This window comes from Brevirhabdus sp. (assembly GCF_052826345.1).
The window spans coordinates 1-55,077 of the sequence record NZ_JBRBUA010000020.1 but is presented as its reverse complement, the minus strand read 5'-3'; the positions used below and the strand labels follow the sequence as shown (position 1 = coordinate 55,077).

Sequence of the window (55,077 nt, the reverse complement as noted above, 5' to 3'; positions counted from 1 at the left end):
GGCGATGAAATGCAGGTGCATGCAGGCCGTGATGTTGCGGGGATCTTCCATCATGAAGGTTACGAATTCACGAAAGAGCGCATTGTACATCTGATCGACATCGGCGTCGCGCTGGCGCACGTCCTCGGCCAGATCGGCGTCGCGCTGCACATAGGCGTCCAGCGCGTCCTTCAGCATCGCCTCGACCGCGCGCGACATGCGCCGGATCGCGCCGCCCGCGCCTTCGATCTGGTCCATCTGCACCAGCGCCGATGTGCGCTTGCCCATGTTCTTGGCGTAATCGCCCACACGTTCCAGATTGGCGCTGATCTTGATCACGCTCAGCACCATGCGCAGATCGCCGGCGGTGGGCGCACGCAAGGCGATCAGCCGCGCGGCGGCGATGTTGACCTCATCCTCTAGCGCGTCGATGCGCTTGTCGGCGCGGCGCACCTGCTCGGCCAGCTCCTCGTCGCGGGTATCGAGCGATTTGGACGCATCCTGGATCGCGGCCTCGACCAGCCCGCCCATCTTCATGATCATCGCCTGAATGGATTCCAGGTCGCGGTCGAATGCCGAAGCGATATGAGCGTAGTCTGACATGGGCGGACCTCCTCAGCCGATACGGCCGGTTATGTAGGATTCGGTGCGGCTGTCGCCGGGTTTGGTAAAGATCGTGGTCGTGTCGCCATATTCGACCAGATTGCCGAGGTGGAAAAACGCTGTCTTCTGGCTGACCCGCGCCGCCTGCTGCATGGAATGGGTGACGATCACCACCGAATAGCGCGAGCTCAGATCGTCGATCAGTTCCTCGACCTGGGCCGTGGCGATCGGGTCCAGCGCGGAGCAGGGTTCATCCATCAGCAGCACCTCGGGCGCCGTGGCGATGGCGCGCGCGATGCACAGCCGCTGCTGCTGACCCCCCGACAGGCTGGTGCCCGGCTGGTGCAGCCTGTCCTTCACCTCATCCCAGATGGCGCCGCGACGCAGGGATTTCTCAACGATTTCGTCGAGTTCCGACTTGTTCTTGGCAAGTCCGTGGATGCGGGGGCCGTAGGCGATGTTGTCGTAGATGGATTTCGGAAACGGGTTGGGTTTCTGGAACACCATGCCGACCTTGGCGCGCAGCTGCACCGGGTCGACGGCGCGGTCATAGATGTCATGGCCGTCCAGCAGGATGGTGCCGTCGACGACCGCGCCGTCGATGGTGTCGTTCATGCGGTTGATGCAGCGCAGAAAGGTGGATTTGCCGCAGCCCGACGGCCCGATGAAGGCGGTGACGGTCTTGTCCAGGATCTCGACATCCACATCGCGGATCGCGTGGGTCGAACCGTAGTGGACATTGACGTTGCGCGCGGAAATCTTGCTGCGGGCGGCATCGGCATCGGCGGCCCCTGCCCCGTCGGTTGCAACGGCGCCTGTGGCGGGCTCCTCCGTCGGCTGTGCCGCGTTTCGCAATTGTGTGTTGTTCATCGAGCCAGTTCCTACCATCTGCGTTCAAACCTGCGGCGCAGGAAAATTGCCAGGGCGTTCATGAGGATCAGAAAGATCAGCAGCACGACGATCGCCAGCGATGTGCGCGCCTCGAAGGCGCGTTCGGGAAAGTCGGACCAGCGGTAGACCTGCACCGGCAGCACCGTCGCGCTGTCCAGGATGCCGCCGGGCACGTCCACGATGAAGGCCACCATGCCGATCAGGATCAGCGGCGCGGTTTCCCCCAGCGCCTGTGCCATGCCGATGATCGTGCCGGTCAGGATGCCCGGCATCGCCAGCGGCAGCACATGGTGGAACGAACTTTGCAGCTTGGACGCGCCGAGCCCCAGCGCCGCGTCGCGGATCGAGGGCGGCACCGCGCGGATCGACGCACGGCTGGCGATGATCACCGTGGGCAGCGTCATCAGCGCCAGCACGATGCCGCCCGCCAGCGGTGCGGAACGCGGCACCCCGAAGACGCCCAGAAACACCGCCAGCCCCAACAGACCGAAGACGATCGAGGGCACCGCCGCGAGGTTGTTGATATTGACCTCGACGAAATCGGTGAAGCGATTGCGCGGCGCGAATTCCTCCAGATAGATCGCGGCCAGCACGCCAATGGGAAAGGCCAGCGCAAAGGTCACGAGCATGGTCCAGAAAGAGCCCACCGCGGCGCCCCAGATGCCCGCAAGCTCCGGCTCCCGGCTGTCGGAGGCGGTGAAGAAGCGTGTGTTGAACACCGTGTCCACGCGGCCCTCGGATTTCAGGGTTTCAAGCCAGACGATCTGCTCGTCCGATACCTTGCGGCTTTGCTCCGGCAGGTCGGTGAAATAGAGCGTCCAGTCGGTGGACGCGTTCACCGGTTCGTCGGGGGGCGCCAGCATCTGCGCCAGTCCGCCCGAGGCGCTCAGCTCGGTCAGCTTGAACCAGCCGCCATTCGCGCGCAGCAGGACCGAGGCGTTGTCGGCGCCCAGCTTTTCGGTGCCGCCGTCGGCGCGGGCGCGGTCCTCCATCTCCTGCGCCTTGGCGAGCAGGGCGTCCCGCGCCGCGCTGCGCTGGTCGACCTGGGCCAGATATTCGGCCTTCTGGTCGGGGTCGGTGGCTTTTTCCGCGCGGCTGCGGAACACGTTGACGCCATTGTCCTGCAGCACCGCCTGCCGCCGCAGCCGGGCGGCGTCGTCCAGCAGATCGGCCTTGAGCGCCTCCAGCGCGGGAACGAAGGCCGCATTGCTGAGCGTGACGGCAAAGGTCTTGCCTTCGGGCGCGATGCTCAGGCTGCCGGTTTCGGGCTGCTTGGACAGCCCACCGTAGGCGCCCTTGAAATAAAGGTCGGCCACATCCGAGGCGAGAAACCTGTATTCGATGGTCTGACCCAGCAGCGCCGGATTGGCCGACACTTTCTGCGCCAGCTCGAAACTCGCCCCCGAAGACAGCAGGTCGTAAAGCTCGCGCTTGGCGCTGCGGGATTTGACCTGGGGGAATTGCTCGCGCAGCACTTCCTTGGACAGGCCCGAGAAATCGGCGCGCAGGATGGTTTTCGGATCGCGCGTGCCTTCGGGGTCCAGCTTGGCCGCGTCCAGCGTGACGGGCAGCGTCAGATAGGTTTCCGTCAGCGCCCCCACCGCCTTGAAGACCACCGAGTTCAACAGCACGACCAGCGCCAGCGCCGCCAGCCCGATCGCGGTGATGCCATAGGCCTTCAGCCGCTTTTCCGAGCGGCGGCGCGCCTTGGCGCGGCGGGCCGAGGCGGGGGTGTCGGTGAAGGGCGCGAGCTTGGGGGATGTCTCGTCCATGGCGGGCGTCCTCATTCGTACATTTCACGGTAGCGGCGCACCAGCCGCAAGGCGAGGATGTTCATCAGCAGCGTCACGCAGAACAACGCGAACCCAAGGGTGAAGGCCGGCCCCGCCGCGGTGTCGGCTTCGGTGTCGCCGGTGATCAGCATGACGATCTGCACCGTCACGGTGGTCACCGCCTCCAGCGGGTTGAGCGTCAGGTTCGCGCCCTGCCCCGCCGCCATCACCACGATCATCGTCTCGCCCACGGCGCGGCTGATGCCCAGCAGCACCGCCGACACGATCCCCGGCAGCGCGGCGGGCAGCACCACCTGGCGGATCGTCTCGGCCTTGGTGGCGCCCAGCCCGTAGCTGCCGTCGCGCAGGCTTTGCGGGACCGCGTTGATCACGTCGTCGGACAGCGAAGAGATGAACGGAATGATCATGATGCCCATCACCAGCCCCGCCGCCAGCGCGGATTCCGACGCGATGGAAACCCCGACGGAATCGCCGAGGTTGCGCAGGAAGGGCGCCACCGTGATCGCGGCGAAAAAGCCGTAGACGACGGTGGGGATGCCGGCCAGCAGCTCCAGCATCGGCTTGACCACGGCGCGTACCCGGCGGGAGGCGAAATCCGACAGGTAGATTGCGGAAAACAGCCCCACCGGCACCGCCACGATCATCGCGATCAGCGTGATCAGGAAGGTGCCCGCGAAGAGCGGCACCGCGCCCACGCGGTCGGGGCTGATCTTGCCCGCCTGCACGCCCGAAAGCGGGCTCCAGTTGGTGCCGAACAGGAACTTGTCGATGCGCCAGTCGATCATCGAAAAGAAATTGAACGTCTCGAAGATCAGCGACAGCACGATCCCCAATGTCGTCAGCACCGCGATGGCGGCCATCGACCACAAGACGCCCCGGATCACCCGTTCGGAATTGTTGCGTGCGCGATAGGCGGGGGTGACAGCGAGATAGGCGCGCAGCCCCAGCCCGAGGCTGACGGCAAGCGCGAGGACGAGCGTGCCCCAGCGGCGCCAGCTGTCCAGCACCGCATAGCGCTGTGCGATCCGGTCGCGCAGCGCGCCGGTGCGCGAGGTCAGCCGCCCTTCGGCCTGGGCCTTGGCGTCCGACAACACCAGCGAGCGCTCGATTCCCGAACTGTCGGGCAGCGAGGTCGCGATGTCATTGCCGAGGACGTAGTTGTTGAGTGCGCTCCAGCCGATGCCGACGACCAGCAACACAAGGATACCGCCGATAAAGGCGTTCAGCGCCGCGTTCAGCCCGTGATAGGCGGCACGGGAGTGCAGCACCTGCCCTGACGCCGAAAGCGCCGCTGCCCTGCGCAGCGACAGCAGGTAGACCGCCGCACTGACCAGGACGATACCAACAAATGTCGTGGTGAGCATTGCGCCCCCTAGATAAAACGCGACGCCGGGCTGCCGCCAGTTCGCACGGGCCTAGCGCATCGGGGCCGCGGGGTGCAAGGGGCGGGCGCACCGCCCCTTGCCGTTTGCGTTCAGCGAAACACGTCGCCAAAACGCGGATCGATCGCGTCGCGGATCACTTCCAGGCGTCTGCGGTCATCTTCTTCAGCTCGCCCACGGCCGCTTTCATCTTGCCGTGCTCGTCTTCGGTCAGCGGGATCAGGCCCTTGTCGACAAGGTAGCCTTCCTGGCCGCTGGCGGCGTCGGACAGGAATTCATTGGCGTATTCCTGAACACCGGGCACCGCGCCGACATGCGCGTCCTTGATGTAGAAGTAGAGCGAGCGCGACACCGGGTAGTCGCCCGACGCAATGTTCTCGAAGGTGGGCTCCATGCCGTCGACGGTGGCGCCCTTCAGCTGGTCGGCGTTCTGGTCGAGGAAGGAAAACCCGAAGATCCCCAGCGCGTCGGGGTTCGCTTCCAGCTTGGAGACGATCAGGTTGTCGTTCTCACCCGATTCGATATAGGCGCCGTCCTGGCGGATCGTCACGCCGTCACAGGCGACCTTGTCGGTGTCGGCACAGCCTTCGTGCATCACCAGCTCTTCGAAGGCATCGCGCGTGCCCGACGAGGGCGGCGGGCCGAGAACCTCGATCTTCAGCGGCGGCAGCGAGGGGTCGACCTCGTTCCACATGGTGGGCTTGGGGCCGTTTTCGGCCAGTGCGATCACCAGCTGTTCGCGGGTCAGCTGGAAATCGGGGCCCTGCATCGCGTTGGCGACGACGATGCCGTCATAGCCGATCACCGCTTCGGTGATGTCGGTGACGCCGTTGTCCTGGCAGGTCTTGAATTCCTTTTGCTTCATCCGGCGCGACGCGTTGGTGATGTCGGGGCTGTCGACGCCGACACCGGCGCAGAACAGCTTCAGCCCGCCGCCCGATCCGGTGGATTCGACGATCGGTGTCTGGAAATCCGTGGTGCGGCCGAACTGCTCGGCGACGGCGGTGGAGAACGGAAAGACCGTGGACGAGCCGACGATGCGGATCTGCTCGCGCGCGGTGGCTGCGGTGGCGGTGGCGGTTGCCGACACGGCGGCCAGCGCCAGGATGGAGACGGTCAGTTTCGCGTAGGACATTCGAATATGCTCCGTTGTATTTTCAGGGGCCGCGTGTTCCGCGAACCTGTCGCTGAGCTAATGAGATAGCGCTATGGTTTTGTGACACCAGTGTAACGGTTTTATGACAATGCACGGGGCGATGCGCGGGACGGAGAAAATTTTCCGCCGCGCGCTCAGGCCAGCGGCAGAAACATCGTGAATTCCGTGCCCTGCCCCGGCTGGCTGGCGATTTTCAACCGGCCGCGGTGGCGGTTGACGATGTGTTTCACGATCGCCAGCCCCAGCCCCGTGCCGCCCATCTGGCGCGATCGGTGGTTGTCCACACGATAGAATCGTTCGGTCAGCCGTGGCAGGTGGTGGGCCTCTACGCCTTCGCCCTGGTCGGCCACCGACACGCATAGGCAGCGGGCGCGCAGCACCGGCTCGCGTTCCACAATGCGCGCGGCGATGGTGACGGTCTTGTCGCGCCCGCCGTATTTGATGGCGTTCTCGACAAGGTTCTGGACCGCCTGGGTCAGCTGATCCGAATCGCCATTGACCGCCGCCCCCGGCAGATCGGTCTGCAACACCAGCGTCACCCCCTGTTCGGCGGCGCCGGGCGACAGCGTCGCCATCACCGCACGGATCAACGCGATCACATCGACCGCCTTGGCCGGGCGCACGCGCTCCTGCGTCTCGACGCGGCTGAGCGACAGCAGGTCCTGCACCAACCGGTTCATGCGGCTGGCCTCGCGTTCCATCACCCCCAGAAACCGGTCGCGCGCGGCGGCGTCATCGCGCGCGGCGCCGCGCAGCGTCTCGATGAAGCCCAGCAGCGCCGTCAGCGGCGTGCGCAGTTCATGGCTGACGTTGGCCACGAAATCGCGGCGCATCTGGCTGGCCTGCTCTTCGGGGCTGATGTCCTCGAAGCTCAGCAGGATGCCGTCGGGCCGCTCCGCGCTGCCCAGGGGCGCGGCGGTGAGGCGAAAGGCGGTTTCGCTGCCCGCCGCCACCAGATAACGCGCATTGGTGGCGGTGCCGCTTTCCAGCGCGCGTTCGATCGCTTCCAGCACGGCGGGCTGTCGGATCAGCGTGACGAAATGGCGGCCTTCGGCGTTGCGTCCGAGCAGATCGCGCGCGGCGGCGTTGGCCAGGCGCACCCGCTCTGATCTGTCGATCAGGACGGCGGCGCCCGGCAGTGCGTTCAGGATGCGGCGGGCGGTTTCCATATCCATTGGCGTACCCCTTTCCCGCGTCGCGCTTGTGCGTCGTCAGCCGCGCGCGGCGGCGACGCCCCTGGTGAACTCGGCCAGGATCAGCTCGATCGGTTCGATCCCGGTGGAGACGCGGAAAAACCCTTCGCTGATGCCCAGGTCCGCGCGCCCTTCCGCCCCCAGCGCCCGATGGGAGGAGGAGGCGGGATGCGACAGCGTCGTGCCCACGTCGCCCAGCGTCGGCGCAAAGGCCAGATCGGGCACGGCGGCGGTCAGCCGGTTGGCCGCCTCGCGCCCGCCGTCGAGAACAAAGCTGACCATATTGCCCGCAACCCCGTTCAGCACCCCCGCCGCGCGGTTGTGGTCGGGGTGGTCGTTGCGGCCGGGATAGAGCACCTGCGCGACACCCGGCAGATCGGCCAGCAGCTCGGCGAGCCTGGCCGCGTTCTGCTGCGCGCGGTCGAAGCGCAGATCAAAGGTGTAAAGCCCGCGCTCCGCCAGCCAGCAATCGAAGGGGCTGGGGGTAAAGCCCATGGTGATGACCGCATCGTCGATCGCGGCCTGATGCTCGGCGCGGGCGGCGGCCACATAGCCCAGCATCGCGTCTGCGTGGCCCGACAGCAGCTTGGTCACCGAATGGATCACGATATCCGCGCCCTCGACCAACGGCTTGTAGGCGCGCGGCGTGGTGAAGGTGTTGTCCACCGCCAGCAGCGCGCCCTGCGCCTTGCAGGCCGCGATGATCGCGGGCATGTCGGCGATGCGCAGCGTCGGGTTGGACACGGTTTCCACCAGCACCAAGCGGGTATCGGGCCGGATCGCCGCGGTCATCGCGGCGCCGTCGGTGGGGTCGGCGAAATCGACCGAGATGCCGAGCCGCGGCAGCTGTTCGGTCATCATCCTGAGCGAGCGGCCATAAAGCTGATTGCCGGCCACCACGTGATCGCCCTGTTTCAGCAGCCCGAACAGTGCCGCCGCCACCGCCGCCATGCCCGAGGACACCACGATCCCGCCGGGGGCGCGTTCCATCATGTCGAGCTTTTGCGCCAGCACCCGTGCGTTGGGGTGGCCTTCGCGCGAATAGGTGAAGCCCTGGGTTTTGCCGTCGTATTGCGCATCCAGCGCGTCGGGCGTGGGGCTGGCATAGACCACCGAAGGCTGCAGCGGCGTGACCACCGCGCGGCTGACGCTGTCGGGCCAGGGCGTGCGGCGCACCAGGTTGTCGGGCATGTGTTCGGATTTGTATTCGGACGAGTCGGTCATCTGCGCGGGCTCCTTCAAGGGTCGGTCAGCGGTTCGGGGGGCTGTCCTCGGCTGGCGCGTGCTCGCCGGAGCGCTCTTCGAATTCGCTGTTCAGATCGCGCACCAGTTCGATCAGCCCGGGCTGGCGGCTGCGCTTCAGCCGCTCGGCGGTGACGATGGCGCGCACCTCTTCGGTGGCGCGGTCGATGTCGGAATTGACCAGAACGTAATCATATTCCGCCCAGTGGCTGATCTCGTCGCGGCTGCGCGCCATGCGCTTGTCGATCACCTCGCCCCGGTCCTGGCCGCGCGTCAGCAGGCGGCGTTCCAGCTCCGCGATCGAGGGCGGCAGCACGAAGATCGACACCGTGTCCTCGGCCCGCAGCGAGTTGCGGATCTGCTGGCCGCCCTGCCAGTCGATGTCGAACAGCACGTCGATGCCCTGCTTGAGCGCCTCGACCACCGATTTCTTTGGCGAGCCGTAGAGATTGCCGAACACCTCGGCGTGTTCCAGCATTTCGCGGTCCTCGACCATTTTCTGGAACGTGGCGCGGTCGCGGAAATAATATTCCCGCCCCTCGACCTCGCCCGGGCGCGGCGCGCGCGTGGTGGCCGAGACGGAAAACTGGATTTCGGGATCCCATTCGCGCAGACGCCGCGCCAGGGTCGATTTGCCCGCCCCCGAGGGCGACGACAGGATGATCAGCAAACCACGACGGCCGCGCATGTCTACTCCAGGTTTTGGACTTGTTCGCGCATCTGATCGATCAGCGACTTGAGGTCAAGACCGATCCCCGTCAGCCGCGTCGATCCCGACTTCGAACATAAGGTATTTGCCTCGCGGTTGAATTCCTGCATCAGGAAATCCAGCTTGCGCCCGATCGGCCCCCCGGCCTGCATCAGCGAGCGTGCGGCGGCGACATGTGCGGTCAGGCGGTCCAGCTCTTCCGTCACATCGGATTTGACCGCCAGCAGCGCCAGTTCCTGTGCGATGCGCGTCGGGTCGAGCCCGTCGGCGTTGTCGAGGATCTGTGCCAGATTGCGCGCCAGCGCCTCGCGAACCTGGGCCTGTCGTTCCTGCGCGGCGGCGGGCGTCTGCGCCAGCAGCGCGTCGATATCGTCAAGCTGGCGCGACAGCACCGCCGTCAGCGCGGCGCCTTCCTCGGCGCGCATCCGCGCCAGTGCCTGGATCGGGCCCTGCACATCCTGCGCCAGCTTGGCCGCGATGCGCCCCTCCTGCCCCGTGCGGCCGGTGTCGTCGCCGGTAATGCCGCGAAACGTCAGCAGGTCCATGGCCGTCGGCGGCGTCAGCAGAACGCCCGCGCGCGCCGCCTGATCGGTGATCTTCGCGACCGCCTCCAGCAGATGGGTGAGCTGCGCGGGGTTCGATGCGAACTGCGTCTCCGCGTCGTCGCGGGTGATGCGCAAGGACACGGTGATGGCGCCGCGGGAAAAGGTCTTTGCGATCTGCTGGCGCAGGTTCTGTTCCAGCCCCGGCAACCAGTCGGGCACGCGCAGGCGCAGATCCAGCCCGCGCGCGTTCACGCTGCGCAGATCCCAGGTCCAGACATAGGCGCCCTCGGCACCGCTGGCAGAGGCAAAGCCGGTCATCGATTGCGCCATCTTGCTGGAGTCCTTTTGGATGTGGCTGGTTAATTATACGCTAACCAATGCCGGTCTAGGGTTATCAGAGCCACCGGCGCATCACAACTCGGCCCCCCTCGCCTGCGCCCTTTTCCGGGTGCTTCCCCGGGGGTTCCGCGCTTGCCTGTGAACGCGCGGAGGCCCCGGAAGCCCACCGTCACCGCAGCAGCCGCTGCAACCGCCGAGGATCGACATGACCCCATTGCCCCCGCCGCTCGCCACGCTTCGTTCCTATTGGGCTTCGCTGCGCGCGGACCCCGCACCGCCGCGCCGGTCGCAACTGGATCTTCGGCTGCTGGGGGGTCATGCGGTTGATGCTTTCCTTCTCGGTCGTGTCACCGGCGCGCCCGCGCGGCTGCGCCTCGGCAATCCCGCGCTCAGCGCCCTCAGCGGGATGGAAGTGCGAGGCACCCCCTTCGCGGGGCTGTTCCGGCCCGCTTGCCGCACGGCGCTTCACGATGTTCTGGGGCCCGTGCTGGTGGGCGAGGCGCAGGCGGTGCTGCATCTGAGCGGCGATGCCGCGCAGGGGCTCATGCTGTTGCTGCCGCTGGCGCGCGAGTCCGATCGTCAGGACGCGGCGCTTGGCGGGGTGGCTTTCGACGCGCCCGCGCGCAAGCCCTGCCGTCTTCGGCTGGACCGGGCCGTTGTGCTGCCCCTGCCCGCCATCCCGGCCGCCCTGTTCCATCCCGCGGGTCTTGCGGAAGAGGCGGCGCCGTTTCGGCCCGCTCCGCGCCAATCTCTATGCCAATTCCCGCGTCAATTCCCGCGCAGGCCGCCGCAGCCCTTCCTGCGCGCGCCGCCCCGCTAGGCTGTGGCGAAGCCAGAAGCGGAGACAGGATCGCAGTTCACGCGCGGCAATACGGTCGAAACCGGGCCGCAGAGCGGGCTACAGGCGGGACCATGGAAAGGCGTCACACCGAAGCGGCCGTGCGATATCACCGCACCGCCGCCCGGTTTCACATGGCGCTCGCTTCGCTCCGCCTGCCGGGCTGGTTGGAAAGCTCCTCGGCGACGAGGAAGGCCAGCTCCAGCGCCTGACTGGCGTTGAGACGCGGATCGCAGGCGGTGTGATAGCGATCCGACAGATTCTCTTCGGTTACCGCCCGCACGCCGCCGGTGCATTCGGTCACATCCGCGCCCGTCATCTCGAAATGCACACCGCCGGGGATCGTGCCCTCGGATTTGTGGATGGCGAAGAATTCCTGGACCTCGCGCAGCACCGAATCGAAGGGGCGCGTCTTGTAGCCATTGGCCGACTTGATCGTGTTGCCATGCATCGGATCGCAGGACCAGACGACGTTGGCGCCCTCTTCGCGCACGGCCTGGACCAGATGCGGCAGCTTGTCGGCCACCGTCCCCGCCCCGAAACGCGCGATCAGCGTCAGGCGGCCGGCCTCGTTTTCGGGGTTCAGCTTGGCCATCAGCGATTTCAGGTCGTCCGTGCTCATCGAGGGACCGCACTTCAGGCCCAGCGGGTTCTGGACGCCGCGGCAGAATTCGACATGCGCCCCGTCCGGCTGCCGGGTGCGGTCACCGATCCAGATCATGTGACCCGAGCCCACAACCGGCAGGCCCGTGGTCGAATCGATGCGCGCCAGCGCCTCTTCGTATTCCAGCAGCAGCGCTTCGTGGCTGGTGTAGAAATCGACCGATTGCAATGTGTGGGCGGTATCCTGATTGACGCCGGCGGCCGCCATGAAATCCAGCGTGTCGGAGATCCGGTTCGCCAGATCGCGGTATTTCTCCGCCTCATCCTGTTCGGTGAAGCCCAGCGTCCAGGCGTGCACCTGATGCACGTCGGCATAGCCGCCCTGGCTGAAGGCGCGCACCAGGTTCAGCGAAGCCGCCGCCTGGGTGTAGGCCTGCAACATGCGCTGCGGATCGGGGCTGCGCGCCTCCGGCGTGGGGGCGATGTCGTTGATGATGTCACCGCGATAGCTGGGCAGCTCCTGCCCGTTGACCATCTCGGTCGGTGCGGAGCGCGGCTTGGCGAACTGACCCGCCAGGCGCCCTACCTTCACCACCGGCGTCTTGGCGGCATAGGTCAGCACCATCGCCATCTGCAACATCACCTTGAAGGTGTCGCGGATGCTGTCGGCGTCGAATTGCGAAAAGCTTTCGGCGCAATCGCCGCCCTGCAACAGGAACGCATTGCCGCGCGACACGTCGCCCAGCGCCCGCTTGAGCTTGCGCGCCTCGCCCGCGAACACCAGCGGGGGATATTTCGCCAGTTTCGCCTCGACCGCCTTCAGCGCGGCATCGTCGGTATAGTCCGGCATCTGCACGCGCGGTTTCTTGCGCCAGTCGGATTTGTTCCAGGCCCCTGTCATGTCACGGCTCCAGCTCGGTTAGCGATAGCAGGCCCGGGTATAGGCGCTGCGCCCCCGTGATGCCAGTGGATAATCCCGCGCCGCCGCGGGCCGCGGCGCGCGGCGCGGTGCAATCGGCACTTGCGGCGCGGGGCCGAGTATGTATGCGTGCCCGGTAACAGTCAGCAAGGTGCGCGATCATGGCGACGGCTCCTACCACAGCTCGGGTTGAACGCACCGGCCGGAAACCGAAGAGGTTCGTCTTCGTGCTGCTGCCCAATTTCACGCTTCTCTCCTTTTCCTGCGCGCTGGAGCCGCTGCGCATCGCCAACCGCATGGCGGGCGGCCAGCTTTACAGCTGGACCCTGATCGGCGAAGGCGGCGATGTCGTGCAATGTTCCGCCGGGACCGAATTCAGGTTGAACGGCGATCTGGAGGATGTGGGCCGCGACGACATGGTGCTGCTGTGCGGCGGCCTGAACGTGCAGGAGGCCTCGACCAAGCGTCTGGTCAACTGGATCCGGCGCGAAGCCCGCCGCGGCGCCACCATCGGCGGTCTGTGCACGGCCGGCTATACCCTGGCGCGGGCCGGGCTGCTGGACGGGCGGCGCGCCACCATCCACTGGGAAAACCAGGACAGCTTTCTCGAGGAATTCGAGGACGTCGAGCTGACGAAATCGGTCTTCGTGATGGATGGCAACCGCTACACGACCGCGGGGGGCACCTCGTCGATCGACCTGATGCTGAAGCTCATCGCCGAGGATCACGGCGAGGATCTGGCAAGCTGCGTCGCCGATCAGTTGATCTATTCGTCGATCCGTACCGATCAGGACACCCAGCGGCTGTCGATCCCGACCCGCATCGGGGTGCGCCACCCCAAATTGTCGACGGTGATCCAGATGATGGAAAAGAACATCGAGGAACCGATCAGCCCGGCCTGTCTGGCGCGCGACGTCGGCATGTCGACCCGGCAGCTGGAACGGCTGTTCCGCCGCTACCTCAGCCGCAGCCCGAAACGCTACTACATGGAAATACGCCTGCAACGCGCGCGCAACCTGCTGATGCAGACGGACATGAGCGTCATCAACGTCGCGCTCGCCTGCGGTTTCGCATCGCCCTCGCATTTCTCCAAATGCTACCGCGCGCATTACGACACGACCCCCTACCGCGAACGCGGAGCCAAGGCCGCGCGCCATCACCACGATTAGGGCTCAGGCCTTCTTCTGGTCCGAAATATCCCCGCCGGAGGCACCGGCCGCCACAGGCTGCTCGGCCAGCAATCTCCGTCCCGCCGCGCGCAGGATCGCGGCCAGCGCGTCGATCCAGTCGGGCCGCGGCCCGCCCGCGCGCCAGACCAGACCGACGGTGCGCTGGGGCTGCGGGTCTGCAAAGCGGGTCAGGCGCAGCCCGGGCGCGGCCGCGGTCTCGGTCCGGCAGGCGATCTCGGGCAACAGCGTCATGCCGAAGCCGCCCGCCACGAGACGGCACAACGTCGCCAGCGACGACGCGCCCAGATCCAGCCGCCGGTCCGGGCGTTCCAGGCTGCACACCTCAAGCGCCTGATCGGCGAGGCAATGGCCCTCGTCCAGCAGCAGCAGCCGGTCGAGATCCAGATCGGCGGGGCGCGTCGGCGGCGCGCGGTGGCCGAACGCACGCGCCTGCTGCGGCGATGTCGCCAGCACGAACCGATCGTCGAAAAGCGCGATCCGGTCGAACCCCGGCTGCGCCAGCGGCAGCGCCACGATCGCCGCGTCGAGCCGCCCCTGCGCCAGATCGTCCAGCAGCGCGTCGGTCATCGCCTCGCGCAGCCGCAGATCGAGCGACAGGTTGGCCGCGCGCAGCTGCGGCAGCGCCAGCGGCAGCAGATAGGGCGCGACCGTGGGGATCACCCCCAGCGTCAGACGCCCCGCAAGCCCTGCCGACCGGCGCGCCGTGGCCTCGATCGAGGCAAGGTCCTGCATGATGCGCCGCGCCCGGGCCAGCACCTCATGGCCCAGGGGCGTCAGAAGCGCACGGCGGGGCTGGCGTTCGACCAGCGAAGCGCCCAGCTGACGCTCCAGGTCGCGGATCTGCACCGACAGCGCGGGCTGGCTGACATGGACCCGCGCGGCCGCGCGCCCGAAATTCTGCGTCTCCGCCAGTGCGATAAGCGCACGCAATTGTTTAACCGTTATATTCATAACCAAAATCTATCAGAACAAGAACGAAAGACAATTTCACTTTTCCGCCGCGCCGATCCATCTTGCCGCTCGAAATACCTTTGGAGGATTCGATGGCTGACAGACCCCGTTTGACGACATCCGCCGGCGCGCCCGTTGCCGACAACCAGAATTCCAAGACCGTGGGCCCCCGCGGCCCCGTCTTGATGGAAGACTACCAGCTGATCGAAAAGCTGGCCCACCAGAACCGCGAGCGGATCCCCGAGCGTGTGGTCCACGCCAAGGGCTGGGGCGCCTATGGCACGCTGCGCGTCACGCAGGACATCAGCAGATATACCCGCGCGGCCGTGTTCCAGAAGGGCACGCAGACCGAGATGCTGGCGCGGTTTTCCACCGTGGCGGGCGAACAGGGTGCCGCCGACGCCGAGCGCGACGTGCGCGGCTTTGCGCTGAAGTTCTACACCTCCGAGGGCAACTGGGATCTGGTGGGCAACAACACGCCCGTCTTCTTCGTCGCCGACCCCTACAAGTTTCCCGATTTCATCCACACCCAGAAACGCCACCCGCGCACCAACCTGCGCTCGGCCACGGCGATGTGGGATTTCTGGTCGCTCTGCCCCGAAAGCCTGCATCAGGTGACGATCCTGATGTCCGACCGCGGCATCCCCACCGATCCCAGCCGGATGAACGGCTACGGCAGCCACACCTTCAGCCTGTGGAACGACAAGGGCGAGCGGTTCTGGGTCAAGTTCCACTTCAAGACCCAGCAGGGCCACGCGCATTTCACCAACGACGAGGCCAGCCAGGTCATCGCCAAGTCGCGCGAAAGCTATCAGGAAGCGCTCTATGGCATGATCGAGGAAGGCCGTGGCCCGAAGTGGACGATGTACATCCAGGTCATGCCCGAGGGCGAAGAGGACAAGCTGGGCCACAACCCCTTCGATCTCACCAAGGTCTGGCCGCATGGCGATTACCCGCTGATCGAGGTCGGCGAGATGGAGCTGAACCGCAACCCGGAAAACTATTTCGCCGAGATCGAGCAATCGGCCTTCAACCCGTCCAACGTGGTGCCGGGCATCGGATTCTCGCCCGACAAGATGCTCCAGGGCCGGCTGTTCAGCTATCCCGACGCGCACCGTTACCGGATCGGCACGCATTACGACATGCTGGAGGTCAACAAGCCCAAGTGCCCCGTCGCGCATTACCACCGCGACGGCACCATGCCCTTTGGCCTGAAAACCAACCCCGACGCCTATTACGAGCCCAACAGCTTTGACGGCCCGGTCGAGGATCCTTCGGTGGCCGAGCCGCCGCACCGCTACGCGGGCGACGTCGACCGCTATGATTTCCGCGGCACCTCGGATCACTACACCCAGCCCGCCGCGCTGTTCGCGCTGTTCGACGAGGGTGAGCGCAACCGCCTTTACGCCAACATCGCCGCCGCGATGCAGGGCGTTCCGCAGGAAATCGTCGACCGCCAGCTGGCGCATTTCGACAAGGTCCACGCCGATTACGGCAACGGCGTGCGCGCCGCGCTGAAAAAGGCCGAAGGCGACAACGCCAGCCTGAGCACCGGCCACGCCGCCGCGGAGTAAGCTGCGGACACGATGAGCTGAAGAAAAACGCCCTCGCGGGGATCTGCGGGGGCGTTTTTTTGTTTGGGTGACCCTAATAATATACAAAAGGTTCGCCCCCGGCCGGCGCGGCCCCCTTCTCCTTCACACCGCCCTACCCGATCAGGCGCGGCCTTTCCGCCGACAGGGTCGCGTAGTGCTGGGCCAGTTGCTGCAACGCGATGCGCAGCACGATCTTGCCCGAGCGGGCGGACCAGCCCATGCGCTTTTCGGCGGCCTCCAGCCCTTCGAGAAAGCAGCAGCAGCGCAGCAGGATGTCGCCCAGTCCCGGCCCCAGATCGGCCAGCGCGTCGCTGACGCGTTTGCGCGCGGCGGCGGGGCCTTCGCAGATGCCGCCGTCGCCCGCCCCCAGCCCGCCGCCGCAGCCGGCGGTCATGAACTTGTCCCAGTTCTGGGTGATGCGCGCGCCCATCTGGGCCAGCTCGAAATCCTCGCGCAGCCGCTCGCCCGCCTGGACCAGCTCCGCCGACAGGAAGGCCGCGCCGGTCTTTGGGTCGCGCCGCCGCGACAACACGCCCAGCGGCGATTCCGCCAGGTTGTAGCGTTGGCGAGGTTTTTCACGCGCGGGCGCGGCCCCGTCCGCACCGGGGCGGCGTGCCTGCGCGATCTGCGGCCCGGCGGTGAAATCGCGGTGCTGATCGCCGAAGATGTTGCGCTCCTCCGCCTGGCCCAGCGTCGGTTCCGCGCCCGGCGGCTGGCGCGCGATCATCCGTTTCAGCGCGGCGCGGCCCAGCGGCGTGATCTCATAGCGCGCGATCTTTCCCGTCTCGACGCAGGCGATCCATTCCTTCAGCGCAAAGGCCTGCGCCAGTTTGCGCTCGACCACCGCGGTGCGGGTCGGCTGCTGCCCCTTGTTGCAGCGCAGGACGGCGGCCCTGGGCATCAGGTCCGACACCACCAGCGTCGCGTCGGTTTCGCACATCCGGCGCAGGATGCGGCGCGCTTCCTTCTCGATCAGGCTGTCATCGATGCAGGCGTGTTGGCGTAGCGGTGCGTTCATGGATCGCTTTTCCTTCGTTGAGATCTGCGGTCGCGGTGCCGAAATGCTGGTGCCCAGGACCTTTAGGACCGCGTCGATCAGCGGATCGTCGCGGCGCATTTCCACCCGGCGCACGAGGCGCAGCACCGTGGAGGCATGACACCCCCTGTCGCGTGCCAGGGACCGGATCGAGCGACCGGATTCCGTATGCGCGAGATAAATTCGTGCATCCGGCGGCACCCAGTCCGGCAAGCAACTGGAATTCAGGTCTGTGGCTGTGACAACCATTCGGCCCCCCCGACTGCAATGGCCCATCGAGGTTGAGTTGGATTGGTTACACTTTGGTTAAAATAAGCGAAAATTAAGCAAATTGTTTCGATTTTTTAAACAATGGTTAAACCACCGTTCTCGCAAAACCCTCCCCGCGCAACACCCGGCAAAGCGCGGTTATGACTGCGATATCCAATCTTCAGGAGGTGTTTCCATGAGCGAAGCCGCACAATTGCTGTCCCAGATCCGTCGTCCCCGCCTGCTGATGCGCGCCGTGCGTATTGCAATGCGCGAATACAACCGCGAGAGGGATCTGAAACGGGTGCTGCGACAGGACAGGCTGCTGTCGCCGCTGCGCATGCTGGAGCGGCTGATCGTGCTGGAGGAAGCTCTGGAGGAAAGCCGGGTGTCGGGCGACGCGGCCTATAACGCCTGCCAGCACATCGAGGCGCTGGTCGCGATGATCGCCGAGGCGCGGCTGATCAGGTCCCGGCCCGCCGCCTGAGACGGCGGACGGGCGCGGGGCGGAGGGGTTCAGCGAGGGGGCATCGCCGGGGGAAGGTCAGGCAAAGGCATCCGGCATGGAATGCTTTTTCTGCTCGACAAAGGCGAGCAGCGCCTCGCGTACGGCGGGATCCATCTGCGGCTGCTGATAATCGCCCAGCAGCTTCTTGACGCGCGCGCCCGCCAGTTCCTGGGTGTCGCGGCTGCCCTGGTCGGCCCAGGTTTCATAGGGCTTGTAGTCCAGCAGGTCGCTGCGCCAGAACGCTTCCTTGAAATTGGCCTGGGTATGGGCGCAGCCCAGATAGTGCCCGCCCGGCCCGACCTCGCGGATCGCGTCCATCGCCTGACCGTTGTCGTCCATGAAGACACCCTTGGCAAAGCTGTGCAGCGCGCCCAGCTGGTCGGCATCCATCACGAATTTCTCGAAGGAGGCCACCAGCCCGCCCTCGAGCCAGCCGCAGGCGTGCAGCATGAAGTTCACCCCCGACAAGAGCCCCATGTTCAGCGAATTCGCCGTCTCATAGGCGGCCTGGGCGTCGGGCAGCTTGGAGCCGCAGAACGATCCCGCCGAGCGGTAGGGCAGCCCCAGCCGCCGCGCAAGCTGACCCGCGCCGTAGGTGATGTGGCTGGCTTCGGGCGTGCCGAAGGTGGGCGCGCCGGAATTCATGTCGATCGAGGTGACGAAGGCGCCGAAGATCACCGGCGCGCCCTGGCGCACCAGCTGGCTGTAGGCGACACCCGCCAGCACCTCGGCCAGCACCTGGGTCAGCGTGCCGGCCACCGTGACGGGCGCCATCGCGCCGCCCACGATGAAGGGCGAGATGATCGCCGCCTGATTGTTGCGCGCATAGACCTCGAGCGCGCCCATCATCGTGGCGTCGAAGGTCAGCGGCGAGTTGATGTTGATCAGCGAGGTCAGGACCGTGTTGTCCTGCACGAACTGCTCGCCGAACAGGATGTTGCACATGTCCACCGAATCCTGCGCCCGGCTGGGCTCCGTCACCGAACCCATGAAGGGCTTGTCGCTCAGCGTCATGTGCGCGAACAGCATGTCGAGGTGGCGCTTGTTGACCGCGATGTCGGTGGGTTCGCAGACGGTGCCGCCGGAATGGTGCAGCCATTTCGACATATAGCCCAGCTTTACGAATTTTTCGAAATCGGCCATCGTCGCATAGCGGCGCCCGCCTTCGGCGTCGCGCACGAAGGGCGGCCCGTAGACCGGCGCCAGCACCAGGTTGCGCCCGCCGATCTCGACCGACTTGGACGGGTTGCGCGCCACTTGGGTGAACTGCGAGGGCGCGGTGGCGCACAGCTTGCGCGCCAGCCCGCGCGGGATGCGGACGCGTTCGCCCTGTACGTCGGCGCCTGCCTCGCGCCAGTGTGCCAGCGCGGCGGGATTCTCGACGAAGTTGACGCCGATCTCTTCCAGCACGGTTTCGGCGTTATGCTCGATGATCTGCAACGCCTCTTCGTTCAACACTTCGAAATTCGGAATGTTGCGTTCGATGAAGCGGGCGGTCTCGATCCTGACGGCGGTGCGTTCGGCGCGGCGCGCGGCGCCCCCGCCCGAGCGGGCGCGACGCGTTGGGGCGGCGGAGGATGCTTGGGTCATGGTCATTAGCCCTGATGTTGCCTGTTGCTAGCGTCATAGTGGTATCGGCGCGGGCATTTAGAGGGTTTTGCGCCACTTCGGTAGCGAAAGCGACATTTGCGGTCCCGACCGCGATTTTTTCGCCCGGTTGCACATGCGGCTGCCCCCGACCTCGACCCGATCTCGACCCGACCGCGCCGCTGCCCCCGCCGCCCGACGCCGCCCCCGACCCTGCCCCCGACCCTGCCCCTGGCCCGCCCCCTCTCGGGTGCGCACCGGGCCGAGCTGCGAACGCTCCGTTTTCGTTCCGCAGACAGGGATTGCTTTCCTTTCAGCAAATCGCGCACTAATCTGCGTTACCGATTTTGGAATTCTCTGGGAGGATTGAATGAAAAAACTGTTGCTCGCGACCGCCGCATCCGCGCTCGTCGCCACTGGCGCCCACGCTGAATCGCATACTGCCGATATCAAGCTGGGCGTCGTGCTCGGCTTTACCGGTCCCATCGAATCGCTGACCGGCGCGATGGCCGATTCGGCCGAGATGGCGATGAAGGAAGTCAGCGATTCCGGCGCCTTGCTGGATGGCGCCAAGGTGTCGGGCGTGCGCGCCGATACCACCTGTATCGATTCCGCGGCCGCCACGGCCGCCGCTGAACGTGTCGTGACCTCGGACGGGGTCAAGGGCATCGTGGGCGCGGCCTGTTCGGGTGCCAGCGGCGCGGTTCTCGCCAATGTGGCGGTGCCCAACGGCATCGCGATGATCTCGCCCTCCTCCACCTCGCCCGCGCTGACCACGGCCGAGGACAACGGCCTGTTTTTCCGCACCGCGCCGTCGGATGCGCGTCAGGGACAGGTGATGGCCGATGTGCTGATGGACCGGGGCGTCAAATCGGTGGCCCTGACCTATACCAACAACGACTACGGCAAGGGTCTGGCCGATTCGTTCAAATCCGCGTTCGAAGCGGCCGGCGGGACCGTGACGATCAGCGCCGCGCATGAGGACGGCAAGGCCGATTACTCCGCCGAGGTGGGCGCGCTGGCCTCGGCCGGGGGCGAGCTGCTGGTGGTTGCGGGCTATGTCGATCAGGGCGGCTCGGGCATCGTGCGCGCGGCGCTCGATTCGGGCGCCTTCGACACGTTCCACTTCCCCGACGGCATGATCGGCGATGAGCTGACCAAGCGCTTCGGCACGGAGATCGACGGCTCGGCCGGGCAGAACCCCGGCAGCGACAGCCCCGGCGCGGACAAGTTCAAGACGCTGGTGGGCGATGCCTTCGACACCACCTCGCCCTTCACGCCGGAAAGCTATGACGCGGCGGCGCTGATCATGCTGGCGATGCAGGCGGCGAAATCCTCGGACCCGGCGGACTACAAGACCAAGGTCATGGACGTCGCCAACGCACCGGGGGAAAAGATCTTCCCCGGGGAGCTGGAAAAGGCGCTGAAGCTCTTGGCCGACGGCAAGGACATCGATTATGTCGGCGCCACGGCGGTCGAACTGATCGAGCCGGGCGAATCCGCGGGCAGCTACCGCATCATGGAAGTGCAGGACGGCAAGATCACCACGATCGGCTACCGCTGATCGCGCCCGCCTCAGCCACCAAGCAACAGCCCGGAGTTTCCGGGCTGTTCGCATAGATGGGACACCCCATGATCGAAGTTGAAAACCTGGTGAAATCCTTCGGCGGTTTCCGCGCGGTGGATGATGCCAGCCTGCGCATAGAGACCGGCTCCATCACCGGGCTGATCGGACCCAACGGTGCGGGCAAGAGCACGCTGTTCAATGTCATCGCGGGCGTGCACGCCCCCACCAGCGGCCGTGTGCGCATGGACGGCGAGGACATCACCGGCCTGCCGCCGCATGAGCTGTTTCACAAGGGGCTGCTGCGAACGTTCCAGATCGCGCATGAGTTCTCGTCGATGAGCGTTCGCGAGAATCTGATGATGGTGCCCGCCGCGCAGGCCGGAGAGACGCTTTGGAACGCCTGGTTCGGCCGCGGCCGCATCGCGCGTGAAGAAGCCGCGCTGTTGAGGAAGGCCGATGAGGTGCTGGAATTCCTGACCATCGACCATCTGCGCGACGAACGGGCGGGCAACCTGTCGGGCGGCCAGAAAAAGCTGCTGGAGCTGGGCCGCACCATGATGGTGGATGCCAAGATCGTCTTTCTGGACGAGGTCGGCGCGGGCGTGAACCGCACGCTGCTGGGCACCATCGGCGACGCCATCGTGCGGCTGAACCGCGAGCGCGGCTATACCTTCTGCCTGATCGAGCATGACATGGATTTCATCGCCCGGCTGTGCGATCCGGTGATCGTGATGGCCGAGGGGCATGTTCTGGCCAAGGGGCGCGCCGACGAGATCATGCAGAACGAAGCGGTGATCGAGGCCTATCTGGGCACCGGACTGGAGAACAAGGCGAAGGCATGAGAACACGGGCGAGCGTGGCGCGGGGCGGGATGCTGCCCGCGCAGATATTGTCGGAGATATCCTCCGATCGGATGGAGACGCCTCCGGCGGGGATATTTTACGACCAGAAGAAGGAGCCCGCCCGATGAGCGCCCCCTTTCTGATCGGTGAGGCGATGACGGGCGGCTATGGGCGCGGGGCGGATATCCTGCACGGCTGCACGCTGTCGGTGGAAAAGGGCCAGATCGCGGTGATCGTCGGTCCCAACGGTGCGGGCAAATCCACCGCGATGAAGGCGGTGTTCGGGATGCTGAACCTGCGCGAGGGGTCGGTGCGGCTGGCGGGGGAGGATATCACCGCGCTCAGCCCGCAGGACCGGGTCGCCAAGGGCATGGCCTTCGTGCCGCAGACCAACAACATATTCACGTCGATGAGCGTCGAGGAAAACCTGGAAATGGGCGCCTTCCTGCGCCGCGATGACATTCGCCCGACGATGGAACAGGTCTACACCCTGTTCCCGATCCTGCGCGACAAGCGCCGCCAGCCGGCCGGAGAGCTGTCGGGCGGGCAGCGCCAGCAGGTGGCGGTGGGGCGCGCGCTGATGACGCAGCCGCAGCTGTTGATGCTCGACGAGCCCACCGCGGGCGTCAGCCCGATCGTGATGGATGAGCTGTTCGACCACATCATCGAGGTGGCGCGCAGCGGCATTTCCATCCTGATGGTCGAGCAGAACGCCCGCCAGGCGCTGGAGATCGCCGACAAGGGCTATGTTCTGGTGCAGGGCGCCAACGCCTATACCGACAGCGGGGCGTCCTTGTTGGCCGATCCCGAAGTCCGCCGCACGTTCCTGGGAGGCTGAGGATGGATCCGATCAACGCCATCGTGGCGCTTTCCAATTTCGTGGTGGTGCCCGCCCTGGCCTATGGCAGCCAGCTGGCGCTGGGGGCGCTGGGGGTCACGCTGATCTACGGCATCCTGCGGTTTTCAAACTTCGCGCATGGCGACACGATGGCCTTCGGCACGATGGTCACCGTGCTGGTGACCTGGTGGATGCAATCCGTGGGCGTGGGCTTCGGCGTCTTGCCGACGGCGCTGCTGGCGCTGCCGGTGGGGATCGCGGCGACGGCGCTGCTGTTGCTGGGGACGGATCGGCTGGTCTATCGGTTCTACCGGCGGGCCAAGGCGGCGCCGGTCATTCTGGTGATCGTGTCGATGGGTGTGATGTTCATCATGAACGGGATCGTGCGGCTGGTCATCGGCCCCGACGACCAGCGCTTTGCCGACGGCGCGCGCTTCATCATATCGGCCCGCGATTTCAAGGAAATGACCGGGCTGCAAGAAGGGCTGACCATCAAGACCACGCAGGGCATCACCGTACTGACCGCGGTGGTCGTGGTGGCGGCGCTGTTCTGGTTTCTCAACCGCACGCGCACCGGCAAATCGATGCGTGCCTTTTCCGATAACGAGGATCTGGCGCTTCTGTCGGGGATCAACCCCGAGCGCGTGGTGAGCGTGACCTGGCTGATCGTGGCGGTTCTGGCGACGGTGGCGGGCGTGCTTTACGGGCTGGACAAGAGCTTCAAGCCGCTGGTCTATTTCCAGCTGCTGCTGCCGATCTTCGCCTCGGCCATCGTGGGCGGGCTGGGCAGCCCCTTGGGCGCCATCGTCGGCGGCTTTGTCATCGCGTTTTCCGAAGTCACGATCACCTATGCCTTCAAGAAGGTTCTGGGCTATCTGCTGCCCGAAAGCCTGGCGCCCGACGGGCTGGTGCAGCTCTTGTCGACCGATTACAAATTCGCTGTCTCCTTCGCCATTCTGGTGATCGTGCTGCTGTTCCGCCCGACCGGCCTGTTCAAGGGGAAATCCGTCTGATGCGCACCGTTGCTCTTTTCATCGTCGTCTTCGGCCTGATCCTGCTGACCGGGTTCACCTCCAGCTGGAACGTGGCGCTGGGAATCTTCAACATGGGGCTGGTCAGCGCGATCATGGCGCTGGGCGTGAACATGCAATGGGGCTATGCGGGGCTGTTCAACATCGGGGTGATGGGGTTCGTCGCGCTGGGCGGGCTGGCCGCGGTCATCGTGGGAATGCCGCCCGTGACCGAGGCCTGGGCCGCGGGCGGGCTGCGCGTGCTGGCGGGGCTGGCGCTGGGCGCGGGGGTGATCGCGGCGGCGGTCGCCCTGTGGCGGCGCATGCGGCACGGCACGCTGCGGACGCTGGCGCTGCTTGTTCTGCTGGTGGCGGGATTCTTCCTGTTCCGCTGGGTCTTTGACGCGGGCGTCGCGGCAATCGAAAGCATCGACCCCTCCAGCACCGGCTATCTGGGCGGGCTCGGCCTGCCGATTGTCCTGGCCTGGCCGGTGGGCGGCGTGCTGGCGGCCGGTGCGGCCTGGATCATCGGCAAGATCGCGCTGGGGCTGCGTTCGGACTATCTGGCGATCGCCACGCTGGGCATCGCGGAGATCATCATCGCCATGCTCAAGAACGAGGATTGGCTGAGCCGCGGCGTCAAGAACGTGGTCGGCCTGCCCCGCCCGGTTCCCTATGAGATCGACCTGCAATCCTCGGCCGAATTTACCGCGCGCGCGGCGCAGCTGGGGCTGGACCCGGCGACGGCCTCGTCGCTTTATGTCAAGCTGGGCTACGGGCTGCTGTTCAGCGTGGTGCTGATCGTGCTGCTGCTCATGGCGCAGCTGGCGCTGAAATCGCCCTGGGGGCGGATGATGCGCGCCATCCGCGACAATGAGACCGCCGCCGAGGCGATGGGCAAGAACGTCACCGCGCGGCATTTGCAGGTTTTCGTGCTGGGATCGGCGGTGCTGGGGATCGCGGGCGCGATGATGACCACGCTGGACGGACAGCTGACGCCCGGCACCTATCAGCCGCTGCGGTTCACCTTTCTGGTCTGGGTGATGGTGATCGTCGGCGGGTCGGGCAACAACTGGGGGTCGGTGCTGGGCGGCTTTCTGATCTGGTTCCTGTGGGTTCAGGTGGAACCCATCGGACAATGGGCGATGGCGTTGATCACCTCGGGCATGGTTGACGGAAGCCCGTTGAAGGAACATCTGATCGACAGTGTCGCGCATGTGCGGCTGCTGACGATGGGGGTGGTTCTGCTGCTGGTACTGCGGTTCTCCCCCCGAGGACTGATCCCAGAGCGCTGAGACGCTCCAACCCGGCGGCGGACGCCCCGGCGAAAGGCGCGACAGGTGCGATCTGCGATACGGAAAATCTTCAGATTTCTGTGGATCTCGGTCGCGCTTTTCCTGCTCGTGCAAGGCGCGATCGTGTGGTCGATCGTCCACAAGCTGGACGACCGCACGCTGGAGGCGGCCCTGTCGCGCCCGATGATGCTGATCCATGTGACGGCACCCGATCAGGTCGATGGCTTTCCGTGCAACTGCAACCGGACGCTGCGCGCCGACGAGGTTCCCGCGACGGTGCATGACGCGCTGATCGCGACCGAAGACAGCCGGTTCTACTATCATCCCGGTGTCGATCCGATTTCGATCGTCGCGGCGGTGGCCAGCGGGGGTGCGCGCGGCGGCAGCACGATCACCCAGCAACTGGTCAAGACCGCGATCACCGGCGACTATCCGACGCTGTTGCGCAAGCTGGTGGAGGCCGGGTTCGCGCTGAGGGTCGAGCGGCTCTACACCAAGGATGATGTGCTGCGGCTCTATCTGAGCCGGGTCAGTTTCGGCACCGTGGACGGCATTCAGGTCTATGGTCTGCGCGATGCGGCGCGGGTCTATTTCGGCAAGGAACCGTCAGGCTTGAACCGCTATGAAGCGGCGATACTGGTCGGGATGCTGAAAGGCACGTCCTACTATCATCCGATCCGCAAACGGCAGGCGGCGCTTGACCGGGCGTTGGTGGTCATGGGCAACGCGGGCACCGCCAAGGACGATGCGGCAGATCGCGCGGCCCTTGCGCGCGCCCTGCCCCGTCAGGCCGTGGCCAGCCCGGAACGCAGCCGCTTCGTCGAGGATGAGCTGTTGACCGAATTCCGCGCCCTCGGCCTGGCGCGCACCCCCGGCTGGTATCGCATCCTCAGCAGCATCGACCCGATCGCGCAATATCAGGTCGAACGCGTGACCGAGGCCGAGCTGCGCACCGAGCCGGGCAGCAATGCCAATCGCGCCGCCGCGCTCAGCGTGGACCGGGAGGGTTTCGTGCTCGCAATGCTGGGGGGGCGCAACTATGCGCGCTCGACCTTCAACATCGCTATGAACGGCGAACGTCAGGCCGCCTCGACCGCCAAGCTCGCCACCTATCTGGCGGCGCTGGAAAACGGCTGGTCGGCCGAAGATACAGTGTGGGATGCCAAGTCGCATATCCAGGGGTTCAGGCCGCGCAACGCCGACGGGCGCTATCTGGGGCAGATCCCGCTGGCGCGCTGCTTTCGCGAATCGCGCAACGTCTGCACCGTCTGGCTGGCCGAGCAGGTCGGCATGGACAAGGTCGCGGAGATGGCACAGCGCATCGGGCTGACCGCGGCGCGCGAGCCGGGGCAAAGCGTGGTGCTGGGCGCGGCGGAAACCACATTGGCGCAAAGCGTCGCAGCCTTCGGCGCCGTGGCCAACGACGGGCGCGTGCGGCGCCCGACCACCGTTCTGGCGGTGCTGGGGGCGCTGGGGCGGATCGCCCTGCAAAACAGCCCCGACGCACGCGGCCCGGTGGTCGATGCGCCCACCCGCGACCGGATGCGCGCGCTGCTGCGGCTGGTGGTCACCGACGGCACCGGGGCCAATGCCCAATTCATCGGCGCCGACGCCTATGGCAAGACCGGCACCAGCCAGCGCAACCGGGACGCCTGGTTCATCGGCTTCACCTCCGACGGGATCACCACGGGCATCTGGGTCGGCCCCGAGGACAATCAGGTGATGCACGGCGTGGGGGGCGGCGGGCTGCCTGCGCGGATCTTTTCGCGCTACAACATCAACATGGTGGAACGGTTCCGCGCCTATGGCGCGTCCGGACACGAAGCGGGCACGCCGCTGCCGCGATAGGAGGGCCGATGACCGATCCCGTTTCCAACAACGCCCTTCCCGCTGTGCTGATCCTGGGTGCCGGTGCCGGTCTGCGGATGCGCGGCAGCGACAAGCTGCTGGAGCCGCTGGGCGGGGTGCCGCTGCTGCGCGTTCTGGCCGATCGCGCGCGGGCGACCGGCGCCGGGGTCTGGGTGACGCTGCCCGCCAGCGGCCCCGCCGCTCGCGCCCGGTGCGCGGCGTTGCAGGGGGCGGGGGTGCACCGGGTGCCGGTGCCGGACGCCGAGGAAGGGATGGCCGCCTCGCTGCGCCGCGGGGTCGGCGCGCTGCCTCCCTCTGTTCCGGGTGTGTTGGTCGTGCTGGGCGACATGCCCGAGATCGAGCGCGCCGACATGGCGGCGATGCTGGGGGCCTTCGACGCCGCGGGGCAGCCGCGCATCTGGCGCGCCGCGACCGAAGATGGCGAGCCGGGGCATCCCGTGCTGTTCCACGCGGCGTTTTTCGATGAGCTGCGCGCGCTGCGGGGCGACCGGGGCGCGCGCGATCTGCTGAGGCGCCACGCGGGGCAGATACGCGCGGTGACGCTGCCGGGCGGCCGGGCGCGCGTGGATCTGGACACCCCCGAGGCCTGGGCCGCATGGCGCCGGTCCTGAGGAATGCGCCCGCCCGTGGCGGAAAAGCTTAACGGATGTAGCCCGCCGCGTGCATCTGCCGCGCATAGACATAGACCACCAGCGCGATCACCGCGACCGTCGCCATCATCCAGTTTCCGGTGGAGCTGGTGACCGCAAGCGCGTTGGCGACCGTCAGCAGATAGATGAACAGAACGACCAGGCACAGCAGCGCCAGTGCCAGCACGAGTGCGGTGCGGCGGCTTTCCATCCACAGCAGGATGGCCCCCAGCAATCCGCCCCAGACGCCGACCGCCCAAAGCCCGTCGACGACCGGGGGCAACGCGGTGAACACCATGAATTGGCTTTGCGAAAACATCTGGGTGAATGCCGGAATTTGCAGCTTTGCCAGCACATAGACCGCGGCGAGTATGCCGTAGAACAAAATCGCCAGTGCCGAAATCAGGGGCAGATGCCAGGGGCGCGCAGCGGGGGCAACCATATCAGATCCTCTTGAATTGTCTGGCTGAAACAATCGTGTGCGACAGGCCGCTTGTCCAGCGGCTTTCTGCCTGATGCACAAGCTGGTACCCGAGGTCGGACTCGAACCGACAAGGTGTTGCCACCGGGGGATTTTGAATCCCCTGCGTCTATCATTCCGCCACTCGGGCCTGCGCAGATGCGGCGAAGGCGCGCCAGTGAACGCACCGCTCCCAAATCTGCGGTTGCTTTATCCCGACCGTCGCGTCGGCGTCAACGGGGCGGGTGAAAAATCGCCGCAGGCGCGCGGTCGGGCCGCCTGCGGGCCCCTCCCACCCCGTCAGTGGCCGCCCCGTCGAGGACCTCGTTACGCCCACCCGCTTCATAGCTCGGCGGCGGAGAAGGTGTCGCATTGCGCCACGCTGCCCGAGCGGTAGCCGCGCTCGAACCAGTTTTGCCGCTGCTCGGATGTGCCATGCGTGAAGGTGTGCGGCGCGGGCACGCGACCGGCGGAGCGTTGCAGCGTGTCGTCGCCGATCTGCTTGGCCGCGTTCATCGCCTCCTTGATGTCGCCGGGTTCGAGCGAATTGAACTGCTGGCCCGCGGCCTTGGCCCAGACGCCCGACAGGCAGTCGGCCTGCAATTCCACCCGCACGGAAACGGCGTTGGCGCGGGTCTGTCCGACGTTCGCCTTGGCCTCGTTGGCCCTTTGCAGGATGCCGAGCTCATCCTGCACGTGATGCGCGACCTCATGGGCGATCACATAGGCGGCGGCGAAATCGCCGCCCGCGCCGAGCTGGCGTTCCATCGTGGTGAAGAACGCGGTGTCGAGATAGGCCTTCTGGTCGATCGGGCAGTAGAACGGCCCGGTGGCGCCGCTGGCATCCCCGCAGGGGCTTTGCGTGACCTGCGAAAACAGCACCATGGTGACCGGCTGATAGGTGGCGTCGAGCTGATCGCGGAAGATACGCGCCCAGACGTCCTCGGTATCGGCCAGCGTGACCGAGACGAACTGGCCCGCCTGCCGCTCGGCCTCGCTGATCGGCGCGCTGCGGGTCTGCTGGACGGGCATGCCGCCGCCCTGGTTCAGGATGGGCGTCAGATCGACGCCGAAGAAATAGCCGATCACCACCACGGCGACGACGCCGAGCCCCCCGACCCCGCCGACCCGCCCGATGCGGCGCCCGCCGCCGCCCAGGCGGATGCGGCCCCGGCGATCCTCGATATTGCTGCTTCCGCGTCGTCCCTGCCAGCGCATCGCTATCCTCCCTGATTACAACGGTGTCATCGGTGTGCACTGTGCTTGACCTCCGGCCTTGCGCGTGGTGCATGTCGGCTCAAGTCACCAGCAAGCGAAGCGTTCCCGCATGATCCGACCTCTTTACAACTGGACCCTGCGGTGGGCCGACACGCCATATGCGCTTTGGGCGCTCGCCATCGTGGCCTTTCTGGAAAGCTCCGTCTTTCCGATCCCCCCCGATATCCTGATCATTCCGATGGTGCTGGCGCGCCCCTCGCGCGCCTGGCTGATCGCGGGGGTCGCGATGCTGGCCTCGGTGCTGGGCGGGATGATGGGCTATTGGATCGGCGCGACCCTGTTCGATTCCGTGGGTCGGCCGGTGCTGGAATTCTACGGCAAGACCGATTATTTCGCCGACTTCTCGGTGCGCTACAATCAATGGGGCGCCTGGGCCGTGCTGATCGCGGGGATCACGCCCTTCCCCTATAAGGTCATCACCATCCTGTCGGGATCGACCGGCCTGTCGCTGCCGGTTTTCATCGTCTCCAGCATATTGGCGCGGGGGTTCAGGTTCTTCGTCGTCGCCGCGCTGCTGTGGCGTTTTGGCGCGCCGATCCGGGATTTTCTGGAACGTCGGCTCGGGATCGTCTTTACTGTCTTCATGGTCCTGCTGATCGGCAGCTTCTATTTGGTGAGATACCTGTGACACGCAGCCAGCTTATCCTCATCGCTATGGCGGGGTCCGTCCTGCTTTTGGCGGGTGCCTTCGCGTTTCAGTATTTAGGCGGGCTGGCACCCTGCAAGATGTGCCTCTGGCAACGCTGGCCGCATGCGGCTGCGATCTTCATCGGTGCCGCGGCGCTGATGGTGCCGGGGCGGCTGTTGCCGTTGCTGGGCGCATCGGCCGCCGCGATCACCTCGGGCATCGGTTTCTATCATGCCGGGGTCGAACAGGGCTGGTGGCAGGGTCCTGACACCTGCACGTCTTCGCCGATCGGAAATTTGTCGACCGACGATCTGATGGACAAGATCCTCAACGCGCCGCTGGTGCGCTGTGACGAGATCGCCTGGCAGTTCATGGGGCTGTCCATGGCGTCGTGGAACGCCATTCTTTCGCTGCTGCTGGTGGGGCTGTGGCTGGCGGCCGCGTTCAGACCCGCCGCCGCGCCCGCGCGCCCTTACTGACAGGCGCCGCGCCCGCGGGTGTGCAATAATTACTTCGCTTTGAAAACAATGCGTTAACCCCGTTGACAGGGCGGTTTCGCGCTTTGGCTGTCGCGGGGATTGCACCCTATATACGGGTTCCTGTATAGTTCGGGCAACTAAATATAGCACCAAATGCGGCAGGCGAAACATACCATGAACGACACGCCCGAACCCCCTGAGACCGAAGAAGACAAGCTGCCGGAACGTCCGCAGTTCTCCGGCCCGTCGATCGAGATCGCACAGGAGATGAAGTCGTCCTATCTCGATTACGCGATGAGCGTGATCGTCAGCCGCGCGATCCCCGACCTGCGCGACGGGTTGAAGCCGGTGCACCGGCGCATCCTCTACGCGATGCACGAGACGGGCAATACGCACGACAAATCCTATCGCAAGTCCGCCCGCCCCGTGGGCGACGTGATGGGCAAGTACCACCCGCATGGCGACAGCGCGATCTATGACGCGCTGGTGCGGATGGCGCAGGATTTTTCCATGTCGCTGCCTCTGCTCGACGGTCAGGGCAACTTCGGCTCGATGGACGGGGATAACCCGGCCGCGATGCGCTATACCGAGGTGCGGATGGACAAGCCCGCCGCCGCGCTGCTCGCCGACATCGAAAAGGACACCGTCGATTTTCAGGACAATTACGACGGCAAGGACAGGGAGCCCACCGTCCTGCCCGCGCGCTTTCCCAACATGCTGGTCAACGGCGCGGGCGGTATCGCCGTGGGCATGGCCACGAACATCCCGCCGCACAACCTGGGCGAGGTCATCGACGCCACGCTGGCGCTGATCGACGACCCCGATCTCAGCAGCGAAGAGCTGATGCATTACGTCCCTGCCCCCGACTTTCCGACCGGCGGCACGATCCTGGGCCGGTCCGGTGCGAAAAAAGCCTATCTGGAAGGGCGCGGTTCGGTCATCATCCGCGCCAAGACCCGCATCGAGGAGATCCGCAAGGACCGCTACGCCGTGGTGGTCGACGAGATCCCCTATCAGGTCAACAAGGCCACGATGATCGAGAAGATCGCCGAGATGGTGCGCGAGAAGAAGATCGAGGGCGTCAGCCACGTGCAGGACGAATCCGATCGCAACGGCGTGCGCGTGGTGGTGGAGCTCAAGCGCGACGCCACCGCCGAGGTGGTGATGAACCAGCTGTTCCGCTTTACCCCGATGCAGACGTCCTTCGGCTGCAACATGCTGGCGCTGAACGGCGGCAGGCCCGAGCAGCTGACGCTGCGCCGGTTCCTGACCAGCTTCATCTCCTTCCGCGAAGAGGTCGTGGCGCGGCGCACCGCGTTCGAGCTGAACAAGGCGCGCGAGCGCAGCCATGTGCTTTGCGGTCTGGCCGTCGCGGTGTCGAATGTCGATGAGATCGTCGCGACGATCCGCTCCTCCGCCGATGCGCCGGAGGCGCGGCGGAAATTGATGGAGCGCCGCTGGCCTGCCCGCGACATTGCCGAATACATCCAGCTGATCGACGATCCCACGCATCGCATGAACGAGGACGGCACCTACAACCTTTCCGAGACCCAGGCCCGTGCCATCCTGGAGCTGCGCCTGCAACGGCTGACCGCGCTCGGCGTCAAGGAGGTCACCGACGAGCTGCGCGAACTGGCCGGACGGATCCGCGAATACCTCGAGATCCTGGCCAGCCGCGAACGGATCATGGGCATCATCTCGGATGAGCTGAACGAGGTGAAGGCCAATTTCGCCGTGCCGCGCCGCACCGACATCGTCGATTGGTCCGGCGACATGGAAGACGAAGATCTGATCGAGCGGGAGGACATGGTCGTCACGATCACCTCGGGCGGCTATATCAAGCGCACGCCGCTTGTCGATTTCCGCGCGCAGCGCCGCGGCGGCAAGGGGCTGTCCAGCATGGCCACCAAGGAAGACGACGTCGTCACCACGCTGTTCGTGGCCAATACGCATACGCCGCTTCTGGTCTTCACCACCGCGGGCATGGTCTACAAGCTCAAGACCTGGCGGCTGCCGCAGGGCGGCCGTTCCGCGCGCGGCAAGGCGATCGTGAACATCCTGCCGATCCCCCAGGGCGTGTCGGTCGCCGCGATCATGCCGGTCGACCGGGACGAGGCCGATTGGGGCGATCTCCAGATCGTCTTCGCCACCACGGCGGGCGACGTGCGGCGCAACGCGCTGTCGGATTTCACCAATGTCATGCGCAACGGCAAGATCGCGATGGATCTGCCCGATGGGGTGGAACTGGTGAACGCACGTATCGCATCGCAGGATGACGACGTCATGCTGGTCACCGCCAAGGGCCGCGCGATCCGGTTCCGCACCACAGATGTGCGGGTGTTCAAGGGCCGCAAATCCACCGGGGTGCGCGGCATCCGCCTGTCGGGCGACGACCGTGTCGTGTCGATGGCCGTGATCCGCCATTTCGAGGCCAGTTCCGAGGACCGTGTCGCCTATCTCAAGATGCGGCGCGCGGTGGCCGGGCTTTCCGACGACGCCGAAGCCGAGGATGAGGACGAAGGCGAAGCCTCCGCAACCTTCACCCAGGAAAAATACGCGGAAATGTCGGCGGCCGAGGATCTGATCCTGACCATCACCAGCAAGGGCGCGGGCAAGCTGAGCTCCAGCCACGACTATCCGGTGCGCGGACGCGGCGGCCAGGGCGTCGCGGCGATGGACCGCGCGATGCGCGGCGGCGCCCTGGTCGCCTGTTTCCCGGTGGAGATGGACGATCAGATCATGCTGGCAACCAGCACCGGCCAGTCGATCCGCTGCCCGGTCGAGGGGATCTCCTTCCGGTCGCGCAGCGCGGGCGGGGTGAAGGTCTTCGATACCGCCAAAGCCGAAGAGGTCGTCTCCGTCGCCTGGATCGCCGATCAGGGCGACGAGGTCGCCGAGCTGGACGCCTCGATCGACGGCGATGCGCCCGAAGGCGACGCGTCGGGCGATGCGTCGGGCGAGGAATGACCAGATGACGCGACGTTGGGGCGGCATTGGCTTGCCGCCCGCGTCCCTTAAATCACTTTCAATTTTTGACGGAATGTCTCGGGAATTCCGACCTCTACGCAAAGGCTGACCGCATGGATCAATGGGATGACCTTCGTTTTGTCCTGGCGCTGCACCGCAACAAGACGATGAGCGCCGCGGGGACCGCGCTGGGGACCAATGTGGCCACCGTGTCGCGCCGTATCGAACGGCTGAGCGAACGCCTGGGCAGCCCCCTGTTCATCAAGACCGGCAACGGCTGGGAAGCGACCAATGCCGCCGTCAGCCTGATTTCCGCGATCGATGAGTTCGAGGCCCGTCTGGCCCGGGAGACGAACAATTTCTCCAACGGGCAGACCGATCATTTCATCGATATCCGCGTGGCCGCCCCGCCTTTCATCAACGCGGCGGTTCTCGCCGTGCAAACCGGCACCTTCCTCAAGCAGAACCCCAAGATTCGTCTTGAGCTGGACGACAAGGTGCAAAGCCAGGGGCTGGGTGACGCCGATCTCTACATAAAGTTCGGACGGCCCGAGCGTGGCCGGATCGTCGCGCGCCGCGTCGCCAACATGATGTTCCGCCCCTATGTCCTGCGCAACAGCCCCAACAAGGACAAGGGCTGGGTTTCGCTGACGCCGCGGTTCGACCAGGTGCCGCAATCGCGGCTCGGATTTCAGGTGTTCAAGGTCGAGCCCACCTTCCGCGTCGATTCGTTCGAGCATGAGATCGCGATCATGCGCGCCACCGGCCTGCCCGGCATCCTGCCTGAAGTCGCCACCGCAAACGGCGATGAATTCGAGGAGGTCCCGTTCGAAGGCGAACCCCACGACGCGGAGTGCTGGCTGGGCTACCACCAGTCGCGCCGCGCCGATCAGTCCGTGCAGGCTGTTGCCAAATGGATACTGGAATCCTTTCAGGCGGCCCAGTTCAAGATTGCCGAAGATCCGGAAGTGGAACTTTAACCAGTGCATTGCGGGACCAGTGCATTGCGGCAGGCCATGCCATCAAATTGACATGTTTTAAATTCCGCACATTACGGTTTTGCAACATTGCTTATGGCTTAAATGTTTAGATTGCATAACAATTGCCTCAACAAAAAAGGTCGCCGGAGGCAGTCAAGATGTTGCAACTTCTATCTACCACGCTCTTCGCTTGCAGATTCTTTCTGGCGGCGATCTTCGCGATGCAAGCCATTGATGGGCTCTTGCTGCCGTCGATGACTGCCACGGCGCACGGCAGAATCGGATTTTTGCCGCATGTCCCCCATTTCGCGCAATCCGCCCTTTTCGGGCTGCTGCTGACGATCAGCATCTGGCTTCTGTTCGGGGTGCGCTCGCGGGTGGTGGCGCTGCTGGGGATTGTGTTGTCGATCGGCTATGCCACCCAAATTTCCGACGCATCGGCCCATTTCGACATTCTCTTCGCGGAACTCGGTTTGATCGCGGCGCTTGGCCTGCCGCTGATTGCCTTCGGCGGTGGTCGCTGGGCCATCTATCAGAGAGGTTGGGGAAATCTGCTGTAAGCACCCACGGCAATTCCCCCTGCATGGCCGACCGGCGACACCCCGGTCGGCCTTTTTCTTTCGCCAAAGGCGCTTTCTTTCACTTTCATCAGGCGACGCCGTGGCATAGATGGCGGGCATGAGTGACAAGATACATATCGTCGGCGGCGGCATGGCCGGATCGGAAGCTGCTTGGCAGGCCGCGCAGATGGGCGTGCCGGTGGTGCTGCACGAGATGCGGCCCAAGGTCGAAACCTTTGCGCATCGAACCGGCAACCTGGCCGAAATGGTCTGCTCCAATTCCTTCCGCTCCGACGACGATACCTCGAACGCCGTGGGCTTGCTGCATTGGGAAATGCGCCAGGCGGGCGGGCTGATCATGGCCACCGCCGACCGCCATGCCCTGCCTGCGGGCGGCGCACTGGCCGTCGACCGCGATCCTTTCGCCGAAGCGGTCACGCAAAGCATTTCACAGCATCCGCTGATTTCCGTCAGCCATGAGGAGATCACCGAACTGCCGACCGAGGGACAGTGGATCGTTGCCACCGGCCCATTGACCTCCGCCACGCTCGCGCAGGCGATCCAGCGGGTCACGGGGCAGGACGCGCTGGCGTTTTTCGATGCCATCGCGCCCATCGTCTATGCCGACAGTATCGACATGGAAAAGGCCTGGTTCCAGTCGCGCTATGACAAGGGCGAAACCGAGGAAGAGCGCACCGCCTATCTGAACTGCCCGATGGACAGGCCCACCTATGAGGCCTTCATCGATGCGCTGCTGGCAGCCGACAAGACCGAGTTCAAGCCCGGGGAGACCGCAGGCTACTTCGACGGCTGCCTGCCCATCGAAGTCATGGCGGAGCGCGGGCGCGACACGCTGCGCTTCGGCCCGATGAAGCCCGTGGGTCTGACCAATCCGCACGCCCCGCAGGACAAACCCTATGCGGTCGTCCAGCTGCGCCGCGACAATGCGCTCGGCACGCTGTTCAACATCGTCGGCTTTCAGACCAAGATGAAATATGGCGCCCAGACCGAGGTGCTGCGCATGATACCCGGCCTGGAAGGCGCCAGTTTCGCGCGTCTGGGCGGCATCCACCGCAATACCTTCATGAACTCTCCGCGGTTGCTCGACGACCAGATGCGGCTGAAGGCCCGGCCCAACATCCGCCTTGCCGGGCAGATCACGGGGGTCGAGGGCTATGTCGAATCCGCGTCGATGGGGCTGCTGGCCGGGCGGCTTGCAGCGGCCGAGGTTCTGGGGCACAAGGCCGGGCCGCCCCCGGGCGAGACCGCGATGGGCGCCTTGATCCACCATATCACCGGCGGCGCGGAGGCGCGGAGCTTTCAGCCGATGAACGTGAACTTCGGGCTGTTCCCGCCCATCGACGCCAAGGGCGGCCGCCGCAACCGGCGCGACCGCTACACTGCCTACACCGAGCGGGCCAAGGCATCCTGGCTGGACTGGCTGCGCCATTTCGACGGTCTGGCGATGGCGGGCGGTGCCGAGGACCAGGCGGTGCCCGTTCCCGGCCAATGAATGTCACGCGCTTTGCCCCGTCGCCCACGGGGCCGCTGCATCTGGGCCACGCCTATGCGGCCATCGTGGCGCATGATCTGGCGGGCGGCGGCGGCCGGTTCCTGCTGCGCATCGAGGATATCGACCGCGAAAGATCCAAACCGCACTGGGTGGAGGCGATCCGCGACGATCTGCGCTGGCTGGGGCTCAGCTGGGCCGCGCCGGAGATGTTCCAGTCGACCCGCCTGCCCGCCTATCGCGCCGCGCTGCAAAGCCTTTGGGAGCGCGGCTTGATCTATCCCTGCAGCTGCACAAGGCGCGACATCGAGGGCGCGCTGTCGGCCCCGCAGGAAGGCGACCCGGTGCATTACGGCCCGGACGGTCCGGTCTACCCCGGCACCTGCCGCCCTTCGCCGGAAACCCGGGCCGGGGCGCGGACGGCCTTGCCCGCCGACGCGGCGCTTCGGCTCGACATGCGCCGCGCTGTGCAGCAGATCGGGACGCTGTCGTTCATCGAAGAAGGCCGCGGCCCGATGGGCGAAACCGGCCACCAGCGCCTGTGCGCTGCGGCGGCAATCGCCGAAATCGGCGACGTCGTGCTGGCGCGGCGCGGCATGGGAACCTCTTACCATCTGTCGGTGGCGGTGGATGACGCGGCGCAGGGCATCAGCCTGGTCTCGCGCGGCGAGGATCTGTTTCAGGCCACCTGGATCAGCGTGATCGTGCAAAAGCTGCTGGGCTACGTGACGCCGCGCTACCACCATCACGCATTAATCCGCGACGCGCATGGCAGGCGCCTGGCCAAACGCGACGACGCGCGGGCGCTGTCCAGATACCGGGCCGAGGGCGCGACGCCCGAAGACATCCGGGCGATGATCGGGCTTTAGGTCGAAGATCCGGGCTCTGGCTGCATGATCTCGGTCTCGTCGCCGTCGCGCAAGGCGGTATAGAAACAGCTGCGCCGGTTGGTGTGGCACGCAGGGCCGGTCTGACGCACCCGCAGCAGCAGGCAATCGCGGTCGCAATCAATGCGCAGCTCGACCAGATCCTGGACATTGCCGCTGGTCTCGCCCTTGGCCCAAAGCGCGTTACGCGAGCGCGACCAATAGGTTACCCGTCCTGTTTCAAGTGTTTTAGCAAGAGACTGCGCATTCATCCATGCCATCATCAGCACCTCGCCGTTGTCGTGGTCCTGGGCGATCGCAGGGATAAGGCCCCGATCGTCAAAGCGCAGCGAGGCAGGGTCGAAGGGCATGAAGGGGTCCTTTGCAAAGCCGGTGATGCGGTCTATCTAGAGGGTCGCAACCGAAAGAGAAAGTCCATGACCGCGGAAACCGATCTGATCAAGCTCTACTCGGAGCGTATCCTGGCGCTGGCCGCCGATATTCCGCTGACCGATCGCCTGCCGGAGCCTCAGGCCACTGCCCGGCGCCGGTCGCCGCTGTGCGGCTCGACCGTCACCGTCGATCTGGTGGTGCGCGACGGGCGGATTGCGGAATTCGGTCAGGATGTCAAAGCCTGCGCCTTGGGTCAGGCGGCGGCCTCTGTCGTCGGGGCGCATATCCTCGGGCGCAGCCGCGCCGAGGTGGAGCGCGCCCGCGATGAGCTGAAGGCGATGCTGAAATCCGACTGCCCCGCGCCGGCCGCGCCCTTCGACGGGCTGGAGGTCCTGATGCCCGCGCGCGACTACAAGAACCGCCACGCCTCGATCATGCTGTCGCTGGAAGCCACGCTGGAAGCGATGGAAAAGGCCGAAAGCACCGCCTGCGCCTGAGCCTCGCCCCGGATACGGAAACGGCCGGTGCAAGCACCGGCCGTTTTGCATTGATGTGGCGTAGGAAAAGCGATCAGCGCTTGGAGAACTGGAAGCTTTTGCGGGCCTTGGCGCGGCCGTATTTCTTGCGTTCCACGACGCGGCTGTCGCGGGTCAGGAAACCGGCGGCCTTCAACGCGCCGCGCAGGCTGGGTTCATAAAGCTGCAACGCCTTGGAAATGCCGTGCTTGACCGCACCGGCCTGGCCGGACAGGCCGCCGCCCTTGACGGTGGCGTTCACGTCGAACTGGTTCTCGACGCCGGCCACCTGAAACGGCTGGCGCAGGATCATCTGCAGCACGGGACGGGCAAAATACTGCGCCATTTCCTTGCCGTTCACCACGACCTTGCCGGAGCCGGGCTTGATCCAGACGCGGGCGACCGCATCCTTGCGCTTGCCGGTGGCATAGGACCGGCCCAGGTCGTCGCGCTGGGGTTCGGCATTGGCGGAGGCGGTCAGGGTGTCGGTGTCGACAGCGGCCTGAAGCCCGTCGAGGGATTTGATTTCTTCGGCCATTATCAGCTCCGCGTGTTCTTGGAGTTCATGGAAGCGACATCCAGCACCTCGGGCGACTGCGCCTCATGCGGATGCTCGCTGCCGGCATAGATGCGCAGGTTGGTCATCTGCTGGCGGCTCAGCTTGCCGCCGGGCAGCATACGCTGGACGGCCTTGGTCAGCACGCGCTCGGGGAACTGGCCCTCGAGGATGTCGCGCGCGGTGCGCGACTTGATGCCGCCGGGGTGGCCGGTGTGCCAGTAGTAGGTCTTGTTTTCACGCTTGGCGCCGGTCATCTGCACCTTGTCGGCGTTGATGACGATGACATTGTCGCCCATGTCCATCGACGGCGTGAAAGTGGCCTTGTGCTTGCCACGCAAGCGCATCGCGATGACCGAGGCGAGACGGCCCAGAACGACACCTTCGGCGTCGATCAGGATCCATTTCTTGTCGATCTCCGCGGGGGTCGCGGTGTAGGTTTTCATCGGGATAACCCTATTGCTGTTGTCTGGGGGCCCATGGCTGCGCCCCGGAAACTGAAGATTGCGCTGTTCTAAGCGTTTGCGGCGCACAGTCAAGAGCCCTTCCCCATGATTAATCAAGCAAATACAGATGGTTAAAAAATAGGTGTCATGATACCCCAAAAATTTGCTGCCCGTGCCCCTGTCTCAGACGTCGATCTCATGCGGCGGCGCGTTCAAGAGCGCGCGCAGGGTCTGCGCGCCAGCGGTGAAGTTTTCGCGGCTGACCTGCCCGTTGATCGCCAGGCGCACCGCGTTGGGCGCCCGCCCGCCCAGCAGCACATATTCATCCGCCGGGCGTAGCAGAACGCCACGCGCCTCTGCCGCGCGCAGGAAGTTGGAGGCGCGCCAGCCCGCCGGCAGGTTCAGAAAGGCGAAGGCCACGCCCTCGCGCCAGCTGAGGTCGAAGCCGTCAAGCGCCTGCGCGAGCGCGGCGCAGCGCCAGCTGATTTCATCGTGGATGCGGGCGCGGAATTCCGTCAGTTGCTTCAGGTCGCCCAGACGGGTCGTCACGTCGGTGATCGGTCCCGACAGGCCGAAGAACCCGTGCCGCGCGACCAGCTGGCCGATTTCCGCCTTGCCCTCGGGGGCCACGAAATATCCCAGCCGCAGCGCGGGCGAGAGCGACTTGGAAAAGGACGACACATACCACGCCCGGTCCGGCGCGATCGTGCGGTAGGCCGGCAGCTTCGACACCGCGAGCGTGTAGCATTCGTCCTGCAGGATCTGGAAATCATATCGGCGCGCCAGCTCGGCGATTTCGTGACGGCGGCGCTCGGTGGTCTGTTGCGTGGTCGGGTTCAGCGCCTCCGCCGAGGTCACGAAGATGCGGACGTCGTGTTTCTGGCAGGCCGCCGCGACGGCCGGGGGCAGAGGGCCCTCGGCGTCGGATTCGATGCCGATCACCTCGGCGCGCATCAGCCGCGCGGCGTGGCGGAACCCGGCATAGGACAGCTCTTCGGTCAGGATCACGGGGCGCGGGCCTGCCAGCACCGCCTGAAAGATCATGGTCAGCGCATGTTGGCCGCCGTGCGACAGCACGACGTGATCCAGATCGACCGGCCCGATGTTGAAGGCGCTGAGCTCGCGCGCCAGCGCGGCGCGCGCATCCACATCGGTCACGCGGCTGGGATAGTCCAGGAAATGCTCGCCCGGCTGGTCGGCCACCGTGCGCAGCGCATCGCGGATCGCCTGCACCTGCCCTACGTCGGGCAGCACCGGCGAACGCAGATCGAGGATTCCGGGAACGGAGCGGTCGGGCAGCGGCCGGATCACCGGGTCCATGTCCGCCGCGACCGTCACCTCGGACCGCTGCCGCGCGTCGGCCACGAAGGTACCGCGCCCGACATGTGCGCTGAGCAGCCCCGCATCTGTCAAAAGCTGATAGGCCCGCGACACGGTCCCCGGCGTGACCCCCGCCGCCCAGGCCAGATTGCGCACGGGCGGCAGCCGCGTGCCGGGCGGCAAGGCGCCCGTCCTGATCTGCATTCCGATGCTTTCCGACAGCAGCCGGTACTTCGGCCCCTGCCCCGAGGTCAGGTCCGCACGATTAATTGTGTCGATTACAATATTCTGCTCGTCAGGCATGATCCGCTCATTGTATCGTTTAATTGTCGCAATCTTAACTCAATGTACCGATACAATACAAGGATCAATCCCATGCCAGCCCTCTTCGCCCGCCAGGTCCCGCTGTTCAGCCCCGACGGAGGATTCGCGCCCGAATTCCTGCGCGCGCGCGCTTCGAACCCGGCGCTCGCGGTGCTGGTGAAATGGGATGCGCGCCACCGGATGCGCTGTGCGCTGCGGCGCCTGTCGCCAGAGGCCATCCGCGACATGGGGCTGGATGCGCAGTACGTGCGCGATGAGGTGATGAAGCCCTTCTGGCGCGACTGACGCCTGGAAGGTTTGCGCTGAACACACGCCAGACCTGCCCGCGCATCCCCTCCCGCCTTCGGCTCGCGGTCTGCCTTGCTGCGCCGGGCTGTAAAGCTGGCGCAGCGGAATGTCGGATTTTCTTGCGGGATTTCGAAAAACCGGTTGAACGAATCCGCCATGGGCCTTAGGTGGCCCCCTACTACGAGCGGGCCGATCCCAACTTCAGCACTTCGCTGGGGGGGCGCTAAGGACCCACGGATTCAATCTACTGGAACGAAGGGGAGTGCCATGATGGACGGCGCCAACCTCTTCCAACTGGGGATCGGTCTGGAGACAGGCGCCCAAGCGGAAGATACCACCACCCGCAACGTGTTCGACGCGGATCGCGAAGACCACTTCATTCGCCGTGACGGCCGCGTTTTCGCGGGCACGCATCTGATCATCGAGGTCGTGGATGGCCACGGTCTGGATGACGAGGCGCGCATTCAGCAGGCGTTCCGCGATTGCGTGGACGAATGCGGCGCGACGCTGCTGCACATCCATACGCATAAGTTCAGCCCGCAGGGCGTGTCAGGCGTCGCCGTGCTGGCCGAAAGCCACATCTCGGTCCACACCTGGCCCGAAATCGGCTATGGTGCCTTCGACGTGTTCATGTGCGGCGATGCGGAACCCTGGAAAGCGGTGGGGGTGCTGAGCAAGGCGTTCGGCACCTCGGACGTGCGCGTCAAGGAGCTGCTGCGCGGGGACGGTCTGGTCACCGACGAAGCCGCCGCCTGAGCGCCGAGACAGCCGATTTGAACGGGCGCGCCCTTTTCGGCGCGCCTTTTTCGTATGTCGCGGCGTGCACGGACACGGGGCACGGACACGGAGCACGGGCGCGGGCGCGGGCGCCGGTACGGGTACGGGTGCGGGGCACGCTGAAATTTTCACATTCATCCGCCGGGGCTCTGGCCACGGGGGCGGCGCTTTGGCATTACCGGCCGATGGCCCTCCGGGGCTTCGAGGCGACTGGACGAAAGAGGGTGCGCGAAGATGAGCAAGGACGACAGACAGGATCTGAGCGGCTGGAGTGTCGAGCGACTGCACGACGACCATGCGCAGGCGCTGCGCGAGGATGCGGTGCTTTACGACAGCGAAACCGACCACCAGCGGCTGCGGGTGATCGAGAACCCGACCTTCGGCCGGGTGCTGACGCTGGACGGGGTGGTGCAGACCACCGAGGGCGACAATTTCATCTACCACGAGATGCTGAGCCACGTGCCGATCCTGGCGCATGGCAGCGCGCGGCGCGTGCTGATCATCGGCGGCGGCGATGGCGGCATGGCGCGCGAAGTGCTGAAACATGCCTCGGTCGAGCATGTCACGATGGTCGAGATCGACCCCGGTGTGGTGGAATTTTCCAAGCAGTATCTGCCCAACCTCAGCCAGGGCGCCTTTGACGACCCGCGCCTGCGGCTGGTGATCGCCGATGGCGCCGCCTATGTGCGCCGGACCGAAGACCGGTTCGACGTGATCATCATCGATTCCACCGATCCTGTCGGTCCGGGCGAGGTGCTGTTCACCGACAGCTTTTACGGCCATGCCAAACGCTGTCTGACCCCTGCCGGAATCCTCGTCACCCAGAACGGCGTGCCGTTCCTTCAGGGTGCGGAGCTGACCAATACCATGCGCGCCTTCAAGGCGCTGTTTGCCGATTGGGGCTGCTATCTGGCGACGATCCCGACCTATGCGGGCGGGCCGATGGCGCTGGGATGGGGCACCGACGGGGCGGCGCGCAAGATCACGCTGCCGCAGTTGACCGAACGGTTCGCCGCCGCCGACATCGCGACGGAATACTACACGCCCGAAGTGCATCTGGCGAGCTTCGCCCTGCCCGGTTACGTCAGGCGGCTGATGCCCTGACGCTCAGCGCGGCGGAATCGCATAGGTCATGCTGGCGCGGGCGACGGGCGGCTCCAGCCCTCGGGAGAACATCATCGCGTCGCCCACCGCCAGCCTGCGCCCGATCTTGAGCAGCCGCGCGTGGGCGATCACGTCGACGGGGCCCGGGCGGCGCATGAAATCCATCGACAGGCTGGTGGTCGCCGCCAGGGCCACCGGCCCGATCCGCGACAGCAGCGACAGGTAAATCGCCACATCGGCCAGCGCGAACATCGACGGGCCGGACACGGTGCCGCCGGGACGCAGGTGGCGATCCTGCACGAGCAGGCGAAGCTGGATGCCGTCTTCCGAAAGCGCCTCGATCGCGAAATCATCCGCCACCTGGGGAAATTCCCGGACAAGGAAGTGCATCAACTCGTCGCGCGTCATCTTCAGCGTGCTCATTCATGTGCCTTTCGTGGGGCGTGGCCTTGGCTCAAGCCGCTGACCGGCGCCGCGCGCGCCGCAGGCCAGACGTCAGAGGTCGTAGAGATCGCCGAACTTGCGTTCCAGATAGCGCAGCAAGGGCGCTTCTGTCGGCAGTGCGCCGGTGGCCTTGGTGATCAGATCGCGCGGCTGCATCAGGCCGCCGTGGCGCTGCACATGGGCGCCCAGCCACGCCGTCGCGGCACTGGTATCGCCGCGCGCCAGATCGTCGTCCAGCCCCGGCACCGCGTCTTGCAGCGTCTCGAACAGGCAGCCCGCATAGACATTGCCCAGGGTGTAGGTGGGGAAATAGCCGAACAGCCCCACCGACCAGTGCACATCCTGAAGGCATCCATTGGACGCGCGATCGACACTCATCCCGAAATCCGCGGCGAAACGGTCGTTCCAGGCGGCTTCCAGATCGCCGACAGCCAGATCGCCCGAAATCAGCGCCCGTTCCAGATCGAAGCGCAGCATGACGTGCAGGTTGTAATGCACCTCGTCGGCCTCGGTGCGGATGAAGCCCGAATGCACCCGGTTCACCGTGCGATAGAAGGCCTCGGCGTCGGGCACGCCGAAATCGCCGAACATCTCGCGCATGCGGCCATAGAGGTATCCGGTAAAGGCGCGGCTGCGCCCGAGCTGGTTTTCGTAGATGCGGCTTTGGCTTTCGTGCACGCCCATCGACGCGCCCTGCCCCAGCGGCGTCAGCAGATAGGCGGCATCTATGGCCTGTTCATAGCAGGCGTGCCCGACCTCGTGGATCGTGGAATAGATGCTGTTGAACGGATCGCCCGTGCTGGTGCGGGTGGTGATGCGCACGTCGCTGCCCGACCCCGAGGAAAACGGATGCACCGCCTTGTCGATGCGCCCGCGCGTGAAATCATAGCCGAAGCTTTGCGCGAGTTCAGCGCTCAGCGCCATCTGTTCGGCCTCGCCAAAGCTGCCGCAGACCGGATCGGGCGCAGGACGCCCCAGGATGCGGGCGCGCAGATCGACCAGACCGGGGCGCAGCGCGTCGAACATCGCACCGATCCGCGCGGCATCGGCGCCCGGTTCGTAATCGTCCAGCAGCGCGTCGTAAAGCGTGCGCCCCTGCGCCAGGGCCGATGCCTCTTCCTGGCGCAGGCGCACGACTTCGGCCAACACGGGCGCGAAAGCGGCAAAATCGTCGGCCGCGCGGGCCTCGGCCCATTTGCCCTGTGCCGCGCTTGTCACGCGGGCCAGCTCGGCCGCCAGCCGCGCGGGCACCAGCGTGCTGCGCCGATGGCTGCGCCGGATCAGACGCAGCTGCGCACGCCCCGCGTCATCAAGCGCCGCCTCATCGATCGCGGCCAGCCAGTCCCGCACGCGCGGGTCCACGCGCCGGGCATGAAGCACGGATTCCATCGCCCCCATCTCCTCGGCACGCTGGGCGGCCGCGCCGCGGGGCATGACGGTTTCCTGATCCCACCCCAGCCGCCCGGCCACTTGGGCCAGCGCCTCGGTTTCGCGCTGGAATTCCATCAACTCGGCGAATGCGGACATGGTTCAACCCCTCACGGATTGGCGGATCGGATAGCGCGACAGAAAGCGCGCCCGCAGGATCAAAACCCACAGGACCACCGCGCCCAGCTGGTGCAGGATGCCCAGCTGCCAGGGCGCGCTGTACATCACCGTGACGATCCCCAGCGTCAGCTGCGCCACCAGCATCAGCGCGATTGCGTCAAAGGCACGCCGGGTCCGGCGATTGGCGCTCTTGCGGCCGCGGACCCAGACGAACATGCCGAAAATGAACAGCAGATACCCCGCAATCCGGTGCATGAACTGCACCAGCGCGTCGTTTTCGAAGAAATTGCGCCAAAGCGGGTCGAGCTGGAACGGATAAGGCGGCAGCAGGCTGCCCGCCATCATCGGCCAGTCGGTATAGTTGCGCCCCGCGTCGATCCCCGCCACCAGCGCGCCCAGCAGGATTTGCAGGAACGCCAGATGCAAAAGCCCCGTCGACATGCCATAGGCGCGCCGGTCGCCTTCGCGGCGGACCTGCATCAGCTCCGCCTCCGGGCGGGTCAGACGCATCGCGTACCACGCGAGCACGCCCAGAATCACGAAGGCCAGCCCCAGATGCAGCGCCAGCCGATAGGACGCCACGTCGAGCATCGCGCCGCTCAAACCCGATGACACCATCCACCAGCCTAGCGCCCCCTGAAGCCCGCCCAGCACCCCCGGCACCAGCAGCCGCCCGGTCCAGCCGACGGGAATGCGCCGCGTCGCCCAGAAGAAGAGGAACCCCAGCGCCCAGACCAGCCCGATGGCGCGCCCCAGCTGCCGGTGCCCCCATTCCCACCAGTAGATGGATTTGAATTCCGACAGGCTCATCCCTTTGTTTTGCAACTGATATTCTGGGATAGCCTGGTATTTCGTGAATTCGGATTGCCAGGCGGCCTCGTTCATCGGCGGCAAGGCGCCCGTAACGGGTTTCCATTCGGTGATCGACAGGCCGCTGTCGGTCAGCCGTGTCAGCCCGCCGACCGCGATCATGACGACGACCATCGCGAACAGCAGGTAAAGCCAGATCCTGATTCCCCGGCGCGCGCCGGGGCGGGAGCGTTCGATCAGCCCCGGTGTCGGGGCGGCCCGCGCCGTGCTGTCTGTGCCGACTTCTTCGAAGATGCTGCGTTTTTGTGCCATCGGACCCTCCGGTTCAGGCGAGAGTATGGGGCGCGCAAGACGCCATCAAGCGTGACACCTTGCCCTACTCGGTGTCACGGCGCGCGCGGCGCCGGTCCAGCGCCCGCAGGATGCCGTGAGAGATGCGCACATCGGCCGAGGTCAGCGGCAGGCGCGACAGCAGGTTGCGCAGGTTCAGCTTCATCGCCGGGGCCTTGTGGGCGGGCCAGAAGAAATGCGCGGCCTCCAGTTTTTCCTCCAGGTGGTCCTGCAACTTGTCGACCTCGATGGCGCTGGCGCGCCGGGTGCGGCACAGCTCCTCCACCTCGGGCGGGACGGTGTCGTGCTGACGGCGCCACTCATAGGCAAGCAGCAGCACGCATTGCGCGAGGTTGAGCGAGGCGAACGCCGGATTGACGGGCACCGAAACGATGGCGTTGGCCCGTGCGATGTCGGCGTTTTCGAGGCCCGCGCGTTCCGGTCCGAACAGAAAACCGACCTGCTGGCCCGCCGCCAGCAGCGCGCGGGCGTGGGCCATCGCACGTTCCGGGGTCATCACCGGCTTGATCATGTCGCGCGGCCGCGCGGTGGTGGCGAAGACGTAGGAACAATCGGCGAGCGCCTCGGCGGTGGTGTCGTGCACGCTCACCCCGTCCAGCACGCGGCCCGCCCCGCTCGACAGGGCCGCGGCCTTCGGGTTGGGCCATCCGTCGCGCGGGGCGACCAGACGCATGCGGTCCAGCCCGAAGTTCCGCATCGCCCCGGCCGCCGCGCCGATGTTCTCGCCCATCTGCGGCTGCACCAGAACCAGCGCGGGCTGCGGCCCGTCCCATTCCACCGCCTTTTCCGAATGATCCGTCCCGGCCATCTGCGCCTTTCCCATGAATTCGGCCGAGGGATACGCCGCAGCCGTGAAAGGCGCAAGCCGCCGCAATCCCGTAGCCAAGGCGGATTTTCCTCTCTATAGAGCAGCCAACCCCGCCAAGGAGGATGGATCATGGCCGAAACAGAGCGTCCGCAGCTTTATCTGATCACACCGCCCGAAGTGGAATTGTCCACCTTTCCCGACAGTTTGGCGCGCGTCCTTGATGCCGCGGAAATCGCTTGCGTCAGGCTCGAGCTGTCCAGTTCGGACGAGGATCGCATCGCCCGCACCGCCGACGGTCTGCGTGCTGTCTGCCATGAGCGGGACGTGGCGATCGTGATCGACACGCATGTGCGCCTGGTCGAGCGGCTGGGCCTTGACGGTGTACATCTGTCGCAGAAAGCGGCCTCGATCCGCAGCCTGCGCGAAGACCTGGGCGAAGACGCGATCATCGGGGCGTTCTGCGGCAATTCACGCCACGACGGGCTGAGCGCCGGAGAGGCGGGCGCCGATTACGTCTCCTTCGGGCCGGTGGGTCGGACGGCGCTGGGAACGGGCACCCAGGCCGAAACGGATCTTTTCGCCTGGTGGTCCGAAGTCATCGAGATCCCGGTCGTTGCCGAAGGTGCGCTGAGCGTGGAAAAGATCTCGGAAATAGCGGCCTACACGGATTTCTTCGCCTTCGGTCAGGAGATCTGGAAATGCCCCGACCCCGCGGCGGAACTGGCGCGGCTGATTGCCGCGATGGATTAGGCCTCCGCGCCCCGGTCCGAAGGCATCGCCCCGCGCACCTGAGCTTCGCAATAGGCCGCGAGCGCCTTGCGGTCGGCGAAATCGCGCGCGGCGACTGCGGGATGGCATATCAACGTGACCGATCCCTGGCGCGGCGCGGCGAGTATCTTCAGGAAATGCGGGCCGAAGTCCATGTCCCCCCACCAGCCATAAAACCGCGCGTCGCTCGATCGCGGCGCGTGATAAATGACGGAAATGGGTTGGATACGGGCCCGCATCTTGAGGTCTTTGTCAAAGAAAGCCGCAAAGAGACTTGATTTAAAAGGCAAAACACGCAATCCGTCCGTACTTGTTCCCTCGGGGAAGAAAAGCAGCTTGTGCCGATCCGCAAGCCGTTGCGCGAACAGTCGCCTTTGCTGCGCTGCCTCCGCGACGGAGCGATTGATGAAAACTGTCCCTGTCGCCCGCGCCAGCCAACCGATGAAAGGCCAGCGCGCCACCTCCGACTTTGAGACAAAATAGAGCCGCGTCGCGGCGTTAAGCACGAAAATATCGAGCCAAGAGGAATGGTTGGCGACCATGGCGTCAGCACCCGATGAAAACTTGCCCTCGACGCGACAGGCAATCCCGAAGATCCGAAGAACAAGCCGACATACGGTTTGCGTGATATGGGGCGTGAACGGACGCTCCGCCCCGAACACCGGCCGTTCGATCAGGCGCAAAGTCATCAGAACGATCAAGCCTGTGAAGATAACCAGTGCGATTACAATACCTTTCAGGAAGGCCCTCAACCACCCTGAAAAGCTGATCCTGGCTGCGGGCGGCTGCTCTCGCGACTGCCATGTCGCGCTCACAGCGCCGCCCCGGCAAGATAGGTTTCACTGCGCTTGGCCGACATGCGGGCGGTATCCATCACCAGAAAAACATCCGTCGTGTTGAAGGCATGATCGACAAAGGCCCCTTCGCCCACCTGGCCGCCCAGGCGCAGGTAAGCCTTTATCAACGCGGGCGTTTGGCGTATTGCCGCAACCCGGTCGATGGCCTCGTATTCCATCAGGTCCATCGGTCGCGCCGCAGGACCGATCGCGCGCGCGCGCAGGGGCTGCTCGGCCAGGTGACGATGGTGCAGCCACGACAGCGGCTGTTTCAGGGCCTGAATGTCGGTGCCATGGAAACTGGCGACGCCGAACAGGATTTCCGACCCTTTATCAGCGATATAGCGGGCCAACCCGTTCCAGAGGTAGAACATCGCATGCCCGTCGCGATAGGCCTGGTCCACGCAGGATCGCCCCAGCTCCAGCAATCTGCGCCGACCCTTTTTCAATACGCCAAGATCGTATTCGCTCTCAGAATAGAAACCGCCCGTCGCATGGGTGCGCGTGCCCGGCAGCAGCCGGTAGACGCCGATCACATGGTCCAGCCGTGCCGCGTCGCGGCGGGTGTCGACGAGGATCAGATTGTCTACATGTCGGTCGAAGCGATCTCTTTCCAGGCGGGCGTCATGGTCGACCTCGGCGCCGTCGCCGCCCAGCTCCTCGACGAAGACGCGATAGCGAAGATGCTGCGCGGCGCGGATGTCCTCGGCGGAGCGCGCGATACGCAGTTGCAGATGAGGCTCCGGCTCAATCATGCGGCGGGCTTCCGCGGTCTGATTTGACACCACCGGGGGTTGTTTTTACTGTTAACCGAAATTTCAGCCGCTTGCGCATAGCATTATTTGTCGAAGACCGGCACAAGCTGAATTCGGGAGCCATTGATGACAACCTTTCCCTCCTGTTCAAAATTAACCGTGATCTTTCCGTTGATGTTCGACTGGACCTGGCCGGTGCCCCATTCGGCGCGATTGGGGTGGCGCACCAGCATCCCCGGCTCCAGCATGGCGTTCAGATCGTCGCTCATCGGTGGACCCGCGCGGTGGTGTCATGGCTGACGCATTGGATTACGCGGGGCTGGTCAGCGCGCGCATCTGCCATGATATCGTCAATCCGCTGGGCGCCATCGGCAACGGGCTGGAACTGTTGATGATGGAAACGCGCAGCGTCGGGCCGGAGCTCGCGCTGATGCAGGACAGCTTTCGCAGCGCGGATGCCAAGGTGCGTTTTCTGCGCGTGGCTTTCGGTCATCACGACGCGGCGGAGCAGATGCAGATCCGCGAGGCGATCGCGATCGCCCATGCCGCATTCGCCGACAGCCGCGTCCTGCTGGACTGGGCGGCGCCCGAGGGGGGGGGCGACGCCACGGTGGACCGCGCGCGGGTGCGGGCGATATTTCTGGCGCTGCAATGCGTGCAGACCGCCCTGCCCTTCGGCGGTGAATGCCGCGTGGCGGCGCTGGCCGGATCGGGCGACGGGCTGGCCGGATCGGGCGACGGGCGCCGCGCCTGGCGTATCAGCGGCCATTCCGACCGGCTGCGCATCGACGCTGCGCTGTGGGATATGCTGGGGACCGGCAGGATGGCGGCCGCCCCGAACCCCGCACAAATCCATTTCCTGCTTTTGGCCGAACATCAGGCGCGCTGGCCCGTGGGGCTGCACCTGCGCCATGGCGACGGCAGCGTCACGCTCGAACTTTGACGCCGCGGGCGCGGTGCAGGCAATCATCCGTCGCGCAGGGTGCCGTCGCCGGTCACCACATATTTGAAGCTCGTCAGCTGTTCGGCCCCCACCGGGCCGCGGGCGTGCAGCTTGCCGGTGGCGATGCCGATTTCCGCGCCCATGCCGAACTCCCCGCCGTCGGCGAATTGGGTGGACGCGTTGCGCATCAGGATGGCGCTATCGAGCTGCGTCAGGAACCTGTCGGCGGTGGCGTCATCCTCGGTAAGGATGCATTCGGTGTGGCTTGAGCCGTAGCGGCGGATATGCGCGATCGCGCCGTCGACGTCGGGCACGACGCGCGCGGCCACGATCATGTCGAGGAACTCGCGCCCGAAATCATCCTCCGTGGCGGCGACGCTGCCGTTCAACCCGGCACCCGCGCGCACCTCGACGCCGGCGCGCATCAAGTCCGACATGATCGTCTGTCCCAGATCCGATGCAATCGCCTCGTCGATCAGGACGCATTCGACGGCACCGCAAATGCCCGGGCGGCGGGTCTTGGCGTTCAGCACCACCGCGCGGGCCTTCTCCGGGTCGGCGTGGCGATCGACGTAGATGTGGCAGATCCCTTCGAGATGGGCAAAGACCGGAACCCGGGCTTCCTTCTGCACCAGGCCGACCAGACCCTTGCCGCCGCGCGGCACGATCACGTCGATAAAATCCACCAGGCCCAGCATCTGCGCGACGGCGGCGCGGTCCCGCGTCGGCACGCGCTGAATCGCATCGGCGGGCAGGCCTGCGGAATCCAGACCGGCAACCAGACAGGCATGGATGACGCCGGAGGAGTGAAAGCTCTCCGACCCCCCGCGCAGGATGACGGCATTGCCCGCCTTGACGCAAAGCGCGCCCGCATCCGCCGTCACGTTGGGGCGGGATTCGTAGATCACGCCGATCACCCCCAGCGGGGTGCGGACACGGCGGATGTTCAGCCCCGTGGGACGGTCCCATTCGGCAATGGTCTGGCCGACCGGGTCGGGTTGCTCGGCGATGGTGCGCAGGCTGTCCATCATCGCGCGGATGCGGTCCTCGTCGAGGCGCAGCCGGTCCATCATCGCCTCGCTGAGCCCCTTTTCGCGGCCATAGTCGAGATCACGCGCATTGGCCTCCAGGATCTCGGCGCGCCGGTTCCAAAGGTATTCTGCCGCCCCGATCAGCGCGGCATGCTTGCGTTCGGCGCTTGCGGTGGCCAGCCTGGCGGCGGCCGCCTTGGCGCGGGCGCCCATGTCGCGCATCAGGGCGCCGATATCCTCAAGGTCCTTCATAACACCATATCATCCCTGTGTATGAACGCGGCGCGTCCCGGATAGCCCAGAATGGATTCAATGTCACCAGAGCGTCGGCCCTGCAACAACACGGCCTCGTCATAGGTGTAGCGCGTCAGCCCGATGCCCAGCCGCCTGCCCGAAACGTTCTGGATCGCGACGGGATCGCCGCGGCCGAAACGCCCCTCGACGCGGACGATGCCCGCGGGGAGCAGGGATTTGCCCCGGCCGAGCGCGCGTTCCGCGCCGCCGTCGACGGTGACCGCGCCCTGCGGCTTCATCGCTGTGATCCAGCGTTTGCGGGCGGCCTTGGGATCGTTTTCGGCCAGAAACCAGGTCGCGGGGGCGCCCGCGGCCAGCGCCGAGAGCGGCCGATCGCGCGATCCTTCGGTGATCGCCATCGCGCAGCCCGCGCCGGTGGCGGTCTTGGCTGCCATCACCTTGGTCTTCATCCCGCCCTTCGACAGGCCCGAGCCCGCGTCGCCGGCCATCGCCTCGATCTCGGGGGTGATGGCGGCCACCTGATCCAGGCGGCGCGCGCCCGGATCGATCTGCGGATTGGCGGTATAAAGCCCGTCGACATCCGACAGCAGCACCAGCTGATCGGCGCCCACCGTCACCGCCACCTGCGCGGCCAGCCTGTCGTTGTCGCCAAAGCGGATTTCATCGGTGGCGATGGTGTCGTTTTCGTTGACGATGGGCACCACGCCCAGGCTCAGCAGCTGCGCCAGCGTGGCGCGCGAATTCAGATAGCGGCGGCGATCGGCGGAATCTTCCAGCGTGACAAGCACCTGCGCGGTGATGATGCCATGCGGCTGCAACACTTCCTCATAGGCGCGGGCCAGCCGGATCTGGCCCACCGCGGCGGCGGCCTGCGATTGTTCCAGCGCCAGTGCCCCGTAGCCGAGCCCCAGAACACCCCGCCCCAGCGCGATGGAGCCGGAGGAGACAAGGACCACATCCGTGCCTGCCGCCTTCAGCATCGCCACATCCAACGCCAGACCCGAAAGCCAGTCCTGCCGCAGCCCGCCGCCGACCCGGTCCACCAGCAGCGCCGAGCCGATCTTGACGACCAGCCTGCGCGCCTGGCTCAGGGACGCCATGCGTCCGGCTCCGGCTCTTCCGCACGGCGCTGCCGCAGCCGGTCCTGTCTGATTTCGGCGCGGCAGGCGCGCAGCACCTCGCTCAAGCCTTCCTTGCTGACGCCCGACATCAGCAGCACCGGGCCGCCGCTCGCGGTCTCAAGCGCCGCGCGGCGTTCGGCGCGTTCGTCATCGTCCAGCGCGTCGATCTTGTTGAGCGCGGTGATGCGCGGCTTACGGGCCAGATCGCCGCCATAGGCTTCGAGTTCGGTGATGATGGTGGTGTAATCCGCCGCCACATCCTCGGCCGTGCCATCGACCAGATGCAACAGCACCGAGCACCGCTCGACATGGCCCAGAAAGCGGTCGCCGATGCCGCGGCCCTCATGCGCACCGGCGATAAGCCCGGGGATGTCGGCGACCACGAATTCGGCATTGTCGATGCCCACGACCCCCAGGTTTGGGTGCAGCGTGGTGAACGGATAATCCGCGATCTTGGGCCGCGCATTGGATGAGGCCGCAAGGAAGGTCGACTTGCCCGCGTTGGGCAGGCCGAGCAGGCCGACATCGGCAATCAGTTTCAGCCGCAGCCAGAGCGTGCGTTCCACCCCGGGCTGGCCCGCATTCGCACGGCGGGGCGCCTGGTTGGTGGAGGTCTTGAAATGCAAGTTGCCGAAACCGCCGTTGCCGCCGCGCGCCAGGATCACCCGCTGGCCCACCTCGGTCATGTCGGCGATCACCGTCTCTTCGTCCTCGTCGAGGATCTCGGTGCCGACGGGCACGCGCAGCACGATATCGTCCCCGTCCGCGCCGGTGCGCTGCTTGCCCATGCCGGGAACGCCGTTCTTGGCAAAGAAATGCTGCTGATAGCGAAAATCGATGAGCGTGTTCAGCCCCTCGACCGCTTCGGCCACGACGTTGCCGCCGCGCCCGCCATCGCCGCCATCCGGGCCGCCGTATTCGATGTATTTTTCACGCCGGAAGCTGGTGCAGCCGCTGCCGCCGCCACCCGAGCGGATGTAAACCTTTGCGAGGTCGAGGAATTTCATAAGGCGTCTCCTGTCGCAAAGGCCGGGACCGTTCCTGGCCCTGTCGCCCGCTTAATACAGTTTCCTGGAATAGGTCCAGGTGGCAACCGTGGCGTTGCGCGCCACGCTGAAGGATTCGGCATCGCCAAGGTAGGCGAAACCGCAATTGGTCAACACGCGCGCCGATCCCGGGTTGTCCTGAAAGACCTCCGCGAAAATCACACGGCAGTTTTGCGGATTGGCCGCGAGCAGCGCCGCCACCGCCTCAGAGGCGAGCCCCGCGTTCCACAGCGCCGGGGCGACCCAATAGCTGATCTCGGATTGTTCACGGTCGATCCGCGCCAGTTCGATGACCCCGAGCACCTCGGAATTATCCGCGACGCTGCCGTCCAGCACCCATACGTCGCGGGTCCGGTCGCTCTGCAATGCGCGGTCGATATGCGCGCGCGCCGCACCGGGAGGCAGCGGGTGCGGAATGGAGCGCGTGCGCTCGGCCACGCGGGCGTCGCTCACGTACATCTCGACCAGACCTTCATCCGACGGCCGGATCGGTCGGATCGTGAACCGTTCGGCCGTAATCGTGGGCTGTTGCACGATCGTATCCATCGCTGGTCTCCTCCGCAAAATCCAGGCCGCACCGCCCGATGACGGGTTTGGGAGGGCATGGTCGCGCATACAGGCGCGTCGCAACAAAAAAATGACTGTGAGAAAATCAAAGGGGACCGGCCCTTCAGCCGATCCCCAGTCGTTTCAACCATTCTGGTTCGGCTTATTCAGCGGCCTCCGCCTGAGGCAAAACCGAAATGAAGGTGCGCCCCTTCATGCCCTTGTGAAAGGTCACGTGGCCTTCCTGCAGCGCGAACAGGGTGTGATCCTTGCCCTGGCCGACGTTCTGGCCCGGCCACCACTTGTTGCCACGCTGGCGCGCGATGATGTTGCCGGGAATGACGGCTTCGCCACCGAATTTCTTGATGCCGAGACGGCGACCGTCAGAGTCGCGACCGTTGCGGGATGAACCGCCTGCTTTCTTGTGTGCCATATGTCGTTACTCCTTACTTCGCGAGGTCTTTGGCCTGGGCAACCCAGCCTTCTTTCTCCGCCTTGGCGGAGATCGAGGCGTCGAGCGCGTCCAGGTCGGCTGCGGTCCAGTCGGCGATCTGGGCGTAGCTGGTCACACCGGCGGCATGCAGCTTCTTCTCCAGCGCCGGACCGACGCCCGACAATTGCTTGAGGTCATCCTGAGCGGCATCGGCCTTGGGCTCTGCCTTTGCCTTGGGCGCGGCCTTTGCCTTGGCGGGTTTGGCCTTGGCTGCGGGCGCTTCGGCATCCGCCGGTTTCGCGCGCGGCAGGCCGCCGGTTCCGACAGCGGCCTTGACGCCCGAGCCATCGGCGCCCGATGCCAGGATGTCGGTGACGCGCAGGACGGTCAGCTGCTGACGGTGACCCTTGGTGCGCTTGGACGAATGCTTGCGCCGACGCTTGACGAAGTGCAGCACCTTCTCGCCCTTGATCTGACCCAGCACTTCGGCCTGGACAGCCGCGCCGGCGATCGTCGGCGCACCCAGCGTCGTCTCATCGCCGCCGAGCATCATGATATCGTTGAACTGGACGG

55 protein-coding genes, 1 tRNA gene and 2 pseudogenes (1 of these 58 only partly in view) are annotated in these 55,077 nt (G+C 65.8%); 24 read left to right on the top strand and 34 right to left on the bottom strand.

Going from position 1 to position 55,077, the window contains the following annotated elements; genetic code table 11:
• The 10 genes and pseudogenes from phoU to ACU0BR_RS03225 form a co-directional block, all read right to left on the bottom strand.
• Positions 1 to 582 carry the 5' portion of a phosphate signaling complex protein PhoU gene (gene phoU, locus ACU0BR_RS03270; protein WP_446155412.1) on the bottom strand. 135 nt of this gene lie to the left of the window's left edge, so only the first 582 of its 717 coding nucleotides appear in the window; the start codon lies at positions 580 to 582; the stop codon falls past the left edge of the window.
• Between the two features lie 12 nt (positions 583 to 594).
• Complete coding sequence (gene pstB / locus ACU0BR_RS03265) at positions 595 to 1,452, bottom strand: phosphate ABC transporter ATP-binding protein PstB (RefSeq protein ID WP_446155411.1); 858 nt, start codon at positions 1,450 to 1,452, stop codon at positions 595 to 597.
• An 11-nt stretch (positions 1,453 to 1,463) separates the two neighbouring features.
• Positions 1,464 to 2,258, bottom strand: a pseudogene (pstA, locus tag ACU0BR_RS03260) (phosphate ABC transporter permease PstA); the annotation flags it as partial.
• 513 nt (positions 2,259 to 2,771) lie between these two features.
• A pseudogene (locus tag ACU0BR_RS03255) lies at positions 2,772 to 3,245 on the bottom strand (DUF3333 domain-containing protein); the annotation flags it as partial.
• Between the two features lie 11 nt (positions 3,246 to 3,256).
• Entirely contained in the window at positions 3,257 to 4,630 is a 1,374-nt protein-coding gene (gene pstC / locus ACU0BR_RS03250; RefSeq protein WP_446155410.1) for a phosphate ABC transporter permease subunit PstC, read from the bottom strand.
• A gap of 154 nt (positions 4,631 to 4,784) precedes the next feature.
• Entirely contained in the window at positions 4,785 to 5,783 is a 999-nt protein-coding gene (locus ACU0BR_RS03245) for a PstS family phosphate ABC transporter substrate-binding protein (protein ID WP_446155409.1), read from the bottom strand.
• Between the two features lie 155 nt (positions 5,784 to 5,938).
• Positions 5,939 to 6,979 carry an ATP-binding protein gene (locus tag ACU0BR_RS03240; protein WP_446155408.1) on the bottom strand — a complete coding sequence of 347 codons (1,041 nt, stop codon included), beginning with the start codon at positions 6,977 to 6,979 and terminating at the stop codon, positions 5,939 to 5,941.
• 36 nt (positions 6,980 to 7,015) lie between these two features.
• Positions 7,016 to 8,221 (bottom strand): trans-sulfuration enzyme family protein, encoded by a 1,206-nt coding sequence (locus ACU0BR_RS03235; RefSeq protein ID WP_446155407.1) that lies wholly within the window; start codon positions 8,219 to 8,221, stop codon positions 7,016 to 7,018.
• A 25-nt stretch (positions 8,222 to 8,246) separates the two neighbouring features.
• On the bottom strand, positions 8,247 to 8,927 hold the full coding sequence (gmk, locus tag ACU0BR_RS03230; protein WP_446155406.1) for a guanylate kinase: 681 nt from the start codon (positions 8,925 to 8,927) through the stop codon (positions 8,247 to 8,249).
• Between the two features lie 2 nt (positions 8,928 to 8,929).
• A complete protein-coding gene (locus ACU0BR_RS03225) occupies positions 8,930 to 9,823 on the bottom strand; it encodes a YicC/YloC family endoribonuclease (protein WP_446155405.1) in 894 nt (297 codons plus the stop codon).
• Between the two features lie 214 nt (positions 9,824 to 10,037).
• Here ACU0BR_RS03225 and ACU0BR_RS03220 point away from each other — a divergent pair, with 214 nt between their 5' ends.
• Positions 10,038 to 10,652, top strand: a complete 615-nt coding sequence (locus ACU0BR_RS03220; protein WP_446155404.1) for a PAS domain-containing protein — start codon at positions 10,038 to 10,040, stop codon at positions 10,650 to 10,652.
• 148 nt (positions 10,653 to 10,800) lie between these two features.
• Here the strand turns inward: ACU0BR_RS03220 and ACU0BR_RS03215 are convergent, their stop codons facing one another.
• On the bottom strand, positions 10,801 to 12,174 hold the full coding sequence (locus tag ACU0BR_RS03215) for a class II 3-deoxy-7-phosphoheptulonate synthase (RefSeq protein WP_446155403.1): 1,374 nt from the start codon (positions 12,172 to 12,174) through the stop codon (positions 10,801 to 10,803).
• Between the two features lie 179 nt (positions 12,175 to 12,353).
• Here ACU0BR_RS03215 and ACU0BR_RS03210 point away from each other — a divergent pair, with 179 nt between their 5' ends.
• The gene (locus ACU0BR_RS03210) at positions 12,354 to 13,361 is read left to right on the top strand and encodes a GlxA family transcriptional regulator (protein ID WP_446155402.1); all 1,008 of its coding nucleotides are present in this window, start codon (positions 12,354 to 12,356) and stop codon (positions 13,359 to 13,361) included.
• Positions 13,362 to 13,364: 3 nt separating this feature from the next.
• On the opposite strand, the gene ACU0BR_RS03205 is transcribed toward ACU0BR_RS03210, so the two are convergent.
• Positions 13,365 to 14,333: a LysR substrate-binding domain-containing protein gene (locus tag ACU0BR_RS03205; RefSeq protein ID WP_446155401.1), complete on the bottom strand. Its 969-nt coding sequence runs from the start codon at positions 14,331 to 14,333 to the stop codon at positions 13,365 to 13,367.
• A 92-nt stretch (positions 14,334 to 14,425) separates the two neighbouring features.
• Here ACU0BR_RS03205 and ACU0BR_RS03200 point away from each other — a divergent pair, with 92 nt between their 5' ends.
• Positions 14,426 to 15,907, top strand: coding sequence for a catalase (locus ACU0BR_RS03200; protein WP_446155400.1), 1,482 nt, complete (start codon positions 14,426 to 14,428; stop codon positions 15,905 to 15,907).
• Positions 15,908 to 16,040: 133 nt separating this feature from the next.
• Here the strand turns inward: ACU0BR_RS03200 and ACU0BR_RS03195 are convergent, their stop codons facing one another.
• Complete coding sequence (locus ACU0BR_RS03195) at positions 16,041 to 16,946, bottom strand: DUF6456 domain-containing protein (RefSeq protein WP_446155399.1); 906 nt, start codon at positions 16,944 to 16,946, stop codon at positions 16,041 to 16,043.
• 463 nt (positions 16,947 to 17,409) lie between these two features.
• On the opposite strand from ACU0BR_RS03195, the gene ACU0BR_RS03190 reads away from it, so the two are divergent.
• A complete protein-coding gene (locus ACU0BR_RS03190) occupies positions 17,410 to 17,700 on the top strand; it encodes a DUF6477 family protein (RefSeq protein ID WP_446155398.1) in 291 nt (96 codons plus the stop codon).
• 57 nt (positions 17,701 to 17,757) lie between these two features.
• Here the strand turns inward: ACU0BR_RS03190 and ACU0BR_RS03185 are convergent, their stop codons facing one another.
• On the bottom strand, positions 17,758 to 19,311 hold the full coding sequence (locus tag ACU0BR_RS03185) for a trimethylamine methyltransferase family protein (protein WP_446155397.1): 1,554 nt from the start codon (positions 19,309 to 19,311) through the stop codon (positions 17,758 to 17,760).
• A gap of 367 nt (positions 19,312 to 19,678) precedes the next feature.
• Between ACU0BR_RS03185 and ACU0BR_RS03180 the strand changes: the two genes are divergently transcribed.
• From ACU0BR_RS03180 to ACU0BR_RS03150, 7 genes are all read left to right on the top strand, one after another.
• Entirely contained in the window at positions 19,679 to 20,872 is a 1,194-nt protein-coding gene (locus ACU0BR_RS03180) for an ABC transporter substrate-binding protein (RefSeq protein WP_446155396.1), read from the top strand.
• A gap of 68 nt (positions 20,873 to 20,940) precedes the next feature.
• Entirely contained in the window at positions 20,941 to 21,717 is a 777-nt protein-coding gene (locus ACU0BR_RS03175) for an ABC transporter ATP-binding protein (protein WP_446155395.1), read from the top strand.
• A gap of 124 nt (positions 21,718 to 21,841) precedes the next feature.
• Positions 21,842 to 22,555, top strand: coding sequence for an ABC transporter ATP-binding protein (locus ACU0BR_RS03170; protein WP_446155394.1), 714 nt, complete (start codon positions 21,842 to 21,844; stop codon positions 22,553 to 22,555).
• Between the two features lie 2 nt (positions 22,556 to 22,557).
• Positions 22,558 to 23,568 carry a branched-chain amino acid ABC transporter permease gene (locus ACU0BR_RS03165; protein ID WP_446155393.1) on the top strand — a complete coding sequence of 337 codons (1,011 nt, stop codon included), beginning with the start codon at positions 22,558 to 22,560 and terminating at the stop codon, positions 23,566 to 23,568.
• The gene (locus ACU0BR_RS03160) at positions 23,568 to 24,860 is read left to right on the top strand and encodes a branched-chain amino acid ABC transporter permease (protein WP_446155392.1); all 1,293 of its coding nucleotides are present in this window, start codon (positions 23,568 to 23,570) and stop codon (positions 24,858 to 24,860) included. Before ACU0BR_RS03165 ends, ACU0BR_RS03160 begins: the two co-directional genes overlap by 1 nt.
• Before the next feature lie 45 nt (positions 24,861 to 24,905).
• Positions 24,906 to 26,708 carry a transglycosylase domain-containing protein gene (locus ACU0BR_RS03155; RefSeq protein ID WP_446155391.1) on the top strand — a complete coding sequence of 601 codons (1,803 nt, stop codon included), beginning with the start codon at positions 24,906 to 24,908 and terminating at the stop codon, positions 26,706 to 26,708.
• An 8-nt stretch (positions 26,709 to 26,716) separates the two neighbouring features.
• Positions 26,717 to 27,340 (top strand): nucleotidyltransferase family protein, encoded by a 624-nt coding sequence (locus ACU0BR_RS03150; RefSeq protein ID WP_446155390.1) that lies wholly within the window; start codon positions 26,717 to 26,719, stop codon positions 27,338 to 27,340.
• Positions 27,341 to 27,368: 28 nt separating this feature from the next.
• Here ACU0BR_RS03150 and ACU0BR_RS03145 read toward each other — a convergent pair whose 3' ends face one another.
• The 3 genes from ACU0BR_RS03145 to ypfJ all read right to left on the bottom strand — a co-directional run bounded on the left by ACU0BR_RS03145 (position 27,369) and on the right by ypfJ (position 29,036).
• Positions 27,369 to 27,800, bottom strand: a complete 432-nt coding sequence (locus ACU0BR_RS03145) for a hypothetical protein (protein ID WP_446155389.1) — start codon at positions 27,798 to 27,800, stop codon at positions 27,369 to 27,371.
• A gap of 83 nt (positions 27,801 to 27,883) precedes the next feature.
• Positions 27,884 to 27,969, bottom strand: a tRNA-Leu gene (locus ACU0BR_RS03140).
• A gap of 191 nt (positions 27,970 to 28,160) precedes the next feature.
• Entirely contained in the window at positions 28,161 to 29,036 is an 876-nt protein-coding gene (gene ypfJ, locus ACU0BR_RS03135; protein WP_446155388.1) for a KPN_02809 family neutral zinc metallopeptidase, read from the bottom strand.
• Positions 29,037 to 29,145: 109 nt separating this feature from the next.
• On the opposite strand from ypfJ, the gene ACU0BR_RS03130 reads away from it, so the two are divergent.
• The 7 genes from ACU0BR_RS03130 to gluQRS all read left to right on the top strand — a co-directional run bounded on the left by ACU0BR_RS03130 (position 29,146) and on the right by gluQRS (position 37,089).
• On the top strand, positions 29,146 to 29,724 hold the full coding sequence (locus ACU0BR_RS03130; protein WP_446155387.1) for a YqaA family protein: 579 nt from the start codon (positions 29,146 to 29,148) through the stop codon (positions 29,722 to 29,724).
• The gene (locus tag ACU0BR_RS03125) at positions 29,721 to 30,203 is read left to right on the top strand and encodes a disulfide bond formation protein B (protein WP_446155386.1); all 483 of its coding nucleotides are present in this window, start codon (positions 29,721 to 29,723) and stop codon (positions 30,201 to 30,203) included. The genes ACU0BR_RS03130 and ACU0BR_RS03125 overlap by 4 nt, the downstream gene beginning before the upstream one ends.
• 174 nt (positions 30,204 to 30,377) lie before the next feature.
• Positions 30,378 to 33,170, top strand: a complete 2,793-nt coding sequence (gyrA, locus tag ACU0BR_RS03120; RefSeq protein ID WP_446155385.1) for a DNA gyrase subunit A — start codon at positions 30,378 to 30,380, stop codon at positions 33,168 to 33,170.
• A gap of 113 nt (positions 33,171 to 33,283) precedes the next feature.
• Positions 33,284 to 34,150, top strand: a complete 867-nt coding sequence (locus tag ACU0BR_RS03115; protein ID WP_446155384.1) for a LysR family transcriptional regulator — start codon at positions 33,284 to 33,286, stop codon at positions 34,148 to 34,150.
• Between the two features lie 158 nt (positions 34,151 to 34,308).
• Entirely contained in the window at positions 34,309 to 34,710 is a 402-nt protein-coding gene (locus ACU0BR_RS03110; RefSeq protein WP_446155383.1) for a hypothetical protein, read from the top strand.
• A 118-nt stretch (positions 34,711 to 34,828) separates the two neighbouring features.
• Complete coding sequence (gene trmFO / locus ACU0BR_RS03105) at positions 34,829 to 36,223, top strand: methylenetetrahydrofolate--tRNA-(uracil(54)-C(5))-methyltransferase (FADH(2)-oxidizing) TrmFO (protein WP_446155382.1); 1,395 nt, start codon at positions 34,829 to 34,831, stop codon at positions 36,221 to 36,223.
• Positions 36,220 to 37,089 carry a tRNA glutamyl-Q(34) synthetase GluQRS gene (gluQRS, locus tag ACU0BR_RS03100; RefSeq protein WP_446155381.1) on the top strand — a complete coding sequence of 290 codons (870 nt, stop codon included), beginning with the start codon at positions 36,220 to 36,222 and terminating at the stop codon, positions 37,087 to 37,089. The genes trmFO and gluQRS overlap by 4 nt, the downstream gene beginning before the upstream one ends.
• Here gluQRS and hisI read toward each other — a convergent pair.
• Positions 37,086 to 37,457, bottom strand: coding sequence for a phosphoribosyl-AMP cyclohydrolase (gene hisI / locus ACU0BR_RS03095; RefSeq protein WP_446155380.1), 372 nt, complete (start codon positions 37,455 to 37,457; stop codon positions 37,086 to 37,088). The two genes, gluQRS and hisI, sit on opposite strands and share 4 nt — an antisense overlap.
• A gap of 66 nt (positions 37,458 to 37,523) precedes the next feature.
• On the opposite strand from hisI, the gene ACU0BR_RS03090 reads away from it, so the two are divergent.
• Entirely contained in the window at positions 37,524 to 37,976 is a 453-nt protein-coding gene (locus tag ACU0BR_RS03090) for an iron-sulfur cluster assembly scaffold protein (RefSeq protein WP_446155379.1), read from the top strand.
• A gap of 73 nt (positions 37,977 to 38,049) precedes the next feature.
• On the opposite strand, the gene rpsI is transcribed toward ACU0BR_RS03090, so the two are convergent.
• The 3 genes from rpsI to ACU0BR_RS03075 form a co-directional block, all read right to left on the bottom strand.
• Entirely contained in the window at positions 38,050 to 38,532 is a 483-nt protein-coding gene (gene rpsI, locus ACU0BR_RS03085) for a 30S ribosomal protein S9 (protein ID WP_446155378.1), read from the bottom strand.
• 2 nt (positions 38,533 to 38,534) lie between these two features.
• A complete protein-coding gene (rplM, locus tag ACU0BR_RS03080) occupies positions 38,535 to 38,996 on the bottom strand; it encodes a 50S ribosomal protein L13 (RefSeq protein WP_446155377.1) in 462 nt (153 codons plus the stop codon).
• A 183-nt stretch (positions 38,997 to 39,179) separates the two neighbouring features.
• Positions 39,180 to 40,619, bottom strand: coding sequence for an aminotransferase-like domain-containing protein (locus tag ACU0BR_RS03075; RefSeq protein WP_446155376.1), 1,440 nt, complete (start codon positions 40,617 to 40,619; stop codon positions 39,180 to 39,182).
• Between the two features lie 72 nt (positions 40,620 to 40,691).
• On the opposite strand from ACU0BR_RS03075, the gene ACU0BR_RS03070 reads away from it, so the two are divergent.
• The 3 genes from ACU0BR_RS03070 to speE all read left to right on the top strand — a co-directional run bounded on the left by ACU0BR_RS03070 (position 40,692) and on the right by speE (position 42,809).
• On the top strand, positions 40,692 to 40,925 hold the full coding sequence (locus ACU0BR_RS03070) for a DUF1127 domain-containing protein (protein WP_446155375.1): 234 nt from the start codon (positions 40,692 to 40,694) through the stop codon (positions 40,923 to 40,925).
• Between the two features lie 273 nt (positions 40,926 to 41,198).
• Positions 41,199 to 41,684 (top strand): adenosylmethionine decarboxylase, encoded by a 486-nt coding sequence (gene speD, locus ACU0BR_RS03065; RefSeq protein ID WP_446155450.1) that lies wholly within the window; start codon positions 41,199 to 41,201, stop codon positions 41,682 to 41,684.
• 255 nt (positions 41,685 to 41,939) lie between these two features.
• A complete protein-coding gene (gene speE / locus ACU0BR_RS03060) occupies positions 41,940 to 42,809 on the top strand; it encodes a polyamine aminopropyltransferase (protein ID WP_446155374.1) in 870 nt (289 codons plus the stop codon).
• A 3-nt stretch (positions 42,810 to 42,812) separates the two neighbouring features.
• Here speE and ACU0BR_RS03055 read toward each other — a convergent pair whose 3' ends face one another.
• The 4 genes from ACU0BR_RS03055 to ACU0BR_RS03040 form a co-directional block, all read right to left on the bottom strand.
• Positions 42,813 to 43,232 carry a PaaI family thioesterase gene (locus ACU0BR_RS03055; protein WP_446155373.1) on the bottom strand — a complete coding sequence of 140 codons (420 nt, stop codon included), beginning with the start codon at positions 43,230 to 43,232 and terminating at the stop codon, positions 42,813 to 42,815.
• Positions 43,233 to 43,304: 72 nt separating this feature from the next.
• Positions 43,305 to 44,780: a carboxypeptidase M32 gene (locus ACU0BR_RS03050; protein WP_446155372.1), complete on the bottom strand. Its 1,476-nt coding sequence runs from the start codon at positions 44,778 to 44,780 to the stop codon at positions 43,305 to 43,307.
• Positions 44,781 to 44,783: 3 nt separating this feature from the next.
• Entirely contained in the window at positions 44,784 to 45,923 is a 1,140-nt protein-coding gene (gene ctaA, locus ACU0BR_RS03045; RefSeq protein ID WP_446155371.1) for a heme A synthase, read from the bottom strand.
• A 64-nt stretch (positions 45,924 to 45,987) separates the two neighbouring features.
• Entirely contained in the window at positions 45,988 to 46,770 is a 783-nt protein-coding gene (locus ACU0BR_RS03040; protein WP_446155449.1) for an RNA methyltransferase, read from the bottom strand.
• Positions 46,771 to 46,899: 129 nt separating this feature from the next.
• Between ACU0BR_RS03040 and ACU0BR_RS03035 the strand changes: the two genes are divergently transcribed.
• On the top strand, positions 46,900 to 47,520 hold the full coding sequence (locus ACU0BR_RS03035; protein ID WP_446155370.1) for a thiamine phosphate synthase: 621 nt from the start codon (positions 46,900 to 46,902) through the stop codon (positions 47,518 to 47,520).
• On the opposite strand, the gene ACU0BR_RS03030 is transcribed toward ACU0BR_RS03035, so the two are convergent.
• From ACU0BR_RS03030 to ACU0BR_RS03020, 3 genes are all read right to left on the bottom strand, one after another.
• Positions 47,517 to 48,353: a lysophospholipid acyltransferase family protein gene (locus ACU0BR_RS03030; RefSeq protein ID WP_446155369.1), complete on the bottom strand. Its 837-nt coding sequence runs from the start codon at positions 48,351 to 48,353 to the stop codon at positions 47,517 to 47,519. The genes ACU0BR_RS03035 and ACU0BR_RS03030 overlap by 4 nt on opposite strands.
• Entirely contained in the window at positions 48,350 to 49,129 is a 780-nt protein-coding gene (locus tag ACU0BR_RS03025) for a GNAT family N-acetyltransferase (RefSeq protein ID WP_446155368.1), read from the bottom strand. Before ACU0BR_RS03025 ends, ACU0BR_RS03030 begins: the two co-directional genes overlap by 4 nt.
• An 83-nt stretch (positions 49,130 to 49,212) precedes the next feature.
• Positions 49,213 to 49,398: a DUF3553 domain-containing protein gene (locus tag ACU0BR_RS03020; RefSeq protein WP_446155367.1), complete on the bottom strand. Its 186-nt coding sequence runs from the start codon at positions 49,396 to 49,398 to the stop codon at positions 49,213 to 49,215.
• Between the two features lie 23 nt (positions 49,399 to 49,421).
• Between ACU0BR_RS03020 and ACU0BR_RS03015 the strand changes: the two genes are divergently transcribed.
• Positions 49,422 to 50,072, top strand: coding sequence for a histidine phosphotransferase family protein (locus tag ACU0BR_RS03015; RefSeq protein WP_446155366.1), 651 nt, complete (start codon positions 49,422 to 49,424; stop codon positions 50,070 to 50,072).
• 23 nt (positions 50,073 to 50,095) lie between these two features.
• On the opposite strand, the gene ACU0BR_RS03010 is transcribed toward ACU0BR_RS03015, so the two are convergent.
• From ACU0BR_RS03010 to rplU, 6 genes are all read right to left on the bottom strand, one after another.
• Positions 50,096 to 51,355, bottom strand: a complete 1,260-nt coding sequence (locus tag ACU0BR_RS03010) for a glutamate-5-semialdehyde dehydrogenase (RefSeq protein WP_446155365.1) — start codon at positions 51,353 to 51,355, stop codon at positions 50,096 to 50,098.
• Positions 51,352 to 52,458, bottom strand: coding sequence for a glutamate 5-kinase (proB, locus tag ACU0BR_RS03005; protein ID WP_446155364.1), 1,107 nt, complete (start codon positions 52,456 to 52,458; stop codon positions 51,352 to 51,354). The genes ACU0BR_RS03010 and proB overlap by 4 nt, the downstream gene beginning before the upstream one ends.
• The gene (gene obgE, locus ACU0BR_RS03000) at positions 52,446 to 53,486 is read right to left on the bottom strand and encodes a GTPase ObgE (RefSeq protein WP_446155363.1); all 1,041 of its coding nucleotides are present in this window, start codon (positions 53,484 to 53,486) and stop codon (positions 52,446 to 52,448) included. Before obgE ends, proB begins: the two co-directional genes overlap by 13 nt.
• Positions 53,487 to 53,537: 51 nt before the next feature.
• A complete protein-coding gene (locus ACU0BR_RS02995; protein WP_446155362.1) occupies positions 53,538 to 54,071 on the bottom strand; it encodes a GNAT family N-acetyltransferase in 534 nt (177 codons plus the stop codon).
• 163 nt (positions 54,072 to 54,234) lie between these two features.
• The gene (gene rpmA / locus ACU0BR_RS02990) at positions 54,235 to 54,504 is read right to left on the bottom strand and encodes a 50S ribosomal protein L27 (RefSeq protein ID WP_446155361.1); all 270 of its coding nucleotides are present in this window, start codon (positions 54,502 to 54,504) and stop codon (positions 54,235 to 54,237) included.
• Positions 54,505 to 54,517: 13 nt separating this feature from the next.
• Positions 54,518 to 55,077: 50S ribosomal protein L21 (gene rplU, locus ACU0BR_RS02985; protein WP_446155360.1), on the bottom strand; the 560-nt coding region annotated here is incomplete at its 5' end.

Coding starts and splice junctions, on each gene's coding strand:
- proB (WP_446155364.1), bottom strand. CDS start 52,458: ATGGCGTCCCTGAGCCAGGCGCGCAGGCTGGTCGTCAAGATCGGCTCG.
- trmFO (WP_446155382.1), top strand. CDS start 34,829: ATGAGTGACAAGATACATATCGTCGGCGGCGGCATGGCCGGATCGGAA.
- hisI (WP_446155380.1), bottom strand. CDS start 37,457: ATGCCCTTCGACCCTGCCTCGCTGCGCTTTGACGATCGGGGCCTTATC.
- ACU0BR_RS03150 (WP_446155390.1), top strand. CDS start 26,717: ATGACCGATCCCGTTTCCAACAACGCCCTTCCCGCTGTGCTGATCCTG.
- ctaA (WP_446155371.1), bottom strand. CDS start 45,923: ATGGCACAAAAACGCAGCATCTTCGAAGAAGTCGGCACAGACAGCACG.
- ACU0BR_RS03090 (WP_446155379.1), top strand. CDS start 37,524: ATGACCGCGGAAACCGATCTGATCAAGCTCTACTCGGAGCGTATCCTG.
- speD (WP_446155450.1), top strand. CDS start 41,199: ATGGACGGCGCCAACCTCTTCCAACTGGGGATCGGTCTGGAGACAGGC.
- ACU0BR_RS03235 (WP_446155407.1), bottom strand. CDS start 8,221: ATGACCGACTCGTCCGAATACAAATCCGAACACATGCCCGACAACCTG.
- rpsI (WP_446155378.1), bottom strand. CDS start 38,532: ATGGCCGAAGAAATCAAATCCCTCGACGGGCTTCAGGCCGCTGTCGAC.
- ACU0BR_RS03075 (WP_446155376.1), bottom strand. CDS start 40,619: ATGCCTGACGAGCAGAATATTGTAATCGACACAATTAATCGTGCGGAC.
- ACU0BR_RS03240 (WP_446155408.1), bottom strand. CDS start 6,979: ATGGATATGGAAACCGCCCGCCGCATCCTGAACGCACTGCCGGGCGCC.
- ACU0BR_RS03010 (WP_446155365.1), bottom strand. CDS start 51,355: ATGAAGGACCTTGAGGATATCGGCGCCCTGATGCGCGACATGGGCGCC.
- gluQRS (WP_446155381.1), top strand. CDS start 36,220: ATGAATGTCACGCGCTTTGCCCCGTCGCCCACGGGGCCGCTGCATCTG.
- ACU0BR_RS03220 (WP_446155404.1), top strand. CDS start 10,038: ATGACCCCATTGCCCCCGCCGCTCGCCACGCTTCGTTCCTATTGGGCT.
- ypfJ (WP_446155388.1), bottom strand. CDS start 29,036: ATGCGCTGGCAGGGACGACGCGGAAGCAGCAATATCGAGGATCGCCGG.
- ACU0BR_RS03180 (WP_446155396.1), top strand. CDS start 19,679: ATGAAAAAACTGTTGCTCGCGACCGCCGCATCCGCGCTCGTCGCCACT.
- ACU0BR_RS03185 (WP_446155397.1), bottom strand. CDS start 19,311: ATGACCCAAGCATCCTCCGCCGCCCCAACGCGTCGCGCCCGCTCGGGC.
- ACU0BR_RS03025 (WP_446155368.1), bottom strand. CDS start 49,129: ATGATTGAGCCGGAGCCTCATCTGCAACTGCGTATCGCGCGCTCCGCC.
- ACU0BR_RS03020 (WP_446155367.1), bottom strand. CDS start 49,398: ATGAGCGACGATCTGAACGCCATGCTGGAGCCGGGGATGCTGGTGCGC.
- ACU0BR_RS03245 (WP_446155409.1), bottom strand. CDS start 5,783: ATGTCCTACGCGAAACTGACCGTCTCCATCCTGGCGCTGGCCGCCGTG.
- ACU0BR_RS03165 (WP_446155393.1), top strand. CDS start 22,558: ATGGATCCGATCAACGCCATCGTGGCGCTTTCCAATTTCGTGGTGGTG.
- obgE (WP_446155363.1), bottom strand. CDS start 53,486: ATGAAATTCCTCGACCTCGCAAAGGTTTACATCCGCTCGGGTGGCGGC.
- ACU0BR_RS03040 (WP_446155449.1), bottom strand. CDS start 46,770: ATGGCCGGGACGGATCATTCGGAAAAGGCGGTGGAATGGGACGGGCCG.
- ACU0BR_RS03205 (WP_446155401.1), bottom strand. CDS start 14,333: ATGAATATAACGGTTAAACAATTGCGTGCGCTTATCGCACTGGCGGAG.
- ACU0BR_RS03210 (WP_446155402.1), top strand. CDS start 12,354: ATGGCGACGGCTCCTACCACAGCTCGGGTTGAACGCACCGGCCGGAAA.
- ACU0BR_RS03195 (WP_446155399.1), bottom strand. CDS start 16,946: ATGAACGCACCGCTACGCCAACACGCCTGCATCGATGACAGCCTGATC.
- ACU0BR_RS03215 (WP_446155403.1), bottom strand. CDS start 12,174: ATGACAGGGGCCTGGAACAAATCCGACTGGCGCAAGAAACCGCGCGTG.
- pstC (WP_446155410.1), bottom strand. CDS start 4,630: ATGCTCACCACGACATTTGTTGGTATCGTCCTGGTCAGTGCGGCGGTC.
- speE (WP_446155374.1), top strand. CDS start 41,940: ATGAGCAAGGACGACAGACAGGATCTGAGCGGCTGGAGTGTCGAGCGA.
- ACU0BR_RS03145 (WP_446155389.1), bottom strand. CDS start 27,800: ATGGTTGCCCCCGCTGCGCGCCCCTGGCATCTGCCCCTGATTTCGGCA.
- ACU0BR_RS03015 (WP_446155366.1), top strand. CDS start 49,422: ATGGCTGACGCATTGGATTACGCGGGGCTGGTCAGCGCGCGCATCTGC.
- rplM (WP_446155377.1), bottom strand. CDS start 38,996: ATGAAAACCTACACCGCGACCCCCGCGGAGATCGACAAGAAATGGATC.
- ACU0BR_RS03170 (WP_446155394.1), top strand. CDS start 21,842: ATGAGCGCCCCCTTTCTGATCGGTGAGGCGATGACGGGCGGCTATGGG.
- ACU0BR_RS03160 (WP_446155392.1), top strand. CDS start 23,568: ATGCGCACCGTTGCTCTTTTCATCGTCGTCTTCGGCCTGATCCTGCTG.
- ACU0BR_RS03200 (WP_446155400.1), top strand. CDS start 14,426: ATGGCTGACAGACCCCGTTTGACGACATCCGCCGGCGCGCCCGTTGCC.
- ACU0BR_RS03055 (WP_446155373.1), bottom strand. CDS start 43,232: ATGAGCACGCTGAAGATGACGCGCGACGAGTTGATGCACTTCCTTGTC.
- ACU0BR_RS03110 (WP_446155383.1), top strand. CDS start 34,309: ATGTTGCAACTTCTATCTACCACGCTCTTCGCTTGCAGATTCTTTCTG.
- ACU0BR_RS03035 (WP_446155370.1), top strand. CDS start 46,900: ATGGCCGAAACAGAGCGTCCGCAGCTTTATCTGATCACACCGCCCGAA.
- ACU0BR_RS03070 (WP_446155375.1), top strand. CDS start 40,692: ATGCCAGCCCTCTTCGCCCGCCAGGTCCCGCTGTTCAGCCCCGACGGA.
- ACU0BR_RS03115 (WP_446155384.1), top strand. CDS start 33,284: ATGGATCAATGGGATGACCTTCGTTTTGTCCTGGCGCTGCACCGCAAC.
- gmk (WP_446155406.1), bottom strand. CDS start 8,927: ATGCGCGGCCGTCGTGGTTTGCTGATCATCCTGTCGTCGCCCTCGGGG.
- rpmA (WP_446155361.1), bottom strand. CDS start 54,504: ATGGCACACAAGAAAGCAGGCGGTTCATCCCGCAACGGTCGCGACTCT.
- ACU0BR_RS02995 (WP_446155362.1), bottom strand. CDS start 54,071: ATGGATACGATCGTGCAACAGCCCACGATTACGGCCGAACGGTTCACG.
- ACU0BR_RS03050 (WP_446155372.1), bottom strand. CDS start 44,780: ATGTCCGCATTCGCCGAGTTGATGGAATTCCAGCGCGAAACCGAGGCG.
- ACU0BR_RS03130 (WP_446155387.1), top strand. CDS start 29,146: ATGATCCGACCTCTTTACAACTGGACCCTGCGGTGGGCCGACACGCCA.
- ACU0BR_RS03175 (WP_446155395.1), top strand. CDS start 20,941: ATGATCGAAGTTGAAAACCTGGTGAAATCCTTCGGCGGTTTCCGCGCG.
- gyrA (WP_446155385.1), top strand. CDS start 30,378: ATGAACGACACGCCCGAACCCCCTGAGACCGAAGAAGACAAGCTGCCG.
- ACU0BR_RS03225 (WP_446155405.1), bottom strand. CDS start 9,823: ATGGCGCAATCGATGACCGGCTTTGCCTCTGCCAGCGGTGCCGAGGGC.
- ACU0BR_RS03190 (WP_446155398.1), top strand. CDS start 17,410: ATGAGCGAAGCCGCACAATTGCTGTCCCAGATCCGTCGTCCCCGCCTG.
- pstB (WP_446155411.1), bottom strand. CDS start 1,452: ATGAACAACACACAATTGCGAAACGCGGCACAGCCGACGGAGGAGCCC.